The sequence below is a fragment of the [Muricauda] lutisoli (nom. illeg.) genome, assembly GCF_017313105.1.
Lineage (GTDB): Bacteria > Bacteroidota > Bacteroidia > Flavobacteriales > Flavobacteriaceae > Flagellimonas > Flagellimonas lutisoli.
Map to the genome: position 1 here is coordinate 402,231 of NZ_JAFLND010000001.1, position 56,948 is coordinate 459,178.

Genomic DNA, 56,948 nt, shown 5'->3' on the forward strand with positions numbered 1-56,948 from the left:
CATCTGCTTGTCCCTTCTATAATTGGTCTCGTCAATGGTTTTTTGCATGCTTTCGGTAATGGTATCTGCATACATTATGGCTTTTCCGTTCAGGTTTCGGGCAGCACGGCCAACCGTTTGTGTCAAGGAACGGTTGCTTCTTAAAAAACCTTCTTTATCCGCATCCAATATGGCTACAAGTGAAACTTCGGGCAAATCCAACCCCTCACGCAAAAGGTTTACCCCAATAAGTACATCAAAAAGTCCCTTTCGAAGATCCTGCATAATTTCCACACGCTCAAGGGTGTCCACATCACTATGGATGTAACGGCAGCGGATATCAATTCTCGATAAGTATTTGGTAAGCTCTTCTGCCATGCGTTTGGTAAGCGTGGTCACCAAAGTTCGCTCATCCAATTCTACGCGCTGTTGTATTTCCTCAACTAGATCATCGATTTGGTTTTCGCTGGGGCGAACCTCAATTTCGGGATCCAACAATCCGGTTGGGCGGATAATTTGTTCCACATATACGCCTTCGCTCAATTCCAATTCGTAATCGGCGGGAGTGGCGCTCACATAAAGTACTTGGTTTTGAAGGGCCTCAAACTCTTCGAACTTCAATGGACGGTTGTCCATAGCTGCGGGTAGCCGAAAACCGTATTCCACCAAATTTTCCTTTCTGGAGCGATCGCCTCCGTACATCGCGTGCACTTGAGGTATGGTAACGTGGCTTTCATCGATTACCATTAAATAATCATCTGGGAAGTAATCCAATAAACAGAAGGGTCGGGTGCCCGGTTTTCTTCCATCCAAATAGCGTGAATAATTCTCGATGCCCGAACAATAGCCTAGTTCGCGAATCATTTCCAAGTCAAAATTGGTACGCTCTTCCAGTCGCTTTGCCTCAAGAGGCCTACCAATTTCCTTAAAATAATCCACTTGTTTTACCAAGTCGTCCTGAATTTCCTTGATCGCGTTTTGAAGCACATCGGGAGAGGTAACGAACATATTGGCGGGGTAAATGTTCAGGGTGTCGTAAATCTCGATGACCTTGTTGTTATAAGGGTCCAATGCCTCAATTTCTTCTATCTCATCACCAAAAAAGTGAATACGGAAGGCATGGTCGGCATACCCTGGAAAAACATCCACTACATCGCCTTTCACCCTAAAATTTCCGTTTCTAAAATCAGCAGTAGTTCTGGCATAAAGGCTTTGGACCAACTGTTTTAAAAACTTGGTTCTTGAGATAACTTGATCTCTGTGTATGGTAATAACATTCTTCTGAAACTCGATAGGGTTTCCGATACCGTACAAACAGGATACTGAGGCTACCACAAGCACATCCCGTCGCCCCGAAAGGAGGGAGGAAGTGGTACTCAAACGTAACTTTTCAATATCCTCGTTTATGGAAAGGTCTTTTTCAATGTAAAGTCCACTTGTGGGAATATAAGCCTCTGGCTGGTAGTAATCGTAATACGATACAAAATATTCCACTGCGTTGTTAGGGAAAAACTGCTTAAACTCCGAGTATAATTGAGCTGCCAAGGTCTTGTTATGGGCCAAGACCAAAGTTGGTCTTTGCACCGATTCAACAACATTGGCAACCGTAAATGTCTTTCCCGAACCGGTTACTCCTAGCAAGGTTTGATGGCGAGCGTTGGATTCAATGCCTTCCACCAATTGCTTGATGGCTTCGGGCTGATCTCCCGTGGGTTTAAAGTCAGAAACTACCTGAAATTTCATTCGATAAAAATACTAAAGGATGCCTCCAAAAGGAAGTAAAATGGAGATATTATCTTTTTAGTGTGAAATGCCCCTTGATCTCCCGATCGGAATCGTCAATGGCTACGAACCAGTAGTCCCCAGAAGGAAGTGATCTTCCTCTAACAGTTCCATCCCATCCTTGTGAATTTTGAAAAATCTGCTTTAGGAAATTACCGTATCGGTCAAAGATCCGGATACTTTTCAATACGACCGGTTCTGTTTTTTGCGGTTGAATAAATTGCCAATGATCGTTGATGTTATCTCCATTTGGAGTGAAAAACTTTGGAAAACCCTCTACGGTTAGATCTTGTGTGAATTCTTTTTGTGCGATTCCACAGCCATTTTTGTCCCGGACATAGATCGTGTGGCTTCCGGGTTCCACATTGTTAAAAGTATTACTGTCGGAGTAGGGTCCATCAATAGTGTCAATGGCATATTCGTAACTGCCATTTCCCGATGCAATAACCGTCAACTGCAACGAAGAAACGGTTGGCTGGGCAATAATGTTTTCTATGGTGGCGATTTCTGATGCGACTACTTCAAATATTTTGGATGATGGACATTCAATGGTATTTCCATTTTGGGTTATTGTGTTATAGGCTTCATATCGGTACTGCCCGTTTTCGGTGATGGTAACTTCGTTTGTCGATGAAATCAATGTTTCATCATCAAACTCATCAATTTGATACCAGCGGTACCCTTCTGCTTCATCTGTTGATGAAATTACCAAAGGACCTTCGTTTTGACAAGAGGAAAAAGAATCGGGAAAATCAATTTCCGGGTTGATGATGACATACTCTCCTGTATCAAAATCCAAGTATGGTCCACACCCGAGAATGGTGCTGAAACTGGTTTGGATGCATCCTTCGGCCTGCCCGGCATCATTAAATGGTATTATAGTGATAAAGAAAGTTTTGTTCGGTTCAAAGTTGACCACAGGAGTGGAATTGGTGTTGAAAATAGAACCATCCAATATATCCGTACCTGTTGGTGTTGTGCCGATCGTCACAATATATCCTGTAGCATCGGGAACGGCAGACCATTCCAGAAAAGGGGAGAGCGGTACGTTGGTTTCACCATTTTGTGGGTAAATCATAGTTGTGCAATCCGGTATTTCCGATGCTGCTCGTGTAGTAAACTGTTGCGTAGTGCATCCTGTGGCCGAACCCAACGAATTGTAGGGGACTATGGTAACGTAAACAGTGGATTCTGAAGGAATCAGATCTTCCGGTGGATTGTAGGTCAAGCTGTTGCCAACATCAAAATCATTTAAAAGCTCCGTTCCCCCTGGAGTACTGCCCAAACTCAACCGGTAACCCTCAGCACCGTACGTATAGTTCCACGAGATATTGGTGTTGGGATTAATATCTGTTGCCATATCTGGCGGATTTGTTGTTTCTGTGCAGTTCGGAATTGATGTTAATGGTGCGGTTGTAAAACTATAACTGGGGCACGTAACATTCGGTTGGTTAAAAAAGAAAAGGGTAATGGTCACGTATATTGTTGTGTTTGCAGGAAGCCCACGGGGAGGAGTGTAGGACGACCCACTTGCAAATTGGGAGACGAGTATATCATTGTCACCTGGACTTGTGCCCAATGTAATATTGTATGATGGTACACCATCTACCGTTTCCCAGTCGATGGTGGCATCCAGCGGAACATCAGTAGCCCCATCTGCAGGGTATAGGATATCCGAGCAAACCTGTGCATCGGCAGCCAAACCTATTAAAAGGGCAACCCATAAAATGTATCTGTTCAGCATTTACATGATGATGTGTACCTCACAAGATACTACAAATCACGTTTCTTCAATAATACGTAGGATAAATAGATGAATATAGCTGTCCAAAGAATCACGATCAAGAACTCGTACCAATACACATGGTAGTCGAATTTCATGTTTTCACCAATTTGCTCGCCTATATTCTGAACGGCGGAAAGTCTTGTGAATGGTTCTTTGATCAAGTTGGACATGGATTCCAGAGGGAAGAAGCGTTTTACTGCCTTGGCAGACTCCCAGCTCATTACCTTCCATCCCATCAAACCAAATACAACTTGCTCCAAAATGGTCCATAGAATAAGGAATCCCAATGCAAAGGCCGAGCGTTTTACCAAAATGCCCAAAAAGAGACAAAAAGAGAAGAAACCGACCAATTTTAAAAAGAAAGCAGGTAAAAATTCCATATCCGAAAAAATGATGGAGACCTCATTGTAATCGGAATAAACCAACCCCAGAATCATAGATACCACAAATACAAAAATGGTGGATATCAAAGCAAATGAAATCACGGTAAGCACTTTGGAAAGGATAAACTCCTTTTTGGACAAACCATCGATCAGGTTTTGTTTAATGGTCTTGTTACTGTATTCGTTGGACATCATGGAAACAATGACGATGGCCAAAAACAATTTGAACAATGCTGTGACGAAGGTGTTGAAATGCCAGATGTAAGGAAAATTAAAAATCCCTTGATCGGCCAAGTGAAACTGAACTGGGCCAATATCGAACTTTATGGCTGCGATCAGTGCTATCGATGTCAATAACACAAAATAGGAGATGATCAGCACTTTGCTGGCCCTATTGTTCCAAAGTTTTATGAATTCTATTTGTAGGAGACGTAACATTCGTTTTGTGATTAGTTATTGTTGGTCAAGGTTAAAAATTGTTCTTCCAGGCTCTCTTTTCTTTTCACTAGATGAGAAAGTACAATGCCTTTTTCAAATAGGGTCTTGTTCAAGCTCTCGGCATCCATTTCCTCTTTTAGATATGCGGTAATGGTGCCATTAAAGTTTTCCACTTTGCCAAAGCTTGCATTTTTTTCCAGGAGCTCTTGAAGTTGGTCCATGTTTGCAGCACGGAGTTCAAAAAAGCCATGACTGGCCAACATGCTGTCCACGGGACCTGTGTATAGATTTTCGCCCTTACGGAGGATGATAACGTGGGAGCACACCTTTTCCACTTCATCCAATAAATGGGATGCCAATAAAATGGTGGTGCCCTGACCTGCTATTACTTTTATGATTTCTCGAATTTGATGAATCCCCTGAGGATCCAAACCATTGGTGGGCTCGTCCAGAATTAAAATCTCTGGATCATTGAGCAGGGCCGAGGCAATGGCCAAACGCTGTTTCATACCCAGCGAATAGGTTCTGAACTTGCTGTTGCGGCGATCCCACAACCCGACCAATTCCAGTTTCTCCTGAATTTTGGTTTCGGGAACATCCTTTATTTTGCAGACCAATCTTAAATTTTGGATAGCGTTCATATAAGGATAAAAGTTAGGGCGTTCAATAATGGCACCTACCTTTTTAAGTGCATCATGAGTGGAAGTGGTTCCATCGAACCAGCTAAAATCGCCGGAAGTACGGTTGACCACATTTAATATAATGCCCAAAGTGGTGGACTTGCCACTGCCATTGGGTCCCAATATGCCATAAACGTTTCCCTTTTCTATGGTAAAGGAAAGATCTTTTACGGCTGTGAGGTAACCAAATTTTTTTGTAAGATGGTTAACGGTGAGTATTGTTTCCAAGAGATGCTATCGTTTTTTGAATGGTTTATACTAACTTGACGATGTTTATCGCATTTTGTTACAAAATAATCAAATACAATGTCCGAAGAGAAATTAATGTCGAAAAAGAAACCGGCCTATCCTATAAGCAAAGAGCTGGATGAATATTTGGATTATTACAATCGAAAAATTGAGATTCCTATCCATTATGAGGACCTTCTACGTTTTTCGGGAAGTGTTGCCGTTTATGATGCAAACGATGAAGATACCCTTTGGGTAAGGGTTTTTTATCCAGAGTTTGACCGAGATGAAATTGATTTGGCCCTGAAGCGTGTCTATTCAAATTTTGTTTCGGATGGTAGCGATTCCATTTTTCAGTACCTCAATGTGGATTATGTGGACTATTGCACTTTTGGGAATTCGAAACCTTTTAGAATCAAGGTTCGAAATATTTTGAACGATAACTACACCTTGTTCTATGTAAAAAGGACCGATGCATCACGGGTCTATGGTTTGGAGTTGGAGCATATGCTCTCACCGTACAATTTGAACTTTGTGATTTATGAGAACACCTTGATAGAGGAGCATATTGTGGGTATTCCCGGAGATGTTTTTATGAAAAAAAACCTACCGGAATGCACGGAATTCGAAAAAGCACAAATTGCCAAAGAATTTGTGAAGTTCAATGAAAGGTGCATGATACGTTTGTTGGGCGACATGCGCTCCTATAACTATGTGATCGTTCCTACCCACGATTTTGATAGTGTTGTTTATAAGATACGGGCCATTGACTTTGATCAACAATGTTACGAAGGCAAGATAAAAGTGTACCGTCCCCAATTTTTTAAGGAGAATAAAACAATGGTCGATTTGGTACAAGGTAAATTGACCATAGATTCCGTAAATCAATATATTGTGGAGGAACGTTCGATCATAGCCAAAAGAATACTTAGTTGGGGAAGAAGGTTAAAAAGGCTTATGGATGCATGTATCGCGGATACCATTGCACCTCCGGAAAACATAGAAACATTAAAAGCCCAACTTCAGGAGCTAACAGGTGATATTAACTTTAGGGATAGTAAAAACATGGGGGAAATACTTGCCCATGCTTTGGATTTTGTAAAACGAAATTACGAAGATGTGAGTATGAAACAGATTATAGATAAGAAGTTCTAACTTTTCTGTTCCTTGTTGAAATATACGAGGTAGTAGTACATCTGCCGTTCCTCGTCCCAACCTTTTTCCACAAATTTCTCTGCCGATTCAGGGTTGATGAAATCCATCTTAATTTGAATATTGGTATCCAAATTGATGACATTCTTGATTTTTTTACGGGCATCGCTCACCGCCTTGTTGGCAATATCAAAATTGGAAACGTCCTCAATGCTGTATTTGGGACCTTTTTCCACTTTGTAGTGTTTAAATTCCGGAATCAGTTCAGGGTTTTCCATAACCTCGTTCAAGAATGAAGTCTCTTCAAAATTGTCGTTTTTGGCAAAGTGGTTCACCGCACGGTTCATGAACATGACCTCTTGCTGTTTGTCTTCGGCGGGTAAAACCACGTCCTTGGCAAAGTTTTGGCAGAACTTGAGGTAATTTTTGGTGTAGAAATTCTCATCGGTCAATGGGAGAACACCTAAAAAGTTTTCCAACCAATATTTGGCATCATATCGGTTGCTGTCGACAGAAAGTACTTTGTACCCTTCTTCTTTATCGGTGTTAAAAACAATACAACCTTTATCCAGTTTATTGATGTTGATTCCCTGACGTATCAAAATTTCCAAGTTGTGCTCCTTTTCTTCAAACTGAAGAAAATCGTGTTTCAACTCACTTTTAAAAATACCAACGGCATCCGTTTTTTGGTTGTTGATTACCATATCTGAAAAATGGACCACATAAACTTCCCCGCTTTTAATATGCGGATGGTTGGACTGCTCATACAAGTGAGTGGTTATTTTTTTGGATAGCCTATGGTTGTCGGATGGGTTGTCGAATATTCCGGAAACGGCCATATAGACCTCGTTGAACTCCAGATCCACCTCATGGCCAAACTTATAGTAGTTCTCTTCTTTTTCCCTAAATGGTTTAAAGAAATACTCCTTTAGCAAACCGGACATTTCATCGTTTAGGGTAAAAGGCTCTGCAGATAAGAACGCAGATTCGTTTTTACTTTTGTTACCAACACGGTGAAGCGATATGCTTTCAATTTGGGCGGGATATAGGTTCAGCATTTTTAGGGGATGTGATTAATGGTTAAAAATTCAGGTCAAGTATGGGCTAGTTCCAGTTTTCGTCAAAGTCCATATCGTCATAACTGTCCAAAAGGTCGTCATAATCTCCTTCATCATCATTGGGTTCTGCCTCAAACTGTTTTTCTGGTGGGGCATCGGGCAGTTCACCAAAGGTAAAAAGCACATTGGGGTAAATTCTGCCATCTTCTTTTTCAACAATATCGGCGAGTTCCACAAAAAAGGTCCACATGCTGAAAAAGTCGTAAACATAGATCAGCTTGGGATTTTTTTCGTTCATGACATCAGCTAAAGTGGTTTCGTTCATTAACCGAATATCCGAACCACTCTCACTCATATCAAAAAGGGCAATTTCCTCGTCTTGGTTCCATTCTTCATCACAAGTGTAGAACGAGGCCATTTCACTCCCCTCAAAACCAAAAGCTTGGGTAATGGCATTGTGGAAATCTTCCAAATTACTTTGGTCCTCAATTTCGATATCACGAAAGATATCTTCCTCAGCATCAAGTATTATCCTGATTTTATAAATCATCCATCAAATTTTAGAGTGGGCACAAAGGTACAATAAATAGACCTTATTTGGAGAACCTGTGCAGGGTAAAAGTCATGGCGGCCAAAAGGAAAAACGCCCCTATTTGATGTGCAATTCCCAGCCAAAGCGGCACTGCATAGATCAACGTGAGCACACCCAGTAAAAACTGCACAAAAACCAAGGCCAACAAACTTTGCAATCCTTTTTCTTGAAGTTTTGTTGTCTGGATTTTTCGCGTTCTGAACCAAATCAGTGCAATAACCGCAACTACAATATAGGCGAGATAGCGGTGCACGAACTGGACCCCACTTTTTCCTTCAAAAAAGTTTTTGATAACCGGCTGCTGCTCAATGTATACGGTTTCGTGAATCAGCTTGCCGTCGCTCATCAAAGGCCAATGGTTGTGTATAAAACCTGCATCCAATCCAGCTACAAAAGCTCCCCAAATGATCTGGAGCAACAGCAGTACGAGTCCGACCCGGATCAAGTTTCTTATTTTCTTGTTGATTTCTTTTTTTTCGGGGTACACAAGGTCCAAAGCCACCCATAAACTGTAGGCAAAGGTCAGGAATGCCGTGGTCAAGTGTGCGGCCAATCTAAAGTGGGAAACATCGGGACGGTCCACAAGGCCACTTTTAACCATGTACCAGCCCAAAAAGCCCTGGAATCCGCCCATAAAGAGCAAAATCAAACATTTTTTAATGGTCGACCTATCCAATTTTTTGGTGACCAAAAAGAAAAGGAACGGCACAATGAATACTACTCCAATAAATCTTCCAATTACTCTGTGCAACCATTCCCAGAAGTAGATGTCCTTGAACTCATCAAGACCAAAATGATAATTGAGTTTCTGGTATTCCGGGTATTGCTTGTACAGTTCAAAAGCTTCTTGCCATTCCTGTTCGTTCATCGGTGGAATGGTTCCCTGTATCAATTTGTAGTCGGAAATCGAAAGTCCAGAGTGGGTAAGCCGCGTTATGCCCCCCACTAAAACCATGACAAAAATGAGAAAACATCCAGTTAACAACCAATACACTACATATTTGTTCTTTTTCATTCGGAATGGATTTTTAAATTCATTTTTTTGCCTTTTTCCAACATAAAATTATAGGCGGCCTCGTATTCGTTGGGGATTTCTCCCTCTAAAATTGCTTCTTTGATAGCATCTTTGATAATGCCTATTTCCTTGGAAGGTTTTAGGTTAAAGGTCTTCATGATCTCTTCACCGGATACAGGTGGCTGAAAGTTCCGGATATGGTCACGCTCTTCGACCTCTACTATTTTTTGGCGAACTATTTTGAAATTGTTCTTGTATTTTTTCTGTTTCTTCGGGTTCTTGGTTGTAATATCGGCCTCACACAAGGTCATAAGGTCTTCCACAAAATCTCCAGCGTCGAAGACCAATCGTCTTACTGCAGAATCGGTCACATGGTCTTCGGACAAAATGATGGGCCTAGAACTCATCAATACCATTTTCTGAACGAATTTCATCTTTTCGTTCAACGGCATTCGTAACCTTTTGAAGAGTTTGTAAACCATTTTTGCTCCCACAAATTCGTGTGCATGGAACGTCCATCCAATTTTTTTATGGAATTTTTTGGTGGGCGCCTTGCCGATATCGTGCAGCAATGCAGCCCATCGCAACCAGAGGTTGTCCGTGGTTTCCGCTATATTGTCCACCACTTCCAGAGTGTGCCAAAAGTTATCTTTGTGGCGTTGGCCCTCTATTTCTTCAATGCCTTGCAGCGCTGTCAGTTCGGGTAGAATCAAGGGAAGCAATCCTGTTTGGTGCATCAATTTGAAACCTAGGGACGGTTTGGGACTCATCAATATTTTGTTCAGTTCGTCCACGATACGTTCCTTGGAAACTATTTTGATACGGTCCTTGTTCTCGGTAATGGCCTGAAGCGATTTCAATTCAATGGTAAAATGCAATTGTGTGGCAAATCGAATGGCACGCATCATACGCAAGGGGTCATCCGAATAGGTGATACCGGGTTCCAATGGTGTTCGAATGATTTCCCTGTCCAGATCGGCCAAGCCATCAAAAGGATCTAGGAGTTCCCCAAAATTGGATTTGTTCAATGCCAAGGCCATGGCGTTGATGGTAAAATCGCGACGGTTCTGATCGTCTTCCAAGGTGCCATCTTCCACAATGGGTTTTCGGCTATCCCGATTATAGCTTTCTTTTCGGGCGCCCACAAATTCCAGCTCCAAATCCTTGTGCTTGATCATGGCCGTTCCAAAATTCTTGAATACGGAAATCTCAGGTTTTCCTTTTAATTTGGAGGCCACTTTTTTGGCGAGTTCTATTCCACTGCCAATGGCCACAATGTCGATATCCTTCGGGGTATTTCTTTTTAAAAAATAATCACGAACAAAACCACCGATGACGTAAGCGTCCACGCCCAACTCATCTGAAGCTTCGCCAATAAGTTTAAAAATAGGATGTTGTATTGCTTCTGTATGGAATTCCTTCGCCATTGTTATTCCCGAATAACCTTCACCTGTCCATCACTACTCAGCTTAATGATAGAGGAGGGGGAAGGGTTTGTACTTTCGTCTGGCAAATTTACCACATAGTCCACTCCTTTTAAAATTTCTTCATCAATATCCTTGAATTGTTTTGGAGTGGGATTGCCCGAGATATTGGCCGATGTGGATACAATGGGCTTTCTGAATTTATTGATGAGGTATTGGCAAAATTTATCCGAAGCCACGCGAATGGCCAAGGTGTTGTCTTCCGCCACCAGATTGCTGGCTATGCCCATGGGGTTGTCGAATACGATAGTGGTTGGTTTTGTGGCCAGGTCCATAATATCGTAGGCCACATCAGGTACTTCTTTTACATGCCGTTCCAACATGGCCTGGTTCGCTACCAAACAGATGAGTGCCTTGGAGTCTTCTCGCTTTTTTAGGGCGTATACTTTTTTAACGGCTTCCGGATTGGTGGCATCGCACCCTATGCCCCAAACCGTGTCGGTAGGGTAGAGTATGAGTCCACCCTCCTGTAATACTTTATGGCAGTTATTGATTTCTTCGGTCAATGTTTTCGAATTTTAGTTGAAAGTGGTCGGTCAACGCCTGCCACTGTATTCTGTTTTTGTCCATCCCAATGTTTCCTTTTTTCAAGGAAACCTTTTGAGAGCCCCAAATGGGAATTGGTTCTTTTCCGCTATTGTCGGCTTGAATGGAATATGTTCCCTTGATCAGCCCCATTATTTTGAACCATAAATCGTCGGCATTGGGTGCAAGTTTCAGGAACAGGTCTTGCTCAAATACTTTTTGGTCCATTGTGTTGGGTGGGTACAAAGTTCCGCCTGCTCCAATGGGTAACGTCAATTTTGGATTTTCACATCCTGATTCATTTGGTTTCCATTGTTTGTAGGGCAGTAGCTCACCTGATTCATCATAAGTGATACATCGCGTTTGATTGGCGACAATGTTGTCAGGATGTTTTTGATGGGCCTCATATAGCTTCGATAGCCAATTTTTTCGGTACATCATATCATCATCACAAGTAATGATGGTTTTTTCTGGATACTGTTTTAAAGGCTCGACCAATTTTCTGTGTGAACTAAAATAATCGGTAAATTTAATATCGAACAAATCGCTGGTCAAACTATTCAGTTTTTTTGGGATTTTACCTTTTAGGTCTTCATGCAGCCAAAGCACAATTTTTTCAGGTAATACATCTTGATTCAGCAAACTCCGGATAGTAAGATGTACAATCTTTAACCTTGAAGGAATTGAAGCCAATGAAACAATTACAGGAATTTGCTTTTTATTGGATGTAAGCGCCTCCTTGGATTGCCAAGATAATTTAGCTTGATGAAAAAGTGAAACAGGAATTTCCTTGACCTTCATTCTGGAAGTTTAGAATCACAAAATTAAGGATATGAGATAACATTTAATATTTCTATTTTTGCTCCAATGAACCAAAAGGAAAAGGAATCGCCGAAAATATCAGTAATCGTAAGCACTTATAATGCCGAAGAATGGCTAAAAAAAGTGCTTTGGGGCTTTAATTGCCAAGTTTTTAAAGACTTTGAGGTAGTTGTTGCCGATGATGGTTCAGGGCCAAAGACCAAGGAATTATTGGAGGAGATGTCCAAAAAGGTCTTTTACCCTATTGTCCATGTTTGGCAGGAGGACGATGGGTTTCAGAAGTCCAGAATATTGAACAAGGCGGTTGAGGCCTGTAATGCCGAGTACATCATCATGACGGACGGTGATTGCATTCCACGGGAGGATTTTGTTGAGGTGCATTACATTAATAAAGAGCCGGGATATTTCATTTCGGGGGGCTATTATATGCTGCCGATGAATATTTCCAAGATGATTACTTTGGAAGATATTGAAAAGCAACATTGTTTCAATATCCATTGGCTCAAGGAAAAAGGTATTCCAAAAACATTTAAGAACAATAAACTAACGGCAAACGGAATTGTCTCCAAGTTGCTGAATAGGTTTACTCCGACCAATGCCAGTTGGAACGGTCACAATTCATCTGGTTGGAAAAAGGATATTTTAAATGTAAACGGCTTTGATGAGCGCATGCAATATGGAGGGCAGGACCGTGAATTGGGCGAACGTTTGTTCAATTTCGGGATAAAGTCAAAACAGTTGCGTTACAGTGCGGTTTGTGTGCACTTAGATCATAAAAGAGGATACAAAACACCGGAGTCCATAGCCAAAAACCAAGCGATACGAAAGGAAACCAGGTCAAACAAGTTAGTGTGGACGCACTATGGCATTACCAAATAATAAGCAAGCTCATTTTTCTTTTCCAATCTTTTTAGTTCTCTGAACCTTTCCAAAACACCAAGAGCATTAAGGTAGCAGATGGTCCATCCTTTTTTGCCGTCCAATATGCCCAAACGGAGGATGTAATGGTTAAAGAATTTCCAAAAAGGTTTTACCGCCATCAAAAGGTAATTAAAGTGTTTTTCCTTGTAAAAGTCCTCTTTCGCCTTTAGTTGTCCGTATTTAAGCATTTTACCCTTATAGTCCTCGTAGTTTTTGTAGCAAAAATGGGTTAACTTTTCCGTCAAGACCCCAGATTCACCATCAACTACTAAGGTTTCGTGCACAATCTTCCTGTCGGTAAAACGTGCTTTACTTTTTCTAAAAAGCCTATGATTTTTATCGGTTTGCCAGCCACTAAAGTTCAATGGCTCATTTTTGAACATAAACTTTCTATAGAACCAATAAGCTTCGTGTGCGTTGGGGTCATTTATAGTGGCTGTGATTTCCTCCTGAAGTTTTTCCGTTACCACTTCATCGGCATCCAAAAATAAGATCCAGTCGTTCGTTGCCTGTTTAAGTGTGTAGGATTTTTGGGCCGTAAAATTTTCAAACGGGTTTTGTATCACTTTTACTTTTGGGTGATCCAATAAATATTCATACGTACCATCGGTACTAAAGGAATCAACAACGATAATTTCATCGGCAAAAGAAATGGAATCAATGCATTTTTCAATGTATCCAATTTCGTTGTAGGTGATAACAAGTGCTGATAATTTTTGCTTTGGGGTGCTCAATCCAGCCATAATTTATTGGTGTAGTGTTTCGGTATATACAAATCTATAACAAAAAAATAGCGTAAAAATTGTTTGAACGTTTCTTTTTCTTACAAACAATCAAACTCTCAATTTCCCTACTCTTTTATTGTTAAATTCCTAAACTATTATTCTGTCCGTTATATCAAAGAGGGTGAAAAGTAAATAGGGTTGCTTCAATTTTTGAAAAAAGCAACCCTATTATGGTATTTGAGCCCTAATCCTTGATTTGAACAAAGATTAAAAGTATTTAAACCGCTACATCATGTTCTCTGAGGGCGTTGTTCAACGAAGTCTTCTTGTCCGTGCTTTCCTTTCGCTTACCAATAATCAACGCGCAGGGTACTTGATAATCACCTGCTGGAAATTTTTTGGTATAACTTCCGGGAATCACAACAGATCTAGCTGGAACGCGACCTTTCAATTCTATGGGTTTATCTCCGGTTACATCTATTATTTTGGTTGATGCCGTCAAAACCACATTGGCACCTAAAACGGCCTCTTTTTCTACACGAACACCTTCCACAACAATACATCTGGAGCCGATAAAGGCATTATCTTCAATGATCACGGGAGCGGCTTGTAGAGGTTCCAATACGCCACCGATACCAACACCACCACTTAAGTGGACATTTTTACCGATTTGTGCACAACTTCCCACCGTGGCCCAAGTATCCACCATGGTCCCTTCATCTACGTAGGCACCAATGTTCACATAACTAGGCATCAAAATAGTGCCTTTGGAAATGTAGGCCCCGTGCCTTGCAACTGCATGGGGAACTACGCGAACACCCTTTTCTTTATATCCTTTTTTCAATGGGATTTTATCATGATATTCAAAAATACCGGCTTCAAGTACTTCCATTTTTTGTATGGGAAAATATAGCACTACGGCCTTTTTAACCCATTCGTTGATTTGCCAACCATCTTCCGTAGGTTCGGCGCAACGCAATTCACCTATATCTATTAAGTCTATTACTTCACGAATGGCAATTTGAGTTTTTTCATCTTCCAACAACTCCCTATTGTCCCACGCTTGTTCTATCAGCGATCTTAATCCTGTCATTTTTCTTAAAGTTTTGACAAAGATAAGCCCCATGGCAGAATTATGCCCCCCATTTTTAAGCGCATAACATTTTTAAGGTTATTTTTGCCAAAAAATTATTTTGGCTAGAATTTTAGCTTTGGATTTTGGAAAAGTAAGGACCGGTATCGCAGTTACCGACGAACTCCAGTTGATCGCTTCTGGGCTTACGACGGTGGAAACCAAGGACCTTTTGAATTTTCTGAAGGAGTATTTAAAAAAGGAAACCGTTGAGCTTTTTGTGGTGGGCTTGCCAAAACAAATGGACAATACGGCCTCTGAGTCGGAAGCGCTTATCCAAGAATTTTTGAAAAAGCTGAAAGCCAATTTCCCTTCAGTTCCAGTGGAGCGCCAAGATGAACGGTTTACATCCAAAATGGCGTTCCAGTCCATGTTGGACAGCGGAATGAAAAAGAAGAAGAGAAGGGACAAGGCCCTAGTCGATGAAATAAGTGCCACGCTTATATTGCAGGCCTACATAAACAGATTTTGATTTATGATTTTACCCATAGTAGCTTACGGAGACCCCGTTTTGCGAAAAAAAGCAAAAGATATCACATCCGATTATCCAAAACTGGATGAACTGATGACAAACATGTGGGAGACCATGTACAATGCTCATGGCGTTGGTTTGGCTGCCCCACAGGTAGGACTTCCCATACGAATGTTTATGGTGGACACCACACCTTTTGCGGATGATGATGAATTGACCGAAGCCGAACAGAAACAACTCGATGGATTCAAAAAAGTGTTCATCAACGCCAGGATTGAAGAGGAAAATGGCAAGGAGTGGGACTTTAACGAAGGTTGTTTGAGCATCCCGGATATCCGTGAAGATGTAAAACGTAAGCCCGAAATCACCATTACATATTTGGATGAGGATTTTAAAGAACACACTGAAACCTTTGATGGCCTGTTGGCTCGGGTGATTCAGCACGAATACGACCACATCGAGGGCATTTTGTTCACCGATAAGCTCTCATCCTTAAGAAAACGACTTTTAAAAAGCCGATTGGAAAAGATTTCCAAAGGAAAAATCAATGTGGATTACCGAATGAGGTTTCCCAATATCAAAAAAGGACGTTAAAAAAATCGCTATTTGCGATAAAAACATATTTTTGCGCCCATAAATTACTATTTGAATGGCATTAGAAAAGATTTTATCTATTGGAGGTAAACCGGGACTTTACAAATTATTGACCCAAACCCGAGGTGGCTTTGTTGGCGAATCCCTATTGGATGGCAAACGTGTAACCGTTGGTTTAAGAAGCAATGTAAGCGTATTGTCCGAAATAGCCATTTACACCTTGGAAGAGGAACTTCCCTTGCGAGAAGTGTTCCAAAAAATCAAGGAAAAAGAAGGGGGTGAAAAAACATCCATCAGCCACAAGGCCGAAAAAATCGAATTGGAAGAGTATTTCTTCGAAGTGCTTCCCAATTATGATGAGGACAGGGTGTACGCTAGTGACATCAAAAAGATCATACAGTGGTACAACATCCTTCTCGACAACAACATTACTGACTTTGTTGAAGACGAAAAGGATGCTGAAGAACCTACCGTGTCTGCCTCCGAAGAGGAAGAATAAACACTATTCTTTTTTCCAATCCACCAATTTTGTTGGATAATAATTGATTTCCATGGCTTCCAAATACGGAGCTTGTGCAGCTAGGCGCTCTTTGTAGTCATCCCAATTAAGGTGTTCGCTTGGAGACCATCCCAATTCGCCGTATCCGATCAATCTTGGGAATGCCAAATATTCCAATTCGGATCCGTTGCTAATGGTCTCTGACCATAGCGGAGCTTCAATTCCTAGAATATTTTCTTTGGCCAGCCCTTCAACATAGGTTTCCGGATCCCATTTGTACCCGACATCGACTGGGATGTAACCTGCCCAGTGCAATCCGTATTCCGAAATGGAATCGTATTGCATGTCCAAATAGGCCTTCTTGGCAGGCGATATTATAATTTTAGAACCATTTTCAGCAGCCTTCAAAGCATTTTCAGGTTCGTTCCAGAGTTGCGCAATGGAGTTGGGGTCGAGTTCCGCCTGTGCGATTTCGTTCCAGCCAATCATTCTTTTGTTGTGCTTTTGCACAATTTCTTCCACTTTTTCCACAAAAAGAATGTAGTCGCTCTTTTTGGTTACATGGCTTTCATCGCCACCAATATGAAAATAGGGACCAGGTGTCATCGCTGCAATCTCGCCGATCACATCATCCAAAAAGCTGTAAACGGTGTCTTTTTTAGCATCAAAAGAGCTGTAGCCTACTTTCATGTCGGTTCTGACCCGCGGAGTTTCTGCCCCGGCATAATGCAAAAAGGGATAACTCAAGGATGCCGCATTGGTGTGTCCCGGCATATCAATTTCCGGTACAATGGTAATATGTCTGTCCGCAGCATAGGCCACAATGTCTTTGTATTGTTCTTGCGTGTAAAATCCGCCTTCGCCGCCACCAACTTCGCTGGCACCACCAACTTCAGTAAGTTTTGGCCAAGATTTAATTTCAATGCGCCATCCCTGATCATCGGATAGGTGCAAATGCAATGTGTTGAATTTGTAGTATGCCAAGGCATCAATGTATTTTTTGACTTCATCCACGGTAAAAAAGTGCCGGGACACGTCCAACATGGAACTGCGATATCCGTATTTTGGAGCATCCATGATCTTGCCCGATGGAATTACCCAAATGGGACGGTCCGTTAACGTGTCATTACTTTGTTCCGGAATAAGCTGGCGAATGGTCTGTATACCTCTAAAGGCACCTGCGGCAGTTTTAGCGTTCAATAAAATAGAATCCCTTTTTATATAAAGTTGATAGGCTTCAGGACTTTCCAAATCCACACTATCGGATTGGTTGATGTAGATCAATCGCTCCAAATTATCTTCGGATGCTGCGTTTACAGCAAGATCAAGTCCTGTTTTGGACTTTATGTTCCCGGCTAAAAATTGCCCTACTTTCTCAAATTCGGGATTTGTCGTCGAAGTATAAATAGCGGTTTTGGCATCCAGCCCAAAAGCACTCCCCGTAGGAATGGTTTTTATGGGTTTTGGAATCAAAGGAGCATTGGCTAGGTCTGTTTTGGGAAAATTGATTTCCTCTTTTTCGGTTTGGCAAGCTGCCATGCAGATAACTGCAACGAACAGCAAAATTGATCTGTAAATCACGTTTGTTTAGTTTTAGTCTATGTAATTTTTAATAACATCGTACCAGATGTCGTAACCTTTATCGTTCATGTGGAGTCCATCTTCAATAAAGATGTCCTGTTTTACTTTTCTTTTGTCCAACATGGGATACCAAACATCCACGAATTCAATCCCCTCTTTTTGGGATGCAAGTCTGTCCAATTTGCGGTTCAAGCGTCGGTATCTACCTCGATACTTCCATCGGGAAATGCTCGGTTTGGCAGAGATGAGAACAATTTCCATATGCTGGTTCCTCTGTTGAAGCGTGTTCAGAATATGTTCGGCCCTTTTCAATATTTTTCGTGGTCTCTTCTTGGCGAAAATATCGTTGTCACCTTCATAAATGAAGACTTTAACGGGTTTGTAGTTTAAGATAAGTTCATCCAAATAAAGCTCAAGGTCAGAAAATTGAGACCCACCAAAACCGGTGTTCAGTACTTGATGTTCTGGAAACCTATCCTGGATATCTTCCCAAAACCGTATGCTGGAACTTCCCGTAAAAACAATGGTTTCTTTGGTTTTGTCCCATAATGAGTCGTTTCGTTTTTGTATCTGTTCAACCTCTTTATCAAAAGGCAACTGTGCCTGAGCGGATATGGTCAGGGTAAAAAATAGTACGAAAAAATATCGCATCCTTTTGGTTTATTTTTTAACGAAGCTGTTTTCCAGTCCTTCCTGTGAATTGGTACCGACCATTACTCCAAATTCGCCGGGTTCCACTACAAATTCATAATTGTTGTTGTAGAATCCCAATTCTTTATCGGTCAAGGTAAAAGTAACTTTTTTAGAATTATTCGGGGCCAAACTAATTTTTTGAAATCCTTTTAATTCCTTAACGGGCCTTGTCACGCTGGCTACTTTGTCATGGAGATACAATTGAACAACCTCTTCACCTTCAAATTTTCCAGTATTGGTCACGGTAACCGAAACTTTTATGTTTTCTTGATCTGAAGAATCTATTTCCAAATTAGAGTAACTAAAATCGGTATAACTCAGTCCATAACCAAATGGATACAAAGGGGTGTTCTTCTCATCACTGTAGTGCGACCAAAATACGTTTGGCTGATAATTCGGCCTACCGGTGCTATAATGGTTGTAATAGAGTGGTACTTGTCCAACGCTTCTTGGGAATGTCATAGGCAGTTTGCCGCTTGGGTTGTAGTCACCGAAAACCACCTCGGCAATGGCATTTCCGGTTTGGGTGCCCAGTTGCCAAGTTTCCAGAATAGCAGGTATATTTTCTGCCTCCCATGGTAAAGTCAATGGCCGCCCATTCATTAGGATCAAGATTACATTTTTATTTACTTCATGAACTTTTTTCAATAGTTGCAATTGAAGACCAGGTAGGCCCAATTGCGTTCTACTTCGGCCTTCCCCACTTTGAAATCCATGTTCTCCCAATACTATGACCACAAGGTCTGATTCTTTTGCCAATGCTACCGCCTCTTGCATCCCATTGGTATCCGTTTCGTTTACTTCAACATCCATTAAAAAGTTGGCGTCGCTGTTAAACACTTTAGGTCCTTTGCTGTACGTTATATTTGAATTGTATTTTTTGAGACCTTCCAAAACAGTTACGGCTGTATTGTCATCCGAACCTATTCGCCAGCTGCCCAGTGGGCTATTGTTGTCATTTGCCAATTCTCCTATTACCGCTATCTTTTTCTGGTTTTTGTTGATGGGAAGCAGGTTTCCTTCATTTTTTAATAGCACTATGGATTTTTTAGCCATATCCAAAACACCTTTTTGATGGTCTTCGTGGTATAATCTTTCTTTTTCCCTTTCTTCATTACAATATTTGTAGGGGTCATCAAAAAGTCCAAGCTCATATTTTACCTTGAGTATTCTTTTAACGGCATCATCAATGTATTCTTCACTGACCTTACCCTCTTTCACATTGTTCACCAAATGTGTGATGTAGGCCGTGGACTCCATATCCATATCGGAACCGGCATTGGCCGCTAGTTCAGCAGCATGATTCAAATCTTCTGCATACCCGTGTGGAACAAGCTCTCCTATGGATCCCCAATCAGATATGACAAAACCATCAAAACCCCATTTATCCTTTAAAATATTGCGCTGCAGGTTTTTATCTGCGGTAACGGGAATTCCATTAAGGAGGTTGAATCCGTTCATCACTGTTTTAACATCGGCATTTACGGCAGCCTCAAAAGGAGGTAATACGGCGTTGTACAATGTGGATGTCCCTATATCCGCCGTATTGTAATCCCGACCGGCTTCCACAAATCCATAGGCGGCAAAGTGCTTTGCACAGGCAGCAATGGTGTTGGGTTGGGATAAATCGTCCCCTTGAAAACCTTTAACTCTTGCTTTGGCTATTTGTGACCCCAGGTAGGTGTCTTCACCCGCACCTTCCATGACCCTTCCCCAGCGTGCATCTCGAGAAATATCCACCATTGGGGCAAAAGTCCAATTAAGACCGACCGCAGAAGCCTCATCTGCAGCAATTTTCGCCGAATTGGCAATGGCCTCCAAATCCCAGCTGGCAGCTTCGGCCAAAGGTATCGGTGCAACAGTCTTGTATCCATGAATTACATCGAAACCGAAAATTATGGGAATTCCCAATCGGGACTCCTCCACAACTAATTTTTGCAACTTTCTTACTTCTTCGGTTCCCGTTACATTCAGCATGGAACCAACCCAGCCTTTCTTTAGATGTTCATATTTTGTGGCCGCATTTCCCTCTTCCGGAACTGGTCCGGTAACATCCCAAAATCCGTTGTATTGGTTCATTTGACCAACCTTTTCTTCCAAGGTCATTAAGGATAAAAGAGAATCCACTTTCTGGTCAATGGTCGTATTCTGTCCCATAATCGTACTATTGGAGAGTAAAAAAACGAAGAGTGGAATTAGTAAAAAGCGTTGTTTGGTTTTCATATTGTGGTCGTGTTATAAAGCTAATTTGTGGACTTATAAAAATAGGATAAAATTCTATCATGCCCTAATGTGAGGTCTTCGTATTTTTGGTCAAAATTAAAAGCCATGAACACTAGATCGGAACAGTTGGCAGCCTTTGACCGCCTTTTGACCATTATGGATGAATTGCGAGAACAATGCCCATGGGACAAAAAACAGACCATGCAAACCCTTCGCCATTTGACCATTGAGGAGACTTATGAATTGGGCGATGCCATACTGGACAATGATCTTGATGAAGTAAAAAAGGAATTGGGCGATATTTTGTTGCACATTGTTTTTTATGCCAAAATTGGTTCTGAAACACAGGATTTTGATATTGCCGATGTGGCCAACGGCATATGTGAGAAGCTCATTAACAGGCATCCGCATATTTATGGTGATGTGAAGGTGGAGAATGAAGAGGAGGTAAAGCAGAATTGGGAAAACATTAAACTTAAGGAAGGCAAAAAGAGTGTGCTCGAAGGTGTGCCCAATGGTTTGCCGTCCTTGGTCAAAGCCAATAGAATTCAAGATAAAGTGGCTGGTGTGGGTTTTGATTGGGAAAGGCCTGAACAGGTTTTCGAGAAGTTGAAAGAGGAGTTGGGAGAGCTACAAGAAGAGGTGGAGGCCAATAATGCCGATCAAATGGAGTCCGAATTCGGAGATGTGCTATTCTCTATGGTAAATTATGCCCGTTTTTTAAAGATCAACCCAGAAAATGCATTGGAACGAACCAATAAAAAGTTTATCAAACGCTTTCAATATTTGGAGCAAAAAGCCAAAGAAGCAGGAAAACGCATGAGCGACATGACCTTGGCCGAAATGGATGTATACTGGGAAGAGGCGAAGCAGTTGTAAATTTATCCATTATCTAACATTGCCGACCCTCTAAATTGTGGGCAAACTATCTATATTTGCCATCCTTTTTAAACATCCGCTGTGTTTCAAAACTACACCAAAGAGTTTGCCTATAACCTTAAGTTGTCCTATCCCGTTATTTTAGGGATGCTGGGGCACACATTTGTGGCCTTTGCCGACAATATTATGGTGGGGCAATTGGGTACGGCGGAACTGGCTGCCGTTTCGTTGGGGAACAGTTTTGTTTTTATTGCAATGTCCCTTGGAATTGGGTTTTCCACTGCTATTACGCCCTTGGTGGCCGAAGCAGATGGGGCAAAAGATCAAATGGCCGGCAAAAGCGCTTTAAAACATGGTTTGGTACTTTGTACCATATTGGGCCTGTCCCTTTTTGGGCTGATTCAAATATCCAAGCCTTTGATGCATCATATGGAGCAGCCTCCCGAGGTGGTGGAGCTGGCCATGCCCTATTTGGATTTAGTGGCATTTTCGTTGGTGCCTTTAATCATATTCCAGGCTTTTAAACAATTCTCCGAGGGACTCTCACAGACCAAATATCCCATGTACGCCACCATAGTGGCCAACGTGGTGAACATTACGCTGAACTATCTTTTCATTTTTGGTTCTTTTGGATTCCCTAAACTTGGTGTTGTGGGAGCTGCGGTGGGAACTTTGGCATCGAGGGTAATTATGGTTGCTTTTATCTGGTACTTGCTGAAACGAAAAAAGAAGTTTGAATACTACGTTACCCATTTCAATTTTAGGGAAATTGAGAAAAAAGTAATGAAGAAGATTGTCAGTCTTGGTTTTCCATCCGCATTACAGATGTTTTTTGAGGTAGCTATTTTTACCGCGGCCATTTGGTTGAGCGGTGTTCTGGGAAAAAATGCACAAGCGGCCAACCAGATTGCCTTGAACTTGAGCAGTATGACCTTTATGGTGGGCATGGGATTGAGCGTTGCCGCGATAGTCCGTGTAGGAAACCAAAAAGGGCTTCGAAATTATATGGAGTTAAAACGAATCGCAGAGTCGGTGTTTTTCCTTACACTTCTTGTGGAAATAGCTTTCGCAGCCATTTTCCTGCTAGGAAGGCATTGGTTCCCCACCATTTATTTGGATGTGGACGATATTGCGAATCAAGCTGATAATACCGAAGTGATTTTTATTGCGGCCAAATTATTGTTGGTGGCAGCCTTTTTCCAGATTTCTGATGGACTTCAAGTGGTTGTTTTAGGAGCTTTGCGAGGGCTGCAGGATGTCAGGATACCTACGCTGATAACTTTTATCGCCTATTGGTTGATTGGTTTCCCCATCAGTTATTATTTGGGATTGCACACAAGTTTTGAAAGTACAGGGATTTGGATCGGATTGTTGTCGGGGCTTACTGCATCGGCTGTAATGTTGTATCTTCGATTCAACTTTATGACCAAAAAATTGATAGCACACTAAGAGGATTTCCACAAGGGTGGAATCAAAATATGAACGCATGGAACTACCTAAATTTTTATTGGCCGACAATACGGATCATCCCGAGGCCATTTTTATTGTCCATACCGAATACCCACGGTTCATCATCAATCTAGAAAATGATGAAGTGGAATGGATGGAAGAATTCTCCAAACAAGATGAAGCCGATTTAATGGAAGAGGCCGAAAACTTGATTGAGGCCGCTAACGCTTTTTATGATCGAGAAGTCTCCAGATACGACCAATAATGCTGGAACAGCTATTGCATTACGATAAAGAACTGTTTTTGTTTCTCAACGGCCTGGGAACCGAGACTTGGGACGGTTTTTGGATGTTCATGACGACGACCAGAAACTCTGCCCCGCTTTATCTCTTATTACTTTATTTATCTTATCGAAATTTTGGATGGAAGGGGACAGGGATTATTTTGGTGTCCATCGCTTTACTGATCACTTGTACCGATCAACTGTCCAATTTTTTTAAATATGGTGTTGGTCGGCTTCGACCTTGTCATGAACCTGAAGTGAGTAGCGTAATGCGTTTGGTGAAAAGCTATTGTGGAGGACAATTCGGATACTTTTCTGCTCACGCTGCCAACTCTTTTGGACCAGCCATTTTCTTTACCGTGATGTTCAAGAATAAGGTAAAGTACATTTCTTGGGTGTTATTGTTTTGGGCCTGCATTGTTGCCTATAGCCGAATTTACATCGGTGTGCACTATCCGTTGGATGTACTTACAGGAGCCTTGGTAGGTTCGCTTTTTGGTTGGTTGTGGGCCAAGTTGGCTATATTTGCTTTCCAAAAAACAGGGGTATGATCTCGACTGCCAGATACTGGTTTTACATTGGATTGATCGTGTTGGTATACGTCATCGGGATGTTCGTGACCTTGTTTGAGAACGACTCCGCCCAATTTGCGGTAATGGCCATGCGAATGGTTCAGGAAAATGATTTTCTGAGCTTATTCAAGGGACCGGAGGAATATCTGGACAAACCACATATGCACTACTGGTTGGCCGCCCTTTCCTATAAAATATTCGGCATCCACGATTGGGCCTACCGAATCCCAGGTATTTTGTCCACTCTACTGGGTGCTTACAGTTGCTTTGGTCTCGGAAAATTGCTGTACAACAAAGACGTAGGTAGATTTGCCTCATTGATTTTTATGACAGCCCAAACCATGGTCTTGGCCAACATAGATGTCCGTACCGATGCTGTTTTAACTGGATTTACCATATTCTCCATCTGGCAATTGGTTACTTATATAGAGAAAAACACGCTGAAAAGTATTGCCTTGGGTGCTTTTGGTGCAGGCATGGCATTTTCCACTAAAGGGCAGATTGCCTTGGTGGCGATCGGTATTTCCATAATTTGTCATTTGGCCTATACCCGAAAATGGCAGAAATTGCTCAATTGGAGAGTGTTGGTGGCCATTTTGGTCTTTGGGTTGACCATTGCACCCATGTTGTATGCTTATTACCATCAGTTTGATCTGCATCCCGAAAAAGTAATCCGCGGCAAGGACAATCGTAGCGGTATCTTCTTTATTTTTTGGGAACAGAGCTTTGAACGTATGAGCGGAGAAGGGGTCGGGAAGAACAGTAGTGACTTTTTCTTCTTCTTTCACACCTTTTTATGGGTATTTCTGCCATGGACCGTTCTCGCCTTGATCGGTTATTGGACCAAGGTAAAAGCTTTTTGGCAAGTCAAGTTCGCTTACCGACCCAATATGGAGTTTTTGACCGTAGGCGGTATTTCAATTTTATTCCTGCTCATCAGTTTTGCACAGTTTAAATTGCCGCACTACATGAATATTCTGATGCCTTTGTATGCGATTTTATCAGCGGCTTTCCTGTATGTTTTGCATCAACGGGAAAAATTAAAGATGGCAAAGGTTATTTTGGGCATCCAATATTTTATATTGGGTCTCGTGGTGTTCTTTGCTTTGTTGGTGAGCTTTTATGTATTCAAATTGGGGCATTGGTACAGCTATTTGTTCTTGTTGACAGCGCTCCTTTTGGTAACTTATTTCATTCTGAACAAAGAAAATGCCTATTCCAAAATTGTAACCGTGGCTATTTTTAGTTCCCTTTTGTTGAATGGATTGATGAATGCTCATTTTTATCCCAAATTACTGGAATATCAGGGTGGCTCCACTATGGCAGAAAGGATAAAGGAAAGAAATATTCCTGTCGGTAAAATTTATAAGATAAACGAAAGGCACACTTGGGCCTTGGATTTTTACAATCAAGATCCTGTCAATATTGTTTCGACCTCTGATTTGAAGAACATGAAAGATGTCTGGGTATATGCCACGGACAGTGAATTGGGGCAATTGCAGAAAAAAGAAATTGTCTGGAACGATCAAATAACCGTAGACCAATTCCGAATTACCCGTTTACAGATCAAGTTCCTGAACCCCAATACCCGTGAAGACAAATTGAACAAAATGCATTTGGTGCATTTGGATTAATCCACCGAATCCAGCTTTGGCTTTTTAAAATGGTAGAATACACCGAGGAGCGAAGTGAGGGCTGTAATCAAAAAGAAAGTAAAGCTGATTCCAATAGAGGTGCTTTCATCCAATCCCAGCCATTTTGCTCCGTATAAAAACGTAACTTCCCTACTTCCAATGCCCCCAATGGTCAACGGGATTACAGAAACAATCGAAGAGACCAAAAACACAAACAGGTATTCAACGGTGTCCAAATCAACGGACAAAGATTTCAAAATAAACAGAACACAGACTAATTGTGCCAATTGGACCAGGGCGGAAAAGCCAACTGATTGCCAAAATATGGGCAGGGTAGTGGAGAAAAAAGTTTTGTTTACGAACCAAAATACATTTACACTCAAGGGAATGGCCACTACAATCAACCAATAAAAGCTTTGGAAAAACTCGTTTTTGGATAGCAGAGCAAGCATACAGGCATAAACAAAAAGCAGCAGCATTCCGCTTAAGCGATCCAGTAACAAACTGGAGACCACTTTTTTTGTACCCGGTTGATATTCTTTTTGGATCACGTAGCCTTTGTAGGCATCACCACCAATGCCACCGGGTAAAAAGAGATTGTAAAACATTCCCAACAGATAGAGCTTCAAATTGCTCAATTGGGAAACTTTTGCCCCGATTTGATGGAAATACAGGTTGGTTCTAAAAGCTGATAAGACTTTGGAAAAGACAAAAAACAGCAATGCCAAGAATAAATAGAACGGATTGCTCTTTTTTAGGGTTTTGAGCACATCATTCAACTCTATTTTGGTGAAAATAAAGTAGATCAGGACCGCACTAACGATTATTTTTAGGGCGGTTAGGAGCTTTTTACGCAGCTTTTCCGTCACCTATGCTTATTTTTTTAATGCGATATGGCCTTTTTTGTTGCGATTCGTAATACGTACGGATCAAGAGTTCCATTACAATCCCAATGGTGAACAATTGGATTCCACCAACAATGAACATCATACCGAAAATAAGTAAGGGCCTAGTACCGATATCCTGTCCGAATCCAAGTTTCACAATCAATAAATACACGTTGATCAAGATTCCAAGAATGACCAGTAACACCCCAAAAATCCCGAACAGGTGTATGGGACGTTGGAAGTATTTTCTAATGAAAAGCAATAACATCATGTCGGCTACTACTTTAAAAACACGTTCCAGACCATATTTGGAAACCCCGGCGTGCCTAGCGTGGTGCTTTACAGGAACTTGTTTGATCTGTGCACCTTCCAAATGGGCCAAAAGCGTGATAAAACGGTGCATTTCACCGTACAAATTCAGGCTTTTTGCAATGTCCTTAGTAAAAACTTTGAGTGCACAACCGTTGTCCTTGATATCCAGCTTAGTTACCCTGCGTACCAAAAAATTGGCGATTTTTGAGGGTATTTTTTTTGCCAAGGAGTCCTTTCTTTTCTGCCGGATTCCGGTCACTACATCGTATTCCTCTGTAGTGGCATATTGCAGCATATTTGGAATATCGGACGGATCGTTTTGGAGGTCGCCGTCCATAGTAATGATGTATTCACCTTCGGCATAGTCAATTCCCGCAGCTAGGGCCAAACTTTGTCCGTAGTTCTTTTTCAATTCAATCAAATGGACCCTTTTATCATCCATTTCCTTAACTTTTATTCGGGTTTTATCGGTGGAAAAATCGTCCACATATACAATTTGGTAATTGTACCCTTCAAGGCTTTCGTTGATTTTTTGGGTCAAAAGAACCACGTTGTCTTCCTCGTTGTACAAAGGAACCACAATGGATAAAAGGGAATCGGTGATAGCGCTCATTCAGTATATAATCTGTGCAAATTTATTGCTTTTATTTAAAGTTCCTTGGTAATCTTGTCCAATAGGATTTTTGCGGCGTAAAACGGTGAAATTTTATTTTCTTCAATTTCGGTCAACAACTTGCCTTGTTCGGTTTTAAAAGTTTTCTTTTGATGGAAAAATTGTTTGATGTATTCGTCCACGGTCTGAAGGAACCAGTTTTTGTTTTGTTGTTGTCGGTTCTTTTCAAAAAAGCCATTTTCCTTATTGTGTTCCACAAATTGCTGCACCATTTCCCAGATTTCTGCAATCCCTGTTTTCTCCAATGCGGAACACTTCATTACTTTGGGTGTCCAGCCGTTCGCTTTGGGCGGATACAGGTGCAATGCCCTGGAAAACTCGGTCACAGCTAGCTTGGCGTGTTCTAAATTACTGCCATCCGCTTTATTGATGGCTATGGCGTCGGCCATTTCCATAATACCTCTTTTTATACCTTGGAGCTCGTCGCCGGCACCCGATAATTTCAGCAGAAGGAAAAAATCCACCATACTGTGCACGGCAATTTCACTTTGGCCAACCCCTACGGTCTCTACTAGGATTACATTGTATCCTGCAGCTTCGCAGAGCATGATACTTTCTCGGGTTTTCTGTGCTACACCGCCCAAAGAGGTGCCTGAAGGGGAGGGACGGATAAAGGCATTGGGGTCCTTGGCCAAGGTTTCCATTCGGGTTTTGTCCCCTAAAATGCTTCCCTTGCTCAGGGAGCTGGTCGGGTCCACGGCCAAAACGGCCACTTTGTTGCCTTTTTCGGTCAAAGTTTTGCCCAAAGTTTCTATAAACGAACTCTTACCAACACCAGGAACCCCCGTAATTCCCAAACGAATACTATCGGTAGGTCTGGACAGACACTTTTCAATAACAGCATTGGCTTTTTCAAAATGGGCCGTTCTGGTGCTTTCCAAAAGGGTTATGGCTTTGGCAAGCATGGCCTTGTTACCATCAAAAATGCCTTGTGCCAGGGCATCGGCAGAAAGTTCTTTTTTTCTGAGTGCCTTGATTTTGGAAATGGTGTCCGAGGGTGTTTTTTTGTTGTTTGCCAAAGGTATGGGTCATCGGTTTATACGAATTTATAAAGATTTTACGGGTTTATGGGAACTGGAATGGGAATACAGCTTACTTTTTGATTCCTCCATTTCACAAAAATTTAATACCTGTTTAAGCAGACATCCGCCCACAAATTGCTACCTTTTGATTCCATAATCAGTTACCCTTGAGGTGCTGGTTGTAACGAACCTATAAACATTTAAAAGATGAAGACTATTTTTGAGGCCAAGGCCACTAATACAGGAGGAAGGTCTGGACACGTGAAGAGCGAAGACGACGTTTTGGATTATGCCATCAGCATGCCTACCTCCAAAGGAAAAACCGACCCAAAATCAACAAATCCGGAAGAACTTTTTGCAGCTGCATATTCCAGTTGCTATGGGGCAGGTCTGCAAGCTGTTGCCAAGGAACATGGCATTGAGGATTTAGGCGATTTCAGTGTAACGGCCACCATAGCCCTCAATACAGAAGAAGAAGGCTTTTTCTTGGAAGCTACATTGGATGCCTACTTGCCTACAGTGGACAAAGAAATGGGAGAAACTTTGATGAAAGACGCCCATGAAATCTGTCCATACAGCAAGGCTACACGCGATAATATTACCGTGCACTTAAATTTGTTGATGGACGAATAAGTAACGTAACCTTTTAATTATGAGCCCCGTTGAAAACATCAGCGGGGTTTTTTTTGTTAAAAATGCGCTAAAAACTCCCTAATTTGCAACGTTGCATTTTTTGCATCGTCATTAATACAGAACAACTAAAAAGCCAGACATAGAACCAAGTGTGCTCCATATCGAGCTTGTAGAAAAGTGCAAGGCGGACGACCGCCAGGCACAAATGAAACTATACCGTCAGTATTGCGATGGTATGTTCTGTGTGGCTATGCGCTTTCTTAAAAACGCAGATGATGCGGAGGACGTGTTACAAGATTCTTTTATAAAAGCATTTCAGCGGATAGAGCAATTTAAGGGAGATGTTACGTTCGGGGCTTGGTTGAAAAGAATTGTAGTGAATGGCAGTATCGATTTTTTAAAATCGAAACATCAACGAACAGTGGAACTCAATGAGAGTTGTTTGCAGGTGGCCGAAGAGGATGACTGGTCCGTGGAGGAAGGAATCTCCATTGAACAAGTGAAGGAGGCCATCGAGGAACTGCCTCAAAAATATAGATATGTTGTGCAACTGTTTTTAGTGGAAGGTTACGATCATGCTGAGATAGCCGGGATTTTGGGCATCACGGAAACTGCATCGCGGACCCGATTACTGAGAGGAAAGGCACAATTGAAAGAGAAATTAAAAGATTTGGCTTATGGCACGTGATCTTAGAAAATTATTTGAAAAAGAAAGGGAGCAGAAAAGCTTTAACATGAAGGAGGGGCATGAAGACCGTTTTTTTGCCAAGCTGGAAGAAGAGCTGCCCAAGGACCCGCCCAAACGAAAGGTGATTTCCCTGTGGATGCAGATTGCTGCTTCTGTTGTGGTAGCTGTGGGGTTGTCCTTCTATTATTTTAACAGTAATGGAGGAACAGTTGATCCAGAAGAAAAAATAACGGTTGTAGATCGGGACAATCCAAGTAAAGAGGCCCAGGGCATCTCTTTAGGGGATTTGTCCCCTGACTTAAAAAAGATAGAAACCTATTATACCACCAACATCAATCTCCAGCTGTCCGAATTGGCCGATGATCCGGGAAATAAGGAGCTTGTGGACAGCTATATGGATCGGTTGGCAGAACTTAACAAGGAATACCAAAGGCTGAACCAAGAGTTGAACGAATTGGGCCCCAATGATCAAACCATAGGTGCCTTGATCAATAACCTACAACTACGGTTACAGTTGTTGCAAAAGTTAAAATCAAAGTTGAATCAATTAAAATCATCAAAAAATGAACAGGAATCATCAAATATTGTTTAGCGGATTGCTTCTTGCCTTGGTTGGATTTACCGGCCAAGCGCAGGAGAAGTCCAAAACCTACAAGGAAACCTTCAATGTCGATAAGGACACTGAGTTGAACATCAACACCAGCTATGCGGACATTGAGTTCGATACTTGGAACAAAGATCAGGTAGAGATTACGGCGGTAATTGAGCTGGAAGGAGTGGACCAGGAGGAGGCAGATTCTTATTTTGAGCGGGATTTGGTCAAAATAATGGGAAACAGCAAAGAAATAGAGATTAGCACAGAGGGTGCAGGTCCCAATTATGCTTACGATTTTAGAACGGTGAATATCGATATTCCTGAAATGCCTTCGGTCGCCGAGATTATTGCCAATGTTGAAATCCCTGAAATCTCTGAAATTGTGATTCCAGAAATCGCGGTAATGTCTTCAATGCCGCCCATGCCACCATTGCCTCCAATTGAGTTTGATTACGACGCTTATAAAAAGGATGGTGACAAATACATGAAGGAATGGAAGAAGAAGTTCGATAAGACGTTTGATAAAGAATACAAGGAGCGTTTTGAGAAATGGGGCGAAGAGATGGAAAAAATGGCAGAGGAGCGTGAAGCGCGACGTGAAGAGCTGAGGGGAGAACGGGAAAAACTCCGTGAAGAGCGCGAAAAAGTCCGTGAAGAAATGCAGGAGCGAATGAAAGAGCAAAGAGAAGAGATCCGTGCTCAGCAAGTAGAGATCAGGGAAGAGCAGGCGGAGCTTAGAAAGCAGCTGCGCGAAGAGGCAAGGACCATTCATGGAAGTCCAAATGTGTTCTATTTTTCAACTGACGGGAAACATAAAGAGTATAAGGTCAAAAAACGAATCATCATCAAAATGCCGAAGTACATTAAGGTGAATATGAATGTACGCCACGGTGAGGTAAAATTGGCGGAAAATGCCAAAAACATCAATGCAAGCTTGTCCTACGCAAGCTTGCTTGCCTCAACCATTGAAGGTACCAATACCGATATTCGAGTATCGTATTCCCCGGTCGTAGTGCAAAATTGGAACTATGGCAGCCTTAGCACGCATTATTCCGAAAAGATCAATTTAAAGGAGGTCAAGGAACTAAAACTGAATTCGATATCATCCAATGTGGTTATTGGTAGATTGGACAGCAAGGCATTGGTGACCAATAATTTCGGGGCATTGACCATTGATGAGGTGGCAAACGGATTTAATACCATTGACATTTCTATGGAAAATGGGGAGTTGGATTGCAAACTTCCAGAAGCACCTTATGCTATCTCGGTGAACGAAACAACTTCGGGATTTAAATACCCAAAAACATTGAAGTTGACATCCACCAAAAAACAAGGGGCCAATTTGCACACAGGGTATAACATTAGTAAGAATGATGGGAAAACCATTACCATCAACTCCAAATTCAGCGAGGTGGTTCTAAAGAACTAGTCTTGTTGCACCAGTCCCAAGGAACCACCTCGAACCTATTGGTCTATATAACTCTTCAACGACCGTAATCCACCAAGTCATTTATCAGTGAGCATCTTCTTTAAGGTAGGATTTAAAGTTTTCTTTGAAACGATTTAGTCTCGGAATCGAAACATTTCTGATATAACTGTTGTTGGGATTTCGCTTTTCGTAGTCCTGATGGTATCCTTCTGCCATATAAAATTTTTCGAAAGGGGTCACCTCCGTTACTATAGCACGGTCGCCATAGGCATTCTCAGACTCGAGTAAGCTAATATAATCTTGTATAATCTTCTTCTCCTCCTCGTTTTTGTAAAAGGCGATAGATCGGTATTGGGCACCACGATCGGGTCCCTGTCGGTTAAGTGTTGTTGGATCGTGCGAACCAAAGAACACCTGCACCAATTGTCTGAAAGATATAACATTGGGGTCGTAATAAACTTCCACAGCTTCCGCATGATGCGTCCTGCCATAAGAAACCTCTTCGTAGGTCGGATTTTTTTCCGAACCACCTGAATAACCCGAATAAACTTCTTTAACGCCCTTAACGCTCTCAAAAATGGCTTCCACGCACCAGAAGCATCCACTGGCAAAATATGCGGTCTCATATTCTTGGAGTTGCTCTGCGCTCAATTTAGTTGCCATATGGGTTTTGGATTCTTCCTTTTGGGCCACTTCTTGCTTGTTGGATTTGTTTTTGGGTTGGCAACTTACCGATGCCAATAAGAGTAGAATTAAAAATGGAGTTCTCACGATTTTTATTTTAGTTTCTTGTTTAGTAGCAATAAGATAACAACAATTACTCGGTAGGCCGTTAAAAAATGTTAATCATCCAATTTGGGTTTCAAAATACCGCTGAAGGTTATAATTGATATTTATCATTTTTAGTTGTTTTTTCCTACACAAATCTACAAAATTATAATCCTTTTCCTACAAATAAATAATTGATCCTCAATTAGTTACAAAGGATCAAAATGATGAATGATCGATGAAATGCACATGCGTTCGGTATGTTGTTTTTAAGCTCAAAAACGTTCGTCGAGGATAAAAAACACTTCATCCGAAAAAAAATTATTCACCGAAAGAAAAGCGTCATTGAGCGATGGAAATCGAGTTGAACTTGTTCGCGAAAGTAATTTTACATCGTAAAACAAAACAAAGACATGAAGACAATTTTCACCATTATCGCACTAACTTTTTTCGGAACTATGGCTTCTGCCCAAGATATTTCCAAAGAAATTAAAGTCGATGCTATTTCTGAAGGTGTTGAGTTGAATATCGATATCAACGATACTATCAAACAGGATACAAGAATGGTAAGGTTGTACAAGTTTAAAAACTCCCGTATTAAAAAGGAGCTTTCTTTTAAGACTAAAAAAAACAGAGCTAAATTGGCATAATTATGATAGTGGATATTTTAGTGCCCTTCGTGTTGTTTCTTAGTGTTGCCTTTGTTTTGGCAAGTATTGCCTTTTCCTTTCGAGAAAGAAAAAGTATAGAAGTTTAAGTTTATATTGGAATATATTAGGACAGGTCGGTGTTGAGCCGGCCTTTTTTTTATCTATGAGTCCACAGAGTTGAATTCTTCAATGACCTCTTCGAACTCGATACAGTAGTGGGTGCCCTTCTTTGAATAGTCTCGACTAATAGATCCCCTAAGTTGGCGAGCTAGGTTATAAATAAGCTTTAATCCCAAAGAATTGGAGGTTTTTGGGTTTATTTCCTCCGAATATCCAACACCATTGTCGCCTAAATACATTTTGTAACGGTTTTCATCTAATTTTTCTACCGAGATATGTACTTCTCCATCGTTACCTTCTGTGATGCCATATTTTAAGGCATTGGTAATGGTTTCATTAATAATCAAGCCCAAAGGGATTACGGTGTCTATACTTAGCTTGTAATCGGCTATGTCCAAATTCACCTTAACATTACGATTGCTTCCTTTTACAGAACGTACCAAATAATCACAAAGTTCTTTTACGTAGGGCTCCAGTTCTATTTTTGAAAGGTAATCATCCCGTTTATACAACATTTCGTGTACCATTGCCATTGAAACAACACGGTTTTGGCTGCTTTTTATGATACTGCTGATTTTGCTGTCGTCAATAGCTCTGGACTGCAGGCTTAAAAGGCTGGAAACGGTCTGGAGATTATTTTTCACCCTGTGGTGAACTTCTTTTAAAAGTGTTTCTTTCTCTTCGATGCGCTCTTGAATCTCGTTGCGGGATTTGTATAGTCTATGGTGTGCCCTTAGAAGATTCTTGCCAAAAACACCGCCAAGAAGATACACGGCGAAAACTATACTCAAATAGGCAAACCAATTTCTGGACTCCAATGGTACCGTATTCTCGGATATTCTGAAATCACCAGTGTCATAAAGGAAGAGAAGCGTGAGAATCGCCAAATTTATAATAAGGTATAATTGACCAAAAACCTTCGTCGTTACATATCCTGCAAAAACAATTATGGCCAAAACAAAAATAAAGGGACTTTCTATGCCGCCACTGTAAATGGTTATAATTATGGCACCTATCATGGATAGGATGGAGGTTAGATTATAAGTGAGTGTTAACTTATGGTGCTTTTGATAAAGCAATGTATTCAATAGGTTTAGGATTGCATATCCTATAAAGGTGTAGGTGATTATTCCTTTTATATCCAAAAAGAAAAAACATACCAATCCAAAAATGGCAGCAAAGAAGGATGAATTGTAATTAACCTTCAGTATCAAATCAATCTTGTCTTGTAACCGATATTTATCCTTAACAGGAATATTCATATACTGCGCTGATTGTTAACTTTCTTACGACCTTGGGTTGATTTGGGTGTGGCAAGAAAGTTTGCATGGGGTGTTTAATAGTGTAAATCTAACTATGTTTTTGATATAAAAAAAGTGGCAGCTTTAATAACTGCCACTTTGTAGGTTTTGTTTATGTTGGTTTTAGTCATTCACTAAAACCCACTCTCCTTTATCTATCAAGGGCTCCGCCTGCTTGTATTTTACGGTTTTGCTTTCGCCGGACATCACATTTTTGATGGTCACCCTTTCGTTTCTGCCAATTTTTGGCTTTTCGCGAACAATGGTTTCGGTTACTTGTGGACGTTGTCCTTGTGTTTGACCAGCAGCTCTGTTCTGAGCGGCCAATTCGTCGCTGTTCGGAATTTCCTCTTTTGAGGTCTGGATATTTTCCTTTGGTCTGCGAACGTTTCTGGCTTCTTGAATTTGAGCGGTATTTTCGGAAGGCAATTCTCCTTTGAAAAGGAAGGATATCACTTCACGGTTTACCTTGTCCATCATCTCCTTGAAAAGCTCAAAAGCCTCGAACTTATAGATCAATAATGGATCTTTTTGTTCGTGGACGGCCAATTGCACGGACTGTTTCAATTCGTCCATTTTACGCAAGTGGGTTTTCCAAGAATCATCGATGATGGCCAGCGTAATGTTTTTCTCAAAATCAGTGATCAACTGCTTACCGTCAGTATTGTAGGCCTTCTCCAAGTTGGTCACAACATTTAAGGATTTGATGCCGTCCGTAAAGGGAACTACAATGCGTTCGAACTTGTTGGACTCATCTTCGTAAACCTTTTTGATGACCTGGAAGGCAACGGTGGCACTACGTTCCATTTTTTGTTTGTAGAAGTCGTAGGCTTCATCGTTGATTTTATTGGCGATTTGTTGGAAGCTCATTTTCTTGAAATCCTCTTCACTGATCGGTGAAGTAATGGAGAAATATTTGATGAGCTCGAACTCAAAGTTCTTGTAATCATCTGCCATTTTGTTGGTCTCCGCGATAGTTTCACAAGTATCGTAGATCATATTGGCGATGTCCACTTTTAAGCGTTCACCCTCCAATGCGTGTCTTCTTCTCTTGTAGATCACTTCACGTTGGGCGTTCATTACGTCATCGTATTCCAACAAACGTTTACGGATACCAAAGTTGTTCTCCTCCACTTTTTTCTGGGCACGTTCGATGGACTTGGTCATCATGGAGTGTTGGATCACTTCACCATCTTCCAAGCCCATGCGGTCCATCATTTTGGCCACACGGTCCGATCCGAACAAACGCATCAGGTTATCTTCCAAGGAAACGTAGAACTGCGAGCTACCAGGATCTCCCTGACGTCCAGAACGACCTCTCAACTGTCTGTCCACACGTCTGGAATCGTGGCGCTCTGTACCAATAATGGCCAAACCTCCTGCTTCTTTTACTTCTGGGGACAGTTTAATGTCGGTACCCCTACCTGCCATGTTGGTTGCAATGGTCACTACGCCACCTTTACCTGCTTCGGCTACGATATCCGCTTCTTTTTTGTGGAGTTTTGCGTTCAATACATTATGAGGAACCTTACGGACACTCAATAGTTTGGACAGTAACTCGGAAATCTCAACGGAAGTGGTACCGATCAACACAGGTCTTCCTGCTTGCGAAAGCTTGGTAACCTCGTCGATGATGGCATTATATTTTTCCCGTTTCGTCTTGTAGATCAAATCTTGTCTGTCGTCACGGGCAATGGGTCTATTGGTTGGAATTTCCATGACATCCAACTCATAGATTTCCCAGAACTCCCCTGCTTCCGTTACTGCTGTACCTGTCATACCGGACAGCTTATTGTACATTCTAAAGTAATTCTGGAGTGTAATGGTCGCAAAAGTCTGGGTCATGGCCTCGATTTTTACGTTCTCCTTGGCCTCAATGGCTTGGTGGAGTCCGTCCGAGTACCTACGACCGTCCATAATACGGCCAGTTTGCTCGTCCACGATCATTACCTTGTTGTTCATTACCACATATTCCACATCTTTTTCGAAGAGTGTATATGCTTTCAACAACTGGGTCATGGTATGGATACGCTCGCTTTTTACCGCAAAATCCTTAAAGAGCTCTTCTTTGAGCTCAGCTTCTTTTTCTATTTCAAGGTCTTGACTCTCGATTTTAGCAATCTCACTTCCGATATCGGGCATCACAAAAAATTCTTTGTCCTGGTCTGTGGAGATATATTCCACTCCTTTATCGGTAAGCTCTATTTGATTGTTCTTTTCATCGATGACAAATAATAGGTCCTCGTCCACTTTGGGCATTTCCCTATTGTTGTCCTGCATGTAGAAGTTTTCAGTTTTCTGAAGCAATTGCTTAACGCCCTCCTCACTCAAAAACTTGATGAGTGCCTTGTTTTTTGGAAGACCGCGATGTACACGTAGTAAAAGGAAACCACCTTCTTTGGTATTCCCTTCTTTAATAAGCTTTTTGGCCTCTGCCAAAACACCTGTCAAATGCTGACGTTGTTTTTGAACAATGTTGGAGACCTGTGGTTTGAGTTCGTTGAATTCATGACGGTCACCTTCGGGTACCGGCCCTGAAATGATCAACGGGGTACGTGCATCATCGATCAATACGGAATCCACCTCATCCACAATAGCGTAGTGGTGTGGTCGCTGTACCAAATCATCGGGAGTGTGCGCCATGTTGTCTCGCAGATAATCAAACCCGAATTCGTTGTTGGTTCCATAGGTAATATCGGCATTGTAGGCAGCTCTTCTCCCATCGGAGTTGGGTTTGTGCTTGTCAATACAATCTACAGAAAGCCCGTGGAACTCGAATATCGGGGCCATCCATGCGCTATCCCTTTTCGCCAAATAATCGTTAACCGTTACCAAGTGTGCTCCTTTGCCCACCAATGCGTTGAGATAGAGTGGAAGCGTGGCTACCAATGTTTTACCTTCACCCGTTTGCATCTCGGCAATTTTACCTTGGTGTAGGGCTATACCACCGATGAGCTGCACATCATAGTGTACCATGTCCCAGGTGACTTCCTTTCCTGCGGCATCCCATGAGTTCTGCCAAACCGCTTTGTCACCTTCCAACGATACGTAGTCCTTATCGCCCGATAGTACTCGGTCGAATTCGCTTGCTGTAACGGTAAGGGTTTCGTTAGCGGCAAATCGCTTGGCGGTTTCCTTGACCACAGCAAAGGCTTCCGGCAGTATATCGTTTAATGTTTTCTCGGAAATTGTGTATGCTTCTTCGTTGAGCTTGTCGATTTCTGAGTAGATTTCCTCGTTGCGGTCAATATCATTGGAATTTTCGACCTCTGCCTTTAACTCAGCTATTTTATCGTTTACCTCTTTGCAATCCTCAGCTATTTTGGCCTTGAACGCGGTGGTTTTTTGTCTCAGTTCGTCATGTGACAATCCTTCGAGCGCTTGTTCAAAGGATTTTATCTCTTTCACTAAAGGTTGTAGGGACTTTACATCCTTCTCCGATTTATCTCCTACGAATACCTTTAGTACGGAATTAATAAAACTCATGAAATATTTTTTCTTATGATTGTCAAAAGCTGTTCCATTGATGGGATTACGATGGAATTCTTACGCTAGGCTGCCAAAATTACATAAAAAAAAGCCTCAAATGAGACTTTTTAACGTGGTTTGTGTTTTTCGAATCTAATATTCATCCTCGTTCCAGAGATAGTCCTCTTCGGTGGGATAATCGGGCCAGATTTCTTCAATTGACTCGTATATCTCGCCTCCTTCTTCCTCCATCGATTGTAAATTTTCTACAACTTCCAACGGCGCTCCTGTTCGAATGGCGTAATCTATCAGTTCGTCTTTGGTTGCTGGCCAAGGCGCATCACTTAAATATGAAGCTAGTTCTAAAGTCCAGTACATAGTAACGGTTTGATTTATAATTTTTTGCAAAAATAATTTTTAAACTCAATTTGCCAAGTAAAAACTGTATTATTTAAAAATTATTTTATTGTTGGCAAAACAATTGGGTTAAAAAAGCGATTTTTTCAGTCCAATTTCTCTGGAATCCACTTTATCTCCTCGGCCTTCAGGTCTTTTGACAATTTACGGGCCAAAACAAACAAATAGTCCGAGAGTCGGTTAATGTATGAAAGCACGTTCTCGGGTACTGGCTCATTTTCATGTAAATAGGAAATCATACGTTCGCCACGACGGCAAACTGTTCTGGCGATATGACAGTATGACACCGTAGTGTGCCCCCCAGGCAGTATAAAATGTGTCATTTCCGGAAGTTCCTCGTTCATCTTGTCCATTTCCTGCTCCAGAAATTCAATGTCCTCGGTGCCGATGCGGGGAATTTTAAGTCTGTTGTCCTTATTGGGCTCTGTCGCCAATATGGAACCAACGGTAAAAAGCTTTTCTTGGATCAAGGTCAGGTTTTTTTTGGAATGGGCGTCCATTTCTTGATCTCGTAAAAGTCCTAGATGGGAATTGAGTTCATCTATGGTCCCGTAACTTTCAATACGGGCGTGATGTTTGGGAACGCGGGTGCCCGTAAATAACGATGTGGTGCCCTTGTCCCCTGTTTTGGTGTATATCTTCATGGTGTCCGTTATCAATCTTCAATAATCAATTAACAATTACAGGTCATAGTCTTTCTTAGCATATTATAGTGTTGTTGCTAATTGTAGCATGTCAAATGATTTTTGTCCATTGCTCATTTTTCATTGCTCATTGTTTTTATCGTGTTGGCGTTTTCCCTCCATAAATTTGCGTGACTTTCTGCGTTTTGTCGCTTTTTTGTTTCTGAACAAAATAATCAGATAAATAAGTCCCAATACAGCAAGTACGTACCAAATGGTGTTATCTGTGGCTATATTTTCCATACCCTAAAATTACCGTTTTAAATTCGAATCGTGAAATGCTCCTTTACCTGTTCCCTTCGGATGGAAATAAGACCACAATGGTACATATCAATGCTTACCGTTATTTCTGGCAAGGCAATCAAATGGTTCCACTGTTGCAAAATTTCCTTGTTGCCATAAATGGAGTCGATCAAAACAATACTGTTGTTATGTAATTTTCCTTCGGAATGTATTTTTTGAAAGGAAGGAATATCCATTTCATCAACGAAAAAAAGGTCGACGCAGTTTTCATCAAATTGAATATTGGGAAAGGTCTGCCTTACCAAATCCTTTACCGCTCCGTTGTTTTTGATGCAGACCTTTTCAAAACCGAAGTAGCGGATGGTCTTTAACAATACGTTTATGCTTTTGTTCTTGTGCAGCTTTTTTTTGGAATAGAGGCATTGCGTAACATATTGGAACACAAAGGGGGAGTGTACCCCATGCTCGTTGGTGGATTTAAATAAAAACTTTAGATATGAAATGCATCGGAACCACATGCGCTATCCTTCTAAAATGGAAGAAAGCTCGAACCAACGTTCTGTTTTTTCTTCAATGGAGTCGGTCACCTCGTTGAGTTCAATGGATAAGCTTGCAATTTCATCACCATCCAAATCGGGGTCTGTGAACTTGTGCTGGAGCTTCTTTTTTTGCTCTTCCAGTTTTTGGATGTCCTTTTCCAGTTGTTTGTATTCCTTTTGCTCCGAATAGGAAAGTTTGCCGCCGCTGGTATCTCTCCAATTGTTTTCCGTTTTTTCTGAAGAAGTGGTCTTGTTTTCGCGTTCTTCAATTACTTTGCTGGTCTCGTAGCTTCGATAATCGGAGTAGTTGCCCGGGAAATCCTCTATAACCCCATCCCCTCGGAAGACAAATAAATGATCCACAATTTTATCCATAAAATAACGGTCGTGTGAGACCACGATCAAGCATCCAGGGAAATCCAGTAAAAAGCTTTCCAGTACATTGAGCGTAACAATATCCAAATCGTTTGTAGGCTCATCCAGAATCAGGAAATTGGGATTTTGAATGAGAACGGTGCACAAATACAATCGTTTGCGTTCCCCACCGCTCAATTTTTCAACAAAATCATATTGTTTTTTACGGTCAAAAAGGAAACGCTCCAATAGTTGCTGGGCAGAGATCTGTCTACCTTTTTTTAAGGGTATGTAATCTCCGAACTCGCGAATCACATCGATAACTTTTTGGCCTTCTTTATCCGGGATTCCCTTTTGGGTGTAGTAGCCAAATTTCACCGTGTCACCTACCACTACCTTTCCTCCTTCCACATCTTCTTGTTCGGTGATAATGTTCAAAAAAGTGGATTTTCCCGTTCCGTTTTTTCCGATGATGCCCACACGTTCACCTTTGGTGAAGTTATAGTCGAACTTGTCCAAAATGGTTTTGTCCCCGTAGGATTTTGAAATGTTGTGGAGCTCCAAAATCTTGCTGCCCAAGCGCTCCATGTTCAGTTCCAGCTGCACCTCGTGTTCTTGGCGTCTTTGATGGGCACGCTTTTTTATCTCGGCAAAGTCATCGATACGTGATTTGGATTTTGTGGTACGTGCCTTGGGTTGTCTTCTCATCCAATCCAACTCCTTTTTGTACAACATTTTGGTTTTTTGCTGCTCTACCGCCTCACGTTCCAATCGTGCCTCCTTTTCGTTCAGATAATAGGAATAATTGCCCTTATATGTGTATAGCTGGTTGTTGTCCAATTCCAATATCTCGTTGCAGACCCTATCCAAAAAATAGCGGTCGTGCGTTACCATAAACAGGGTTATGCTTTCCTTGGCGAAGTAAGTTTCCAGCCACTCGATCATCTCAAGGTCCAAGTGGTTGGTCGGCTCATCCAATATCAATAGGTCGGGTTTGTTGAGCAGCGCATTGGCCAAGGCCAAACGCTTCTTCTGTCCGCCCGAGAGTGTACTCACTTTTGCATCGAGCTTGGAGAGCTGTAATTGAAAAAGTATTTGTTTGTACTGCGTTTCAAAATCCCAAGCGTTGAGACGCTCCATAGCCTCAAAAGCTTTTTGGTATTGCTCTGTATTCTCCGGATTCTCCACCGCCTTTTCGTAGTTGGAAATCACTTTTAGGATTTCATTGTCCGTAGTAAAAATGGTCTCCTCGATGGTCAAATTTGGGTTCAACTCGGGTTCCTGTTCCAAAAACGAAATTTTGATTCCCTTGCGTGTGGTCACTTGGCCTGTTTCGGAAGTGTCCTTCCCCGACATAATGTTGAGGATAGAGGTTTTACCACTGCCATTCTTGGCAATAAGGGCTATCTTTTGGTCTTTGTTTATTCCAAAAGAGATATCCGAGAAGAGCACCAGCTCCCCATACGATTTTGATATGTTTTCGACCGTTAATAAGTTCATGGGTGTTGTTTGTGTACCAGTCTATAATTTGGAATACTTAATGATGTAGAGGTATCGAATGGCCAAGGTCAAAAGTAACGGAATAAGCACAGGGGAAAAAATCTGTACCTTAATTATCCAAAGTAAAAGCATGATTGCCATTAGACCTAGAGCTGACCATAAATATTTTGGAGCCCATAGTGGCACTTTATCCTGGAACACTAAAGTAAAGGCAACGATTGTATTTACTGGAAATGCCCATAACATATTGAAATTATATGGGGTAGAGGTATGGTCGGCCGCTACCCAAAGTAGAAATAAAAAGGTTCCTGCCAGTCCTGTTATGAACAAAAGTGAAAAATCCAACCAGCGACTACGAGCTTTGTGTTTGTAGTCAAAATATGTGACAATGGCCGTAAAAGCCAAGAGCATTAAAAACCAAAACAGAGGGGATAACGGAAAAAAGTTTCTTTGGGTGTGCTCGCTGTAGTTCAAAATAGTTCTTTCCCTTTTTACCAAAGGTTTTCCATTTAAGGAAGTGTTCCGCAATTGGTCCATGGTATAATAGGGCAAAAACATATGTTCCTGCACGGTGGCCTTTCTATCCACAGGGGAACCAAAAGCCAAGTCGATACCAAACATGGACCAGGTATTTACGTCCATAAATTGACGGACTAGCTGGCGGAATGTGTATTGTTTCTCAAGATGCGAGCCATCGAAAACAATGGCATCACCAAATTGTTCTTTTAAAATAACTCCCGTAATGCTGGAACAGTTATTCAGTAAAGGGTCATAAAGATAATCCCTGTTTTCTGGCAGATAGTTTTCCTCAAAAAATGCCAGGAGCTGATTACGCTGTTGAAGGTTCAGGTCCAAAATTTGCTCTTTCACCCATCTTTTTTCCAATTCATACTCGTAAAGGAATGCTTCAAAACTTGTTCTGGAAAGGGAATAGATCATTTTACCCTTGGTAAAGTTCAAATAAAAGTTCGGTTGATTAAAATCAAATGTGCCATAGTTGTATACCACGTCAATCCCCAAAGCAGGATCATGCACACGGAAAGCTGTATGGCCAAAAGCAGAATAAAGTTGATCGCCCGTAGCACAGGTAAGCAAGCTTACTTTTGAACTTTCTGTGAGCTCTGGGGTTTGGGAAAAAAGAAAGTTCCCGATGATGAAGCAAAAAAATAATAGATGGAGCTTTTGTCTCATTCTGAATTTTATCAGAACAAATATCAGAATAAAAACGGCTCGGTGCACCATCCCTTGCCCACAGTTTAATTTTTCCGTTATTTTTACGGAAACCTAATTTTATGAAGTCCTATATTCCCAATTTTTTAACCTTGCTCAACGTGTTAAGCGGTTGTATTGCCACGGTATTTGCGGTGCTCAATCATTTGGAGTGGGCCGCACTTTTTGTGTTCATTGGAATTTTCTTTGATTTTTTTGATGGTCTTGCCGCACGTGCGTTGAACGTACAGAGTGAAATAGGAATACAATTGGATTCGCTGGCCGATGTGATCACCAGCGGATTGGTGCCAGGCGTGGTCATGTTTCAATTACTGAGCATGGCAGAAAGAGGAGGGTGGAACCTAGGTTTTATTGGGCATGATACCGAATTTACATTGTTACCTTTCGTTGGTTTTGCCATAACCTTGGCTTCGGCCTACCGATTGGCCAAGTTTAACGTGGATGAAGATCAAGTGTCATCTTTTGTGGGATTGCCAACGCCAGCGAACGCACTTTTGATTCTATCATTGCCAATGATTCTTCTGTACCATAACAACGAAGTGCTGAGCAACATCATCTTAAACCCATGGTTTTTGGTGATTCTTACGGTTTTAAGTTCATATTTATTGAACTCCCCCATACAGTTGTTTGCTTTAAAGTTTAAAAACTGGAGTTTTAAGGATAACGGAATTCGGTATCTGTTCATCATTGGAAGTCTTATATTGTTGTTGACCCTACGCTTTTTGGCCATACCTGTGATTATCATTGTTTATATTCTGATGTCTTTGATCGATGGAGGTGGAAAAGCCGCATGACTTTAAGGAGAAAGGCACTTCCCATAGTGTTGTTTATCCATCCAAGGTAGGATTGGAACTGCTTGTTCCCGTTCTTCTGATTTTTGGTATAGGCATTGTGATCAGCTTTGGAAAAAGCAGTTTGGTCGGTGTGATTGTTCAGTTTGCAATCATGTTTGCCTTTATCGCACTGTTTTTCTCCGTTTCTTATGAAGTTACCGATGAAGCTTTAACGGTCACAGTGTTTTTCTTCATTAAAAAAAGCATTCCGATTAAAGATATCACAAGGATAGTAGAGTCAAACAATCCATTAAGTTCTCCTGCAGCTTCCTTGGATCGTTTGGAAGTTTATTATGGGAGATACAGTAGCACCGTTATCTCTCCAAAAAGTAAAATGAAGTTTATCGAACACTTAAAGCGCCTTTCGCCATCTATTCAAGTTGAATTGAAAAAGAAAAATAGGAAGTAAGGGAACGTTAAAAATCAAGCTTCTTTTTACGTAGCTCAAAGTTCTGCCCAAGATAGACTTTTCTCACCATTTCATCCACAGCAAGTTCCTCGGGTATCCCAGCTTTTAGAATACCACCTTCGAACATAAGGTAAGAACGCTCTGTAATGGCCAAGGTTTCCTGTACGTTATGGTCTGTAATCAGTATACCGATGTTTTTGTTCTTCAACTGGGCAACAATACGTTGAATGTCCTCTACGGCCACGGGGTCAACTCCTGCGAAGGGTTCATCCAGCAGAATAAACTTAGGGTCGGTTGCCAAGGCTCGGGCAATCTCGGTACGTCTACGTTCACCACCTGACAACAGGTCACCACGGTTTTTACGTATATGACCTAAACCAAACTCATCGATAAGGGACTCCATCTTCATGTGCTGCTCCTTTTTGCTCAACTTGGTAAGTTGCAGCACGCTCAAGATGTTTTTCTCGATGCTCAATTTTCGGAATACAGAAGCTTCTTGCGCCAAATAACCGATACCGTGCTGTGCCCTTTTATACATAGGGAAGCTGGTTATGTTGGTGCCATCCAAATAGATATTGCCGCCATTGGGCTTTATCAAACCAACGATCATGTAGAATGATGTGGTCTTTCCGGCTCCATTGGGGCCTAACAGCCCAACAATCTCACCTTGATTTACTTCCAGGGAAATGCCCTTAACAACCTTACGGCCTCGGTAGGCCTTCATTATATTTTCTGCGCGTAGCTTCATAGGAATTTGCCAAAACTAAACATATTCTTTGTCTACCGTATGGTCTTTTGGATTTTTTTAAGCTTCGCTTTCTTCCAAATCTTCCCAATACTCATAGGCGCGTCGCAAGTGGGGGATTACAATGGTTCCGCCTACCAAAGTGGCTATACCAAGGGTCTCCATAACTTCTTCTTTGTTGGCACCTGCTTCTTTGGAACTTTCCAAGTGGTACTTTACACAATCGTCACAACGTAGTACCGCAGAGGCTACCAGTCCCAAAAGCTCCTTGGTCTTAACATCCAAAGCGCCCTTCATAAAGGCATTGGTATCAAGATTGAATATACGTTTGATCAGCTTGTTGTTCTCGGCAAGCAGCTTATCGTTCATCTTGGCACGATAGGCATTGAACTCTTCTACTTTATTTGGCATTTTTTCTTGCTTTCTCTTTTCTTTCTTCTTTTTTGACTACCATTCTCGAAATAAAAATACTTACCTGATATAAAACAAGTACGGGTATACACACGATAATTTGACTTGTGATATCCGGGGGTGTAATGATTGCGGATAATATCAGGATAATTACCAAGGCTATCTTCCTGTATTTCTTGAGGATCTCAGGGGTTACCAATCCAACTTTCGTCAAAAAGAAAATAACGATGGGCAATTCAAACATGATTCCACAGGCAATTACCGAAGCCCTAACGGTTCCGATATAGGACCCGAGGTCTATTTCGTTCAATACTTCTTTACTTACTTGGTAGGAGCCCAAAAAGTTGATCGACAGGGGTGCTACTATATAATATCCGAATAATACCCCAAGGAAGAACAATCCTGAGGCTGTAATAATGAATCCCTTGGAATGCTTTCTTTCGTTTTCGTAAAGTCCGGGACTGATGAATTTCCAAAGTTCCCAAAGAATGTAGGGGAAGCCAAGTATGACACCCGCCCATATGGAAGTCCAGATATGTGCGGAAAACTGCCCGGCCATCAATCTACTCTGTATGGTAAACGGAATGGTGTCACCACAGAATTCTGAATCTACCCCAAAGAACTTTCCAATGTTACAGAAAAACTGATAGGTCGGGAAATCCATGTTCTTGGGACCGAACAATATCGTATCAAAAATAAAGCTCCTGAATACAAAGGCCAGACATGCAATGATCACAACTGCCAAAGTGGAGCGCACCAAATGCCAACGTAACTCTTCCAAATGATCCAAAAAGGACATTTCATCTGGATTTTTTCTCTCTTTTTTAGCCATTATAGGATTCCCTCGTTTATAAGGTTATGGATATGGACCACGCCTGCATAATTATCGCCATCAAAGGCCAATAATTGGGATATGCTTTTCTCCTGTAACAATTTTAGGGCCTTGATCGCCAAAGTGTCCACATCAATTGTTTTAGGGTTGGATGTCATAATGTCCCTAGCGGTCAGTCCACTTATATTATCGTATTTGCTCAACATTCTTCTTACGTCTCCATCGGTAACAATACCAACCACTTTACCTTGATCCAATACAGCGGTAACACCTAGCATTTTTTCAGATATTTCTACAATAACGTCCTTTACTTTGGTATTGATATCGACTTGGGGTTTTTGATTGTTCACCACAATATCCGCAACACGCAAATATAGCTTCTTTCCCAATGCTCCACCAGGGTGATATTTGGCAAAATCGGAACTACTGAATCCTTTTAGTTCCAATAAGCATATGGCGAGTGCATCTCCCATGGCCATTTGGGCCGATGTGCTGGTTGTGGGAGCCAGATTGTTCGGGCACGCCTCTTTTTCCACATAGGTGTTGAGTACAAAATCTGCCTGTTTGGCCAATACAGAATCCATATTGCCCGTAATACCGATAAGTTTGTGGTTTGCAATTTTAATCAATGGCAGCAACGCTTTGATTTCCGGTGTATTCCCGCTTTTGGATAAGCAGATGACCACATCGTTTTGCTGGATGGTGCCCAAATCTCCGTGTATGGCATCGGCAGCATGCATAAATATGGCCGGGGTTCCTGTGGAGTTTAATGTGGCCACAATTTTCGAGGCGATTATAGCGCTTTTCCCCACGCCCGAAACAATCACCCTTCCGTCCGATTCTAAAATATACTGGACAGCTTGCGCAAATTGGTCGTCCAGAAGACCAATTAAATTAGCTATGGCCTTGCTCTCGATTTCAAGGGTCCGCTTTGCTATGGATAAAATTGACTTGGTGTCGCTCAAAGTAATTAACCGATTAACTGATTGTATTCCTAAAAGAATGTCTTATATTTAAGATTACAAAACTAATCAAACTATCTTTTACAGACTATTATGGAAGTGAGAATAGATTCTTCTGTAATCGAATGGTTTAAAATGAAAGCTTCAACTGCCTTTTAGGTTGCTTGTAATTAATTGAAAATGCGGAAATGAGCCTAATGAACACTGATTTGCATTCCTCGCTCAAAAAATATTTTGGTTTTTCAAAGTTTAAAGGATTGCAGGAAGATGTAATCCGGAATATTCTGAGTGACAACGATACTTTCGTGATTATGCCCACAGGTGGAGGGAAATCACTGTGCTATCAATTACCGGCTCTCATGAAAGAGGGAACCGCAATTGTTGTTTCCCCTTTGATCGCCTTGATGAAAAACCAAGTTGATGCTATACGGGGAATATCAGAGCAGCACGGTATTGCACACGTTTTGAACTCTTCTTTGACCAAAACCGAGGTGAAGCAAGTGAAAGAAGATATCGTTAACGGAGTGACCAAATTGCTTTATGTGGCACCGGAATCCTTGACAAAGGAAGAGAATGTTGATTTTTTGAAAAACGTAAAACTTTCCTTTGTCGCAGTGGATGAAGCCCACTGCATATCGGAATGGGGACACGATTTTAGACCCGAATACCGAAACCTCCGTGGGATCATCAATCGATTGGGCGATAACATTCCAATCATAGGGCTTACGGCAACCGCTACGCCAAAGGTGCAGGAGGACATCATTAAAAACTTGGGTATGACAGATGCCAAAGTTTTCAAGGCATCGTTTAACCGCCCTAACTTATTTTATGAGGTTCGTCCCAAAACAAAAGATGTTGATGCTGATATAATCCGTTTTGTAAAGCAAAATCAAGGAAAATCGGGAATCATCTATTGCCTGAGTCGTAAAAGGGTGGAGGAATTGGCACAAGTGCTTCAGGTAAACGGAATAAGTGCCGTGCCCTATCATGCAGGGTTCGATGCCAAGACGCGCTCCAAGTACCAAGATATGTTTTTGATGGAAGAAGTGGATGTGGTTGTGGCCACCATTGCCTTCGGAATGGGTATTGATAAACCCGATGTTCGTTTTGTGATCCACCACGATATTCCCAAGAGCATTGAAAGTTATTATCAAGAAACCGGCCGCGCCGGTAGGGACGGTGGCGAAGGGCATTGCTTGGCTTACTACGCCTATAAGGATGTTGAAAAACTGGAGAAATTTATGTCGGGCAAACCCGTGGCGGAACAGGAAATTGGAAATGCCCTGTTACAGGAAATTGTAGCCTATGCAGAAACATCCATGTCCCGAAGAAAATTTATACTACATTATTTCGGCGAAGATTTTGATGAGGTTAATGGTGAAGGAGCCGATATGGACGATAATGCCAGAAACCCTAAGCCCAAAGAAGAGGCCAAAGAGGAGGTGGTGAAACTTTTGAACGTGGTCAAGGATACCAAAGAGAAGTTCAAGACCAAAGAGATTGTGAAGGTTTTGGTGGGTAAGACCAACGCCATGATATCTTCCCATAAAACCGACGAAAAAAGTTTTTTTGGCATAGGGAAGGATAAGAACAAGGAATTTTGGATGGCCTTGACAAGACAAGTATTGGTTGCAGGGCTTCTAAAAAAGGAAATTGAGCGATATGGTATTCTTCATTTGACCAAAGAGGGTAAAAAGTACTTAGATAACCCAGAGTCTTTTATGATGACGAAAGACCATGTTTATTCAAAAGAAGATACGGGCAACATTGTTACCGCTGAAAAATCGGGAGGCGCCGTTGCGGACGACCAATTATTGAAATTACTTCGTGACCTCCGTAAAAAAGAGGCTCAAAAAAGGGAAGTGCCGCCTTTTGTGGTATTTCAAGACCCATCTTTAGAGGATATGTCCCTTAAATACCCAATTACCATGCAAGAAATGATCAACATTCAAGGTGTGGGTGAGGGTAAAGCAAAAAAATATGGAAAACCGTTTGTGGACCTTATTTCTAAATATGTCGAGGAAAACGACATCACAAGGCCGGATGATCTTGTGGTTAAAAGCACAGGTGCGAATTCCGGTTTAAAACTTTATGTAATACAAAGTGTGGACAGAAAATTACCTTTGGATGATATTGCTTCTGCCAAAGGATTGGAACTGCCCGAATTGATCAAAGAGATGGAGCAAATTGTATTCAGTGGAACCAAGCTGAATATTGGTTACTGGATCGATGAGATTTTGGATGAGGACCAACAAGAAGAAATCCACGACTACTTTCTGGAAGCGGATAGCGATTCCATTACAGCTGCCGTAGATGAGTTTGAAGGCGACTACGAGGATGAAGAACTTCGTTTGTACCGCCTTAAATTTATAAGTGAAGTCGCGAATTAAAATTCGCGACTCAACTCACCTGTGGTAATTGCCGCTACAATAAACCCAAAATAAAGGATTACGAATACCAAGGAAATCAAGGATAGTCCCAATCCTACGTAGGATAATATTTTACCCGTTTTCACATTGCTGTAATCGGTATAACTTTCTGGGCTTGATTCGTACAATTGGGTGGCCGTCTTGGCTTTTACCAAACCGATAATGCTAAAAATAGCGCCAAAAGGGCCACAGCATATCAAAGTGCCGACAATGGAGAGTATCCCCATTGTCAACACTGTGCTTGCCCCGGGTAAGGGTTGTTGACTCATATCGTTATTATTGATATTGTTCTAGAATTTCTTGCATTTTTTCCGGGTCTTGCAAGGTGTCCCATCCAAATTTGGAAATGGCCCAGATAGACAATAACAAATAGATTACGTTTAAAACAATACCTATAATGGATAGAATTCTACCTGTTTTTACGTTTTTTACGTCTTCGTACATTTCTGGGTTTTCCGCGTAAAGTTTCAATGCCTTATTGGCCAATACCAATCCAATTACACCGAAAATAAGTCCGATGACACCGTAGCAGCAACAAGTTATTATAGAAATGATGCCAAAAACGATGATCAGGGTTGCGTTTGGAAGTTTTTGTTGTTCCATAATTTAAAGTTTTTAATTAAAAAGGTTATGCATTTTTAGGATATAACTCACTATAATGGTACCCGCTGTTATGAACATAAGAACCATCTTGATTTGTTGGGAATGCTTGAATTTTAAAAAAGTGCTCGTAATTAAGAATACGAGAAGGACCAAAATGGGATAAATAGCCGGATACATTTGAAATGCAGCCAAAAACTCACCATGAATCAATAAATCAACTGAGCGCTGCATTCCACAACCAGGGCAGTCCAGCCCTAATAGCTGTTTGTTGAGACAAGGCAGCATATAGTCCTTTAAGCTGATGGCGTTTATGGTTGGTGTTAGGTACATCATAGTCTGTAGTAGCCGAAAAATACTATTATTTTTGTATTCGGGTTTAATTTTTACGTCATTTTTTACCACAACAATTAATTATGGGCAAGTTTTCCATCGGAGATAGGGCAGAGGTGTTGGATGAAGCAATTGCGGGCATTGTACAAAAAGTGGACGGCGATGAGGTGACCTTGATCACGGATGATGGTTTTCCGATGCATTACGATACGGCCGACCTGGTTAAAATTGAAGGTGATATTTCGGTGTCGAACTTCGAAGTGGCCAAAATCAAAAAGGAAAAGGAAATTCCAAAAAGAAGAAAAGCACCCACCATTAAACCCAAGGAACGCAGCGCTCCCAAAATGGAGGTGGACTTGCACATTCATCAACTGGTAAAATCAAGTAAGGGTATGAGCAACTACGACATGCTCAATGTACAATTGGAGACTGCTAAACGGCAATTGGATTTTGCTATCCGAAAACGGATTCAAAAAGTGGTTTTTATCCATGGAGTGGGAGAGGGCGTCTTAAAAGAAGAGTTACATTATCTGTTCAATAGATATGACAATGTAAAATTTTATGATGCTGATTATCAAAAATACGGTCTTGGAGCTACCGAGGTGTATATTTATCAGAACGGTTAATTGGGAACATTTGTGGTTACCTCCCCAAACTGGCTTATGGTCAAATTGGTAATACGCTCACCACTTTCCGTTACAAAGGAAATACCGCTCAAACTTATGGTGTGAACAAATACGCCGGCATCATTGGGGTCAACAGCAGTTTCAACGATCACCATTCCATCTTCTGCTTCAACCTCATCGATTACAGTGGGTTGGGCCGGAGGTATGTTATCACAAAAATAGCCGTTGTCCACCCCATCGGAAAAAATTCGGTAGATTACTTGGGATTGGTTGGGTACCGAGCTTTCAGTAGTCACAGTTTCTCCTACCACCCCATTGTTCAGCACACCACTTTGAAGCTCTAAGATAAGGGCTTCGGTATTGTTTATTTTGAATAACAAATTGGTGGATGTAGGGATAAGGGCACTGCAAGATTGCGCAGAAACACTATCAAAATCAATGGTCTCGATCTCTAAATCACCATCACTGCAAGAAAATAGCAAAACCAAACCAACGATTGAAAAGATAAATTTTCTCATGCTCCAAATTTAATGTAAATCCATTTTAATACCCCAATTCTAAGTTAGACTTTAATCGAAATTAACTTTATTTCACGTACTTTTGCACGTGTTAAAAAGTGAACTCAGCCATGCAAAAAGTGTATCTGGATAATGCTGCGACAACGCAGGTAAGGGATGAGGTAATAGCGCGAATGCAAGAGGCGCTCGCCGAACACTACGGTAACCCATCATCCACCCATAGTTTTGGAAGGTCGGCAAAAACTGCAGTGGAACAAGCAAGAAAAACAATTGCAAAAACCTTGAATGCACATCCATCCGAAATAATATTTACTTCGGGCGGTACAGAGGCTGATAACATGATTTTACGTTGTGCGGTAAGAGATTTGGGGGTTGAAACCATTATCACATCCAAAATAGAGCACCATGCTGTGCTCCATACTGTTGAGGAACTTGAAAAGGAATATAACATCAATGTTCGGTATGTGGATTTGGATGAGTTCGGCAACCCAAAAATGGACCACCTAGAAAGCTTGCTGAAGAAGGACGATTCCAAAAAATTGGTCAGTTTGATGCATGTGAACAACGAGATCGGAAATATAACGGATATAGCTGCGGTTGGTGAACTTTGTAAAGCAAACGACGCGCTTTTTCATTCGGATACGGTGCAATCCATAGGTCATTATCCTTGGGATGTACAAGCCGTATCCATTGATTTTATGACGGCTGCAGCCCATAAATTTCACGGGCCAAAAGGAATTGGGTTTGCCTTTATCCGTAAGAATTCCGGATTGAAACCATTGATTGTCGGTGGTGCACAAGAAAGAGGTTTTAGGGCGGGTACAGAACCCTTCCATAATATTGTTGGTTTGGAAGAGGCTTTTGTACGGGCTTATGAACACTTGGATGAGGAAACTAAAAAAGTAAAGGGACTTAAAAAATATTTCTTGGAAAGGATGGAGCAAGAAATGCCCGATGCAGTTTGTAATGGCCTTTCTGGAGATTTGGAGAAAAGCACCTATACCTTGACCAATATCCGGTTACCGTTTGATAAGCAAAAAAGTCTCATGCTATTGTTTCATTTGGACATGAAGGGTATTGCCTGTTCCAAAGGAAGTGCCTGCCAATCCGGTAGTGACCAAGGTTCCCATGTACTGTCTGAAATTTTATCCGGGGCAGAGTTGGAAAAGCCGAGCCTGAGATTCTCTTTTTCCTTTTACAATACCAAGGAAGAGATCGATTACACCGTTGAGGTGTTAAAAGAGTTCGCGAACAATTAATTAGTTTCTGTTCCTTCTTTTTTCCCTGTCGTAAGGAAATTTTCTGGATGCGGTTTTCATCATTTTATCGATGAGTTCCGTGGTGTTCTTACCTGTTTTTTTGGAAATTTCGTTCTCGTATTTCCAAAGTAATTTGCCCGTATCACCATCACTGATCTTGACTCCGATTCGACCATAGTTGGCATTTCCACTAAAATAATCCAATATGCTAAAGTCTGTGGGAACTCCTTTTGAAAGTAGGATGTTGAGGTTAAGGTTGCCGCTAATGATCCCATCTACATCCAGAATTTTGCACAATTCCTGTGTGGTATAGGTGTCAATGTTATCGTAGTGGATATTGTTTTGTGCCAAAATAGCATTGGTGTTCATAATGTTCTGGAAATCAACATTGAACTTTTTTCGTTTTTTCCGTTTGGAAAAATAGGTTTCCAATGCGTTCTGTACCGCATAACCTTCTTTTTCTGCCAATACGCTCAGTTCATTCCTGTCAACCGCTTTTTTTAACTCTAAATGCGCTATGAACGGAACAATGGCCAAAATTTCATGATCATCGGTAAGTTCATCAAACCTGAGATTCTCGTAAATATTTTTTTGAGCGGATGCCATCGCAGTGGTCAAAAGGATGAAAACAAGGACAATTTTTTTCATTAATCTGTTTTTAGTTCAATAATCCTGATTTATTGGCTCCGAGTTGCAAAAAATTTGGTTGATGTGATAATGGGCTGATGTGAAAAAATAATGATTTATGGATTAATCGATTTTTTTCGATTGCAAAAGTAAGCCTATTTCCTGAAAAAATTGCCAACAAAGGTTGTGGAGTTGCCTACATTGTCCGTAACCGTCACTTTTAATTCACATTCCGTGTCATTGGTGATGTTATCGTCAAAATTATAGGTTATGGTGTTTGTCTTGGGTTCGTATTCCATCAGTATCCATTTACCGTTCAAGGTGGCGGAATAGAAGTCTATACCACTTAGGTCATCCGAAATCGTGAGGCTTAAATAACTATAATTGCTCAACCATTGTTTTTCCTTAAAATTTCTGGGTCTTACTTCTGGTGCAACACTGTCCTTTACGAGGGTATAGGTTCCCAGTGTTCGGGTTCTGGTGGTAAAAGAGCCATCTCGTTTGTATGTTTTTGAGTAAGAGGGCCTCATTTTGCTGTCCAAATGTGCAATAAACAGTTGTTTTCTATCTGCTTCGGAGTATTTGGTGGGGTCAAAACTAATGGTGAAATTACGATGTGCCGCCACACTGTTATCATGAATGGTAATGGTGTCGGAGCCTTTTTCCAGGTGAATGAAGAAATCTTCGTAGAAGGTGTTCGCTGGGAAATAGACTTTGGCAGCACCAAGATCAAAATTGTTGGGCTTGTTGGCAATCACAAAGTCTTCTGTAACAGCATTTGCTTTGTCAATTTTCTTCTCTTCTTTTTTCCCTTCAAAGGGGATAACAAGTTTTGTGGTGTTTCCTGCCAAATCTGAAATCAATAACTCCACATTGTAGGACATTCCTTCTTCAATATCAATTTTACCATCGTTGTACAGGGTTTTGTAAATACTCAAATGATTGTACGGTTCCCTGAAACATTTCTGGATTTTTTGCCTATGGTCGTAAAAATGGGCATAATCGATAAGCGTGTTAATGTACCGTGTTTCTCCAAAGGAGAAGGAATCAAAATCGAATTCGGAATAGACCCTCCCGTTTACTGTTTGCTTTATGGCGTACACACCGTTTTTGTTGGCTGCCATGTCCAAACGATCAAAACTGTTGATACCTAAACCTATGGTGCCGATGGCCGTGACCTTATCGGCCAAATAGGAACCATCCGATTGTCGTGTATAATTTAGCTGGATTTTGTCTGCACTCTGATTGATCAAGGCATCTTCGGACAATGGGTAACCATAAAGCCCCAATAAAGTTGGGTCTGTGGCATCCCTGACCTCATAACCGTAAAGCAAAGGGTTCGTGGGCTTCCCATTTACGCTGTTTCGTATTTCAAAATGAAGATGTGGTCCAGCAGAGCTCCCGGTGTTTCCTGAGTAGGCTATGGTGCTTCCCCTGGTTACCTTGAGTTCTCCATAATCCGGAAATATTTCCACCTCGTACGATTGCTTCTCGTACTGTACTTTTTTTACATATTCTTCTATTTCGGGCCCAAATTTTTGAAGGTGTGCATATACCGATGTGTAACCATTTGGGTGCGCTACGTACAAGGCCTTACCATATCCCCAATGAGAAATTTTTATACGGGTCACTGTACCGTCGCTAATGGCAAAAACCGGAAGTCCTTCCCTTTGTTGGGTCTTAATGTCCATTCCTGAATGAAAATGATTGGAACGAAGCTCACCAAAAGTTCCTGCCAAAACCAAGGGAATATCCAATGGGGCACGAAATGTATCTTGAGGGTACTTTTTCTGGGCAGGAAGATATAATGCAATTAAAAAAAGGACTAAAAAAAAGTTGCAACGCATATGAAAATCAATAATTCCATACGAATGTAACCAATGTTTTGATTTGAGAAAAGATTTAATCCTTTCCATAAGGCTTAAAGCAATGCTTTAAGAATAAATCCTAAAAGTATTGCGAGGTTTTATCAGGTTGGTTAACTTTGTGTAGTACGTATTGTTGTTTGCAAATATGAGCGAACTTGTTGAGATTGTGGATTCTTTGGAGAACAAGGTGAGCAAACTGCTGCACAAAATGGAGCTGTTGCACCAGGTCAATGCCAAATTAAAACAGGAATTGAAACATCTGGAAGAGAAAAACGAACTCAAGGAGAATGCTCTAAAGGAATGGGAGGAGAAATATGACTCCCTTAAAATGGCAAACACGATGCTGGGTAGTAATACAAGTAAAACAGAAGCTAAGCTCAAAATAAATACATTGATTCGCGAACTTGATGTTTGCATAGCCAAGTTGGCGGATTAACTGGTACCGAGATTATGGACGAGAAGCTCAAAATAAAGCTTTCCATTGCTGATAGGGTGTATCCTTTAACGATTGACCCAAAGCAAGAGGAAGGGTTGCGAAAAGCGGCCAAAAACATAGAAAATTTGGTTAAAAAGTTTGAGCAAAACTATGCCGTTCGGGACAAGCAAGATGTACTGGCCATGTGTGCCTTGCAATTTGCATCCAAAATTGAGCAAGGAGGAATAGATCGTTCGGAAAATGCAGAGGCCGCAATGCAACGCCTTAGAGCATTGGACGAATTGGTACATTCCAAATTGGGGGAATAAGTTCTTATAAATAAAATATTGTTACTGCCCACATTGGTAATTAATTTTTGACAAACTCAACACTATTATAATTAGAAAGGGTGAGTTTAGGCTGTAAAAGCAGGCCCTACATGTATAGGGATCCTTGATCAGTCTGTTAGCCCTAAACCTGTATTTAGGAGTTTGTACAAAACTTCGCCCAATGTGGGCTTTTTTTTTAACTAAACACAAGCAAACATGGATAATATTATATTAATAGCCGTAGCAGCTGTTGTAGGGTTGGCGATCGGATTTGCAATTGCCAAGATGATGGAGAAGGGCAAGGCATCCAAAACCATTGCCAATGCGAAGAAGGAAGCGGCCGACATTATTAAAGAAGCCAAGAAGGAAGGTGAGAGTATAAAAAAAGATAAGATTTTTCAGGCCAAGGAGAAGTTTTTGGAGTTGAAGGCCGAGCATGAGAAAGTCATTATCAATAAAGACAAAAAAATCGGTGAAGCCGAGAAGAGGACAAGAGATAAAGAGTCCCAAGTGAGCAGCGAGCTCGCCAAGAACAAAAAGCTGAACGATCAACTTCAGGAAAGAATTAAAGAGGTTGCTTACAAAAGCGACATACTGGATAAAAAGCAATCCGAAGTAGAGAAACTTCACAAAAGCCAAGTACAACAGTTGGAGGTGAT

60 protein-coding genes and 1 other RNA gene (2 of these 61 cut by a window edge) are annotated in these 56,948 nt (G+C 41.4%); 24 read left to right on the forward strand and 37 right to left on the reverse strand.

The features are described 5' to 3' along the window. The 4 genes in view from uvrB to J0X13_RS01975 are tightly spaced (at most 49 nt apart) and all read right to left on the reverse strand, a layout consistent with a single transcriptional unit that may run on beyond the window. Positions 1–1,722, reverse strand: the 5' portion of a protein-coding gene (uvrB, locus tag J0X13_RS01960) for an excinuclease ABC subunit UvrB (protein WP_207069799.1). The gene continues 267 nt to the left of window position 1, outside the view; 1,722 of the gene's 1,989 nt are visible here — the first part of the coding sequence; its start codon is at positions 1,720–1,722; its stop codon lies off the left edge, out of view. A 49-nt stretch (positions 1,723–1,771) separates the two neighbouring features. After that, on the reverse strand, positions 1,772–3,505 hold the full coding sequence (locus J0X13_RS01965; RefSeq protein ID WP_207069800.1) for a T9SS type B sorting domain-containing protein: 1,734 nt from the start codon (positions 3,503–3,505) through the stop codon (positions 1,772–1,774). A 29-nt stretch (positions 3,506–3,534) separates the two neighbouring features. After that, the gene (locus tag J0X13_RS01970) at positions 3,535–4,368 is read right to left on the reverse strand and encodes an ABC transporter permease (protein WP_207069801.1); all 834 of its coding nucleotides are present in this window, start codon (positions 4,366–4,368) and stop codon (positions 3,535–3,537) included. 11 nt (positions 4,369–4,379) lie between these two features. Continuing rightward, a complete protein-coding gene (locus J0X13_RS01975) occupies positions 4,380–5,276 on the reverse strand; it encodes an ABC transporter ATP-binding protein (protein WP_207069802.1) in 897 nt (298 codons plus the stop codon). Between the two features lie 78 nt (positions 5,277–5,354). Between J0X13_RS01975 and J0X13_RS01980 the strand changes: the two genes are divergently transcribed. Further along, a complete protein-coding gene (locus J0X13_RS01980) occupies positions 5,355–6,431 on the forward strand; it encodes a hypothetical protein (RefSeq protein ID WP_207069803.1) in 1,077 nt (358 codons plus the stop codon). Here the strand turns inward: J0X13_RS01980 and J0X13_RS01985 are convergent. From J0X13_RS01985 to J0X13_RS02010, 6 genes are read right to left on the reverse strand one after another with little or no spacing between them, the layout of a single operon-like run. Continuing rightward, entirely contained in the window at positions 6,428–7,486 is a 1,059-nt protein-coding gene (locus tag J0X13_RS01985; RefSeq protein ID WP_207069804.1) for a nucleoid-associated protein, read from the reverse strand. The genes J0X13_RS01980 and J0X13_RS01985 overlap by 4 nt on opposite strands. Before the next feature lie 46 nt (positions 7,487–7,532). Further along, complete coding sequence (locus J0X13_RS01990) at positions 7,533–8,036, reverse strand: IS1096 element passenger TnpR family protein (RefSeq protein WP_207069805.1); 504 nt, start codon at positions 8,034–8,036, stop codon at positions 7,533–7,535. 43 nt (positions 8,037–8,079) lie between these two features. Further along, positions 8,080–9,093: a COX15/CtaA family protein gene (locus tag J0X13_RS01995; protein WP_207069806.1), complete on the reverse strand. Its 1,014-nt coding sequence runs from the start codon at positions 9,091–9,093 to the stop codon at positions 8,080–8,082. Then, positions 9,090–10,520, reverse strand: coding sequence for a CCA tRNA nucleotidyltransferase (locus J0X13_RS02000; RefSeq protein WP_207069807.1), 1,431 nt, complete (start codon positions 10,518–10,520; stop codon positions 9,090–9,092). Before J0X13_RS02000 ends, J0X13_RS01995 begins: the two co-directional genes overlap by 4 nt. 2 nt (positions 10,521–10,522) lie before the next feature. Next, positions 10,523–11,083, reverse strand: coding sequence for an L-threonylcarbamoyladenylate synthase (locus J0X13_RS02005; protein WP_207069809.1), 561 nt, complete (start codon positions 11,081–11,083; stop codon positions 10,523–10,525). Next, positions 11,064–11,903, reverse strand: coding sequence for a zinc-binding alcohol dehydrogenase (locus J0X13_RS02010; RefSeq protein ID WP_207069810.1), 840 nt, complete (start codon positions 11,901–11,903; stop codon positions 11,064–11,066). The genes J0X13_RS02005 and J0X13_RS02010 overlap by 20 nt, the downstream gene beginning before the upstream one ends. 66 nt (positions 11,904–11,969) lie before the next feature. On the opposite strand from J0X13_RS02010, the gene J0X13_RS02015 reads away from it, so the two are divergent. Then, the gene (locus J0X13_RS02015) at positions 11,970–12,803 is read left to right on the forward strand and encodes a glycosyltransferase family 2 protein (RefSeq protein WP_207069811.1); all 834 of its coding nucleotides are present in this window, start codon (positions 11,970–11,972) and stop codon (positions 12,801–12,803) included. Here the strand turns inward: J0X13_RS02015 and J0X13_RS02020 are convergent. Both J0X13_RS02020 and J0X13_RS02025 read right to left on the reverse strand, forming a co-directional pair. After that, positions 12,785–13,588 (reverse strand): glycosyltransferase family 2 protein, encoded by an 804-nt coding sequence (locus J0X13_RS02020; protein ID WP_207069812.1) that lies wholly within the window; start codon positions 13,586–13,588, stop codon positions 12,785–12,787. The genes J0X13_RS02015 and J0X13_RS02020 overlap by 19 nt on opposite strands. A 259-nt stretch (positions 13,589–13,847) precedes the next feature. Further along, positions 13,848–14,663 (reverse strand): 2,3,4,5-tetrahydropyridine-2,6-dicarboxylate N-succinyltransferase, encoded by an 816-nt coding sequence (locus tag J0X13_RS02025; protein WP_207069813.1) that lies wholly within the window; start codon positions 14,661–14,663, stop codon positions 13,848–13,850. A 100-nt stretch (positions 14,664–14,763) separates the two neighbouring features. Between J0X13_RS02025 and ruvX the strand changes: the two genes are divergently transcribed. Genes ruvX through J0X13_RS02040 form a run of 3 tightly spaced genes read left to right on the forward strand, consistent with a single transcriptional unit; the run spans position 14,764 to position 16,267 of the window. Further along, complete coding sequence (gene ruvX / locus J0X13_RS02030) at positions 14,764–15,174, forward strand: Holliday junction resolvase RuvX (RefSeq protein WP_207069814.1); 411 nt, start codon at positions 14,764–14,766, stop codon at positions 15,172–15,174. Between the two features lie 3 nt (positions 15,175–15,177). After that, the gene (def, locus tag J0X13_RS02035; protein WP_207069815.1) at positions 15,178–15,768 is read left to right on the forward strand and encodes a peptide deformylase; all 591 of its coding nucleotides are present in this window, start codon (positions 15,178–15,180) and stop codon (positions 15,766–15,768) included. 55 nt (positions 15,769–15,823) lie between these two features. Next, positions 15,824–16,267 carry a DUF5606 family protein gene (locus tag J0X13_RS02040; RefSeq protein WP_207069816.1) on the forward strand — a complete coding sequence of 148 codons (444 nt, stop codon included), beginning with the start codon at positions 15,824–15,826 and terminating at the stop codon, positions 16,265–16,267. Between the two features lie 3 nt (positions 16,268–16,270). Here J0X13_RS02040 and J0X13_RS02045 read toward each other — a convergent pair whose 3' ends face one another. The 3 genes from J0X13_RS02045 to bglX are packed head-to-tail and all read right to left on the reverse strand — an operon-like array spanning position 16,271 to position 20,764. After that, positions 16,271–17,806: a beta-N-acetylhexosaminidase gene (locus J0X13_RS02045; protein WP_207070785.1), complete on the reverse strand. Its 1,536-nt coding sequence runs from the start codon at positions 17,804–17,806 to the stop codon at positions 16,271–16,273. A 54-nt stretch (positions 17,807–17,860) separates the two neighbouring features. Next, positions 17,861–18,499 carry a GDSL-type esterase/lipase family protein gene (locus J0X13_RS02050; RefSeq protein WP_207069817.1) on the reverse strand — a complete coding sequence of 213 codons (639 nt, stop codon included), beginning with the start codon at positions 18,497–18,499 and terminating at the stop codon, positions 17,861–17,863. 9 nt (positions 18,500–18,508) lie between these two features. After that, a complete protein-coding gene (bglX, locus tag J0X13_RS02055) occupies positions 18,509–20,764 on the reverse strand; it encodes a beta-glucosidase BglX (RefSeq protein ID WP_207069818.1) in 2,256 nt (751 codons plus the stop codon). A gap of 105 nt (positions 20,765–20,869) precedes the next feature. Between bglX and mazG the strand changes: the two genes are divergently transcribed. The 5 genes from mazG to J0X13_RS02080 all read left to right on the forward strand — a co-directional run bounded on the left by mazG (position 20,870) and on the right by J0X13_RS02080 (position 25,581). Next, positions 20,870–21,643, forward strand: a complete 774-nt coding sequence (gene mazG / locus J0X13_RS02060; RefSeq protein ID WP_207069819.1) for a nucleoside triphosphate pyrophosphohydrolase — start codon at positions 20,870–20,872, stop codon at positions 21,641–21,643. Between the two features lie 81 nt (positions 21,644–21,724). Next, on the forward strand, positions 21,725–23,092 hold the full coding sequence (locus J0X13_RS02065; protein WP_207069820.1) for an MATE family efflux transporter: 1,368 nt from the start codon (positions 21,725–21,727) through the stop codon (positions 23,090–23,092). Positions 23,093–23,129: 37 nt separating this feature from the next. Then, positions 23,130–23,357: a DUF8828 family protein gene (locus tag J0X13_RS02070; protein WP_207069821.1), complete on the forward strand. Its 228-nt coding sequence runs from the start codon at positions 23,130–23,132 to the stop codon at positions 23,355–23,357. Then, a complete protein-coding gene (locus tag J0X13_RS02075; protein WP_207069822.1) occupies positions 23,357–23,926 on the forward strand; it encodes a phosphatase PAP2 family protein in 570 nt (189 codons plus the stop codon). Before J0X13_RS02070 ends, J0X13_RS02075 begins: the two co-directional genes overlap by 1 nt. Next, on the forward strand, positions 23,923–25,581 hold the full coding sequence (locus J0X13_RS02080) for an ArnT family glycosyltransferase (protein WP_207069823.1): 1,659 nt from the start codon (positions 23,923–23,925) through the stop codon (positions 25,579–25,581). The genes J0X13_RS02075 and J0X13_RS02080 overlap by 4 nt, the downstream gene beginning before the upstream one ends. Here J0X13_RS02080 and J0X13_RS02085 read toward each other — a convergent pair. The 3 genes from J0X13_RS02085 to meaB are packed head-to-tail and all read right to left on the reverse strand — an operon-like array spanning position 25,578 to position 28,472. Continuing rightward, on the reverse strand, positions 25,578–26,450 hold the full coding sequence (locus J0X13_RS02085; RefSeq protein WP_207069824.1) for a lysylphosphatidylglycerol synthase transmembrane domain-containing protein: 873 nt from the start codon (positions 26,448–26,450) through the stop codon (positions 25,578–25,580). The genes J0X13_RS02080 and J0X13_RS02085 overlap by 4 nt on opposite strands. Next, a complete protein-coding gene (locus J0X13_RS02090; protein WP_207069825.1) occupies positions 26,431–27,393 on the reverse strand; it encodes a glycosyltransferase family 2 protein in 963 nt (320 codons plus the stop codon). Before J0X13_RS02090 ends, J0X13_RS02085 begins: the two co-directional genes overlap by 20 nt. 35 nt (positions 27,394–27,428) lie before the next feature. After that, on the reverse strand, positions 27,429–28,472 hold the full coding sequence (gene meaB, locus J0X13_RS02095) for a methylmalonyl Co-A mutase-associated GTPase MeaB (RefSeq protein WP_207069826.1): 1,044 nt from the start codon (positions 28,470–28,472) through the stop codon (positions 27,429–27,431). A 210-nt stretch (positions 28,473–28,682) separates the two neighbouring features. On the opposite strand from meaB, the gene J0X13_RS02100 reads away from it, so the two are divergent. The 4 genes from J0X13_RS02100 (at position 28,683) to J0X13_RS02115 (ending at position 31,820) form a co-directional block, all read left to right on the forward strand. Then, complete coding sequence (locus tag J0X13_RS02100) at positions 28,683–29,108, forward strand: Ohr family peroxiredoxin (protein ID WP_207069827.1); 426 nt, start codon at positions 28,683–28,685, stop codon at positions 29,106–29,108. 151 nt (positions 29,109–29,259) lie between these two features. After that, complete coding sequence (locus J0X13_RS02105; protein WP_207069828.1) at positions 29,260–29,796, forward strand: RNA polymerase sigma factor; 537 nt, start codon at positions 29,260–29,262, stop codon at positions 29,794–29,796. Further along, complete coding sequence (locus J0X13_RS02110) at positions 29,786–30,388, forward strand: hypothetical protein (RefSeq protein WP_207069829.1); 603 nt, start codon at positions 29,786–29,788, stop codon at positions 30,386–30,388. The genes J0X13_RS02105 and J0X13_RS02110 overlap by 11 nt, the downstream gene beginning before the upstream one ends. Continuing rightward, positions 30,360–31,820, forward strand: a complete 1,461-nt coding sequence (locus J0X13_RS02115) for a hypothetical protein (protein WP_207069830.1) — start codon at positions 30,360–30,362, stop codon at positions 31,818–31,820. The genes J0X13_RS02110 and J0X13_RS02115 overlap by 29 nt, the downstream gene beginning before the upstream one ends. An 84-nt stretch (positions 31,821–31,904) precedes the next feature. On the opposite strand, the gene msrA is transcribed toward J0X13_RS02115, so the two are convergent. Continuing rightward, entirely contained in the window at positions 31,905–32,600 is a 696-nt protein-coding gene (gene msrA, locus J0X13_RS02120; RefSeq protein WP_207070786.1) for a peptide-methionine (S)-S-oxide reductase MsrA, read from the reverse strand. A gap of 401 nt (positions 32,601–33,001) precedes the next feature. Here msrA and J0X13_RS02125 point away from each other — a divergent pair, with 401 nt between their 5' ends. Then, on the forward strand, positions 33,002–33,238 hold the full coding sequence (locus tag J0X13_RS02125) for a hypothetical protein (protein ID WP_207069831.1): 237 nt from the start codon (positions 33,002–33,004) through the stop codon (positions 33,236–33,238). Positions 33,239–33,399: 161 nt separating this feature from the next. Here J0X13_RS02125 and J0X13_RS02130 read toward each other — a convergent pair whose 3' ends face one another. From J0X13_RS02130 to J0X13_RS02165, 8 genes are all read right to left on the reverse strand, one after another. Then, the gene (locus J0X13_RS02130; RefSeq protein ID WP_207069832.1) at positions 33,400–34,620 is read right to left on the reverse strand and encodes a sensor histidine kinase; all 1,221 of its coding nucleotides are present in this window, start codon (positions 34,618–34,620) and stop codon (positions 33,400–33,402) included. Between the two features lie 162 nt (positions 34,621–34,782). After that, positions 34,783–38,145 (reverse strand): preprotein translocase subunit SecA, encoded by a 3,363-nt coding sequence (gene secA / locus J0X13_RS02135; RefSeq protein ID WP_207069833.1) that lies wholly within the window; start codon positions 38,143–38,145, stop codon positions 34,783–34,785. A 135-nt stretch (positions 38,146–38,280) separates the two neighbouring features. Further along, positions 38,281–38,505, reverse strand: a complete 225-nt coding sequence (locus J0X13_RS02140) for a DUF2795 domain-containing protein (RefSeq protein ID WP_013551418.1) — start codon at positions 38,503–38,505, stop codon at positions 38,281–38,283. Positions 38,506–38,630: 125 nt separating this feature from the next. Beyond that, the gene (locus J0X13_RS02145) at positions 38,631–39,188 is read right to left on the reverse strand and encodes a cob(I)yrinic acid a,c-diamide adenosyltransferase (RefSeq protein ID WP_207069834.1); all 558 of its coding nucleotides are present in this window, start codon (positions 39,186–39,188) and stop codon (positions 38,631–38,633) included. Positions 39,189–39,308: 120 nt separating this feature from the next. Beyond that, a complete protein-coding gene (locus J0X13_RS02150; RefSeq protein ID WP_207069835.1) occupies positions 39,309–39,470 on the reverse strand; it encodes a hypothetical protein in 162 nt (53 codons plus the stop codon). Between the two features lie 17 nt (positions 39,471–39,487). After that, positions 39,488–39,844 carry a hypothetical protein gene (locus J0X13_RS02155; RefSeq protein WP_207069836.1) on the reverse strand — a complete coding sequence of 119 codons (357 nt, stop codon included), beginning with the start codon at positions 39,842–39,844 and terminating at the stop codon, positions 39,488–39,490. 147 nt (positions 39,845–39,991) lie between these two features. Continuing rightward, positions 39,992–41,863 carry an ABC-F family ATP-binding cassette domain-containing protein gene (locus J0X13_RS02160; RefSeq protein ID WP_207069837.1) on the reverse strand — a complete coding sequence of 624 codons (1,872 nt, stop codon included), beginning with the start codon at positions 41,861–41,863 and terminating at the stop codon, positions 39,992–39,994. Positions 41,864–41,884: 21 nt separating this feature from the next. Next, on the reverse strand, positions 41,885–43,054 hold the full coding sequence (locus J0X13_RS02165; RefSeq protein ID WP_242535595.1) for a lipoprotein N-acyltransferase Lnb domain-containing protein: 1,170 nt from the start codon (positions 43,052–43,054) through the stop codon (positions 41,885–41,887). A 101-nt stretch (positions 43,055–43,155) separates the two neighbouring features. On the opposite strand from J0X13_RS02165, the gene J0X13_RS02170 reads away from it, so the two are divergent. Together J0X13_RS02170 and J0X13_RS15680 are read left to right on the forward strand one after the other, a co-directional pair. Then, entirely contained in the window at positions 43,156–43,887 is a 732-nt protein-coding gene (locus J0X13_RS02170; RefSeq protein ID WP_207069839.1) for a CDP-alcohol phosphatidyltransferase family protein, read from the forward strand. Then, positions 43,871–44,335: a PH domain-containing protein gene (locus tag J0X13_RS15680; RefSeq protein ID WP_207069840.1), complete on the forward strand. Its 465-nt coding sequence runs from the start codon at positions 43,871–43,873 to the stop codon at positions 44,333–44,335. Before J0X13_RS02170 ends, J0X13_RS15680 begins: the two co-directional genes overlap by 17 nt. Positions 44,336–44,342: 7 nt before the next feature. Here J0X13_RS15680 and lptB read toward each other — a convergent pair whose 3' ends face one another. Genes lptB through J0X13_RS02195 form a run of 4 tightly spaced genes read right to left on the reverse strand, consistent with a single transcriptional unit; the run spans position 44,343 to position 47,288 of the window. After that, entirely contained in the window at positions 44,343–45,083 is a 741-nt protein-coding gene (gene lptB / locus J0X13_RS02180; protein ID WP_207069841.1) for an LPS export ABC transporter ATP-binding protein, read from the reverse strand. A 57-nt stretch (positions 45,084–45,140) separates the two neighbouring features. Next, positions 45,141–45,491, reverse strand: a complete 351-nt coding sequence (locus J0X13_RS02185) for a carboxymuconolactone decarboxylase family protein (protein ID WP_207069842.1) — start codon at positions 45,489–45,491, stop codon at positions 45,141–45,143. Then, positions 45,481–46,323 (reverse strand): twin-arginine translocase subunit TatC, encoded by an 843-nt coding sequence (gene tatC / locus J0X13_RS02190; protein WP_207069843.1) that lies wholly within the window; start codon positions 46,321–46,323, stop codon positions 45,481–45,483. Before tatC ends, J0X13_RS02185 begins: the two co-directional genes overlap by 11 nt. After that, positions 46,323–47,288: a KpsF/GutQ family sugar-phosphate isomerase gene (locus tag J0X13_RS02195; RefSeq protein ID WP_207069844.1), complete on the reverse strand. Its 966-nt coding sequence runs from the start codon at positions 47,286–47,288 to the stop codon at positions 46,323–46,325. Before J0X13_RS02195 ends, tatC begins: the two co-directional genes overlap by 1 nt. A gap of 185 nt (positions 47,289–47,473) precedes the next feature. On the opposite strand from J0X13_RS02195, the gene recQ reads away from it, so the two are divergent. Next, positions 47,474–49,675 carry a DNA helicase RecQ gene (gene recQ, locus J0X13_RS02200; RefSeq protein ID WP_207069845.1) on the forward strand — a complete coding sequence of 734 codons (2,202 nt, stop codon included), beginning with the start codon at positions 47,474–47,476 and terminating at the stop codon, positions 49,673–49,675. On the opposite strand, the gene J0X13_RS02205 is transcribed toward recQ, so the two are convergent. From J0X13_RS02205 to J0X13_RS02215, 3 genes are read right to left on the reverse strand one after another with little or no spacing between them, the layout of a single operon-like run. After that, the gene (locus J0X13_RS02205) at positions 49,672–49,983 is read right to left on the reverse strand and encodes a CCC motif membrane protein (protein ID WP_207069846.1); all 312 of its coding nucleotides are present in this window, start codon (positions 49,981–49,983) and stop codon (positions 49,672–49,674) included. The genes recQ and J0X13_RS02205 overlap by 4 nt on opposite strands. 7 nt (positions 49,984–49,990) lie before the next feature. Beyond that, a complete protein-coding gene (locus J0X13_RS02210; RefSeq protein WP_207069847.1) occupies positions 49,991–50,317 on the reverse strand; it encodes a CCC motif membrane protein in 327 nt (108 codons plus the stop codon). 12 nt (positions 50,318–50,329) lie between these two features. Beyond that, positions 50,330–50,650 (reverse strand): DUF2752 domain-containing protein, encoded by a 321-nt coding sequence (locus J0X13_RS02215; protein ID WP_313786206.1) that lies wholly within the window; start codon positions 50,648–50,650, stop codon positions 50,330–50,332. A gap of 80 nt (positions 50,651–50,730) precedes the next feature. On the opposite strand from J0X13_RS02215, the gene J0X13_RS02220 reads away from it, so the two are divergent. After that, the gene (locus J0X13_RS02220; RefSeq protein ID WP_207069848.1) at positions 50,731–51,273 is read left to right on the forward strand and encodes a DUF8465 domain-containing protein; all 543 of its coding nucleotides are present in this window, start codon (positions 50,731–50,733) and stop codon (positions 51,271–51,273) included. Here J0X13_RS02220 and J0X13_RS02225 read toward each other — a convergent pair. Further along, on the reverse strand, positions 51,270–51,791 hold the full coding sequence (locus tag J0X13_RS02225; protein WP_207069849.1) for a hypothetical protein: 522 nt from the start codon (positions 51,789–51,791) through the stop codon (positions 51,270–51,272). The two genes, J0X13_RS02220 and J0X13_RS02225, sit on opposite strands and share 4 nt — an antisense overlap. A gap of 110 nt (positions 51,792–51,901) precedes the next feature. Here J0X13_RS02225 and J0X13_RS02230 point away from each other — a divergent pair, with 110 nt between their 5' ends. After that, positions 51,902–53,050, forward strand: a complete 1,149-nt coding sequence (locus J0X13_RS02230; RefSeq protein ID WP_207069850.1) for a cysteine desulfurase family protein — start codon at positions 51,902–51,904, stop codon at positions 53,048–53,050. On the opposite strand, the gene J0X13_RS02235 is transcribed toward J0X13_RS02230, so the two are convergent. Both J0X13_RS02235 and J0X13_RS02240 read right to left on the reverse strand, forming a co-directional pair. Next, a complete protein-coding gene (locus J0X13_RS02235) occupies positions 53,051–53,698 on the reverse strand; it encodes a hypothetical protein (RefSeq protein WP_207069851.1) in 648 nt (215 codons plus the stop codon). It lies immediately after the preceding gene. 134 nt (positions 53,699–53,832) lie between these two features. Next, positions 53,833–55,524: a M23 family metallopeptidase gene (locus tag J0X13_RS02240; RefSeq protein WP_207069852.1), complete on the reverse strand. Its 1,692-nt coding sequence runs from the start codon at positions 55,522–55,524 to the stop codon at positions 53,833–53,835. Between the two features lie 166 nt (positions 55,525–55,690). Here J0X13_RS02240 and J0X13_RS02245 point away from each other — a divergent pair, with 166 nt between their 5' ends. The 4 genes from J0X13_RS02245 to rny all read left to right on the forward strand — a co-directional run. Then, a complete protein-coding gene (locus tag J0X13_RS02245; protein ID WP_207069853.1) occupies positions 55,691–55,981 on the forward strand; it encodes a coiled-coil domain-containing protein in 291 nt (96 codons plus the stop codon). A gap of 14 nt (positions 55,982–55,995) precedes the next feature. Further along, complete coding sequence (locus J0X13_RS02250) at positions 55,996–56,289, forward strand: cell division protein ZapA (protein ID WP_207027540.1); 294 nt, start codon at positions 55,996–55,998, stop codon at positions 56,287–56,289. A 54-nt stretch (positions 56,290–56,343) separates the two neighbouring features. Continuing rightward, positions 56,344–56,453, forward strand: a non-coding RNA gene (gene ssrS / locus J0X13_RS02255) — 6S RNA. Positions 56,454–56,505: 52 nt separating this feature from the next. Continuing rightward, positions 56,506–56,948 carry the 5' end (the start) of a ribonuclease Y gene (gene rny / locus J0X13_RS02260; RefSeq protein WP_207069854.1) on the forward strand. The gene runs 1,129 nt beyond the window's last position, so 443 of the gene's 1,572 nt are visible here — the first part of the coding sequence; the start codon lies at positions 56,506–56,508; its stop codon lies off the right edge, out of view.

Coding starts and splice junctions, on each gene's coding strand:
- J0X13_RS01965 (WP_207069800.1), bottom strand. CDS start 3,505: ATGCTGAACAGATACATTTTATGGGTTGCCCTTTTAATAGGTTTGGCT.
- J0X13_RS01970 (WP_207069801.1), bottom strand. CDS start 4,368: ATGTTACGTCTCCTACAAATAGAATTCATAAAACTTTGGAACAATAGG.
- J0X13_RS01980 (WP_207069803.1), top strand. CDS start 5,355: ATGTCCGAAGAGAAATTAATGTCGAAAAAGAAACCGGCCTATCCTATA.
- J0X13_RS01985 (WP_207069804.1), bottom strand. CDS start 7,486: ATGCTGAACCTATATCCCGCCCAAATTGAAAGCATATCGCTTCACCGT.
- J0X13_RS01990 (WP_207069805.1), bottom strand. CDS start 8,036: ATGATTTATAAAATCAGGATAATACTTGATGCTGAGGAAGATATCTTT.
- J0X13_RS01995 (WP_207069806.1), bottom strand. CDS start 9,093: ATGAAAAAGAACAAATATGTAGTGTATTGGTTGTTAACTGGATGTTTT.
- J0X13_RS02000 (WP_207069807.1), bottom strand. CDS start 10,520: ATGGCGAAGGAATTCCATACAGAAGCAATACAACATCCTATTTTTAAA.
- J0X13_RS02010 (WP_207069810.1), bottom strand. CDS start 11,903: ATGAAGGTCAAGGAAATTCCTGTTTCACTTTTTCATCAAGCTAAATTA.
- J0X13_RS02015 (WP_207069811.1), top strand. CDS start 11,970: ATGAACCAAAAGGAAAAGGAATCGCCGAAAATATCAGTAATCGTAAGC.
- J0X13_RS02020 (WP_207069812.1), bottom strand. CDS start 13,588: ATGGCTGGATTGAGCACCCCAAAGCAAAAATTATCAGCACTTGTTATC.
- J0X13_RS02025 (WP_207069813.1), bottom strand. CDS start 14,663: ATGACAGGATTAAGATCGCTGATAGAACAAGCGTGGGACAATAGGGAG.
- def (WP_207069815.1), top strand. CDS start 15,178: ATGATTTTACCCATAGTAGCTTACGGAGACCCCGTTTTGCGAAAAAAA.
- J0X13_RS02040 (WP_207069816.1), top strand. CDS start 15,824: ATGGCATTAGAAAAGATTTTATCTATTGGAGGTAAACCGGGACTTTAC.
- J0X13_RS02045 (WP_207070785.1), bottom strand. CDS start 17,806: ATGGCAGCTTGCCAAACCGAAAAAGAGGAAATCAATTTTCCCAAAACA.
- J0X13_RS02050 (WP_207069817.1), bottom strand. CDS start 18,499: ATGCGATATTTTTTCGTACTATTTTTTACCCTGACCATATCCGCTCAG.
- bglX (WP_207069818.1), bottom strand. CDS start 20,764: ATGAAAACCAAACAACGCTTTTTACTAATTCCACTCTTCGTTTTTTTA.
- mazG (WP_207069819.1), top strand. CDS start 20,870: ATGAACACTAGATCGGAACAGTTGGCAGCCTTTGACCGCCTTTTGACC.
- J0X13_RS02070 (WP_207069821.1), top strand. CDS start 23,130: ATGGAACTACCTAAATTTTTATTGGCCGACAATACGGATCATCCCGAG.
- J0X13_RS02075 (WP_207069822.1), top strand. CDS start 23,357: ATGCTGGAACAGCTATTGCATTACGATAAAGAACTGTTTTTGTTTCTC.
- J0X13_RS02080 (WP_207069823.1), top strand. CDS start 23,923: ATGATCTCGACTGCCAGATACTGGTTTTACATTGGATTGATCGTGTTG.
- J0X13_RS02090 (WP_207069825.1), bottom strand. CDS start 27,393: ATGAGCGCTATCACCGATTCCCTTTTATCCATTGTGGTTCCTTTGTAC.
- J0X13_RS02100 (WP_207069827.1), top strand. CDS start 28,683: ATGAAGACTATTTTTGAGGCCAAGGCCACTAATACAGGAGGAAGGTCT.
- J0X13_RS02110 (WP_207069829.1), top strand. CDS start 29,786: ATGGCACGTGATCTTAGAAAATTATTTGAAAAAGAAAGGGAGCAGAAA.
- J0X13_RS02115 (WP_207069830.1), top strand. CDS start 30,360: ATGAACAGGAATCATCAAATATTGTTTAGCGGATTGCTTCTTGCCTTG.
- J0X13_RS02125 (WP_207069831.1), top strand. CDS start 33,002: ATGAAGACAATTTTCACCATTATCGCACTAACTTTTTTCGGAACTATG.
- J0X13_RS02130 (WP_207069832.1), bottom strand. CDS start 34,620: ATGAATATTCCTGTTAAGGATAAATATCGGTTACAAGACAAGATTGAT.
- secA (WP_207069833.1), bottom strand. CDS start 38,145: ATGAGTTTTATTAATTCCGTACTAAAGGTATTCGTAGGAGATAAATCG.
- J0X13_RS02140 (WP_013551418.1), bottom strand. CDS start 38,505: ATGTACTGGACTTTAGAACTAGCTTCATATTTAAGTGATGCGCCTTGG.
- J0X13_RS02145 (WP_207069834.1), bottom strand. CDS start 39,188: ATGAAGATATACACCAAAACAGGGGACAAGGGCACCACATCGTTATTT.
- J0X13_RS02150 (WP_207069835.1), bottom strand. CDS start 39,470: ATGGAAAATATAGCCACAGATAACACCATTTGGTACGTACTTGCTGTA.
- J0X13_RS02160 (WP_207069837.1), bottom strand. CDS start 41,863: ATGAACTTATTAACGGTCGAAAACATATCAAAATCGTATGGGGAGCTG.
- J0X13_RS02165 (WP_242535595.1), bottom strand. CDS start 43,054: ATGAGACAAAAGCTCCATCTATTATTTTTTTGCTTCATCATCGGGAAC.
- J0X13_RS02170 (WP_207069839.1), top strand. CDS start 43,156: ATGAAGTCCTATATTCCCAATTTTTTAACCTTGCTCAACGTGTTAAGC.
- lptB (WP_207069841.1), bottom strand. CDS start 45,083: ATGAAGCTACGCGCAGAAAATATAATGAAGGCCTACCGAGGCCGTAAG.
- J0X13_RS02185 (WP_207069842.1), bottom strand. CDS start 45,491: ATGCCAAATAAAGTAGAAGAGTTCAATGCCTATCGTGCCAAGATGAAC.
- tatC (WP_207069843.1), bottom strand. CDS start 46,323: ATGGCTAAAAAAGAGAGAAAAAATCCAGATGAAATGTCCTTTTTGGAT.
- recQ (WP_207069845.1), top strand. CDS start 47,474: ATGAGCCTAATGAACACTGATTTGCATTCCTCGCTCAAAAAATATTTT.
- J0X13_RS02205 (WP_207069846.1), bottom strand. CDS start 49,983: ATGAGTCAACAACCCTTACCCGGGGCAAGCACAGTGTTGACAATGGGG.
- J0X13_RS02210 (WP_207069847.1), bottom strand. CDS start 50,317: ATGGAACAACAAAAACTTCCAAACGCAACCCTGATCATCGTTTTTGGC.
- J0X13_RS02215 (WP_313786206.1), bottom strand. CDS start 50,650: ATGATGTACCTAACACCAACCATAAACGCCATCAGCTTAAAGGACTAT.
- J0X13_RS02220 (WP_207069848.1), top strand. CDS start 50,731: ATGGGCAAGTTTTCCATCGGAGATAGGGCAGAGGTGTTGGATGAAGCA.
- J0X13_RS02225 (WP_207069849.1), bottom strand. CDS start 51,791: ATGAGAAAATTTATCTTTTCAATCGTTGGTTTGGTTTTGCTATTTTCT.
- J0X13_RS02230 (WP_207069850.1), top strand. CDS start 51,902: ATGCAAAAAGTGTATCTGGATAATGCTGCGACAACGCAGGTAAGGGAT.
- J0X13_RS02235 (WP_207069851.1), bottom strand. CDS start 53,698: ATGAAAAAAATTGTCCTTGTTTTCATCCTTTTGACCACTGCGATGGCA.
- J0X13_RS02240 (WP_207069852.1), bottom strand. CDS start 55,524: ATGCGTTGCAACTTTTTTTTAGTCCTTTTTTTAATTGCATTATATCTT.
- J0X13_RS02245 (WP_207069853.1), top strand. CDS start 55,691: ATGAGCGAACTTGTTGAGATTGTGGATTCTTTGGAGAACAAGGTGAGC.
- J0X13_RS02250 (WP_207027540.1), top strand. CDS start 55,996: ATGGACGAGAAGCTCAAAATAAAGCTTTCCATTGCTGATAGGGTGTAT.